The organism is Agathobaculum sp., assembly GCF_022775115.1.
Taxonomy (GTDB): Bacteria; Bacillota; Clostridia; order Oscillospirales; family Butyricicoccaceae; genus Agathobaculum.
The window spans coordinates 1-55,292 of record NZ_JALFLA010000052.1 but is presented as its reverse complement, the minus strand read 5'-3'; the positions used below and the strand labels follow the sequence as shown (position 1 = coordinate 55,292).

The 55,292-nt window shown below is 60.5% G+C and carries 60 protein-coding genes (1 of these 60 running past the window's edge); 42 read left to right on the top strand and 18 right to left on the bottom strand.

Annotated elements, in window-relative coordinates; genetic code table 11:
* On the bottom strand, positions 1-81 hold the beginning of the coding sequence (locus MR935_RS06545) for a response regulator (protein ID WP_290572104.1). Its footprint begins 780 nt before the window's first position; 81 of the gene's 861 nt are visible here — the first part of the coding sequence; it begins with the start codon at positions 79-81; its stop codon lies off the left edge, out of view.
* Positions 62-1,375, bottom strand: a complete 1,314-nt coding sequence (locus MR935_RS06540) for a sensor histidine kinase (RefSeq protein ID WP_290572102.1) — start codon at positions 1,373-1,375, stop codon at positions 62-64. The genes MR935_RS06545 and MR935_RS06540 overlap by 20 nt, the downstream gene beginning before the upstream one ends.
* A gap of 363 nt (positions 1,376-1,738) precedes the next feature.
* Between MR935_RS06540 and MR935_RS06535 the strand changes: the two genes are divergently transcribed.
* The 15 genes from MR935_RS06535 to atpC all read left to right on the top strand — a co-directional run bounded on the left by MR935_RS06535 (position 1,739) and on the right by atpC (position 13,759).
* Positions 1,739-1,927, top strand: coding sequence for a hypothetical protein (locus tag MR935_RS06535; RefSeq protein ID WP_290572100.1), 189 nt, complete (start codon positions 1,739-1,741; stop codon positions 1,925-1,927).
* A gap of 13 nt (positions 1,928-1,940) precedes the next feature.
* A complete protein-coding gene (locus MR935_RS06530; RefSeq protein WP_290572098.1) occupies positions 1,941-2,828 on the top strand; it encodes a DegV family protein in 888 nt (295 codons plus the stop codon).
* Positions 2,829-2,921: 93 nt separating this feature from the next.
* Positions 2,922-4,745 (top strand): polysaccharide deacetylase family protein, encoded by a 1,824-nt coding sequence (locus tag MR935_RS06525; RefSeq protein WP_290572096.1) that lies wholly within the window; start codon positions 2,922-2,924, stop codon positions 4,743-4,745.
* A gap of 118 nt (positions 4,746-4,863) precedes the next feature.
* Positions 4,864-6,012, top strand: a complete 1,149-nt coding sequence (locus MR935_RS06520; RefSeq protein ID WP_290572095.1) for a D-alanyl-D-alanine carboxypeptidase family protein — start codon at positions 4,864-4,866, stop codon at positions 6,010-6,012.
* Positions 6,013-6,096: 84 nt separating this feature from the next.
* Positions 6,097-6,510: a hypothetical protein gene (locus MR935_RS06515; RefSeq protein ID WP_290572093.1), complete on the top strand. Its 414-nt coding sequence runs from the start codon at positions 6,097-6,099 to the stop codon at positions 6,508-6,510.
* A gap of 231 nt (positions 6,511-6,741) precedes the next feature.
* Positions 6,742-6,999 carry an AtpZ/AtpI family protein gene (locus MR935_RS06510; RefSeq protein WP_290572091.1) on the top strand — a complete coding sequence of 86 codons (258 nt, stop codon included), beginning with the start codon at positions 6,742-6,744 and terminating at the stop codon, positions 6,997-6,999.
* The gene (locus tag MR935_RS06505) at positions 6,996-7,379 is read left to right on the top strand and encodes an ATP synthase subunit I (RefSeq protein ID WP_290572089.1); all 384 of its coding nucleotides are present in this window, start codon (positions 6,996-6,998) and stop codon (positions 7,377-7,379) included. Before MR935_RS06510 ends, MR935_RS06505 begins: the two co-directional genes overlap by 4 nt.
* Positions 7,380-7,382: 3 nt before the next feature.
* Positions 7,383-8,117 (top strand): F0F1 ATP synthase subunit A, encoded by a 735-nt coding sequence (locus MR935_RS06500; protein WP_290572088.1) that lies wholly within the window; start codon positions 7,383-7,385, stop codon positions 8,115-8,117.
* 43 nt (positions 8,118-8,160) lie between these two features.
* Positions 8,161-8,430, top strand: coding sequence for an ATP synthase F0 subunit C (gene atpE / locus MR935_RS06495; RefSeq protein WP_031473158.1), 270 nt, complete (start codon positions 8,161-8,163; stop codon positions 8,428-8,430).
* Positions 8,431-8,472: 42 nt separating this feature from the next.
* A complete protein-coding gene (gene atpF, locus MR935_RS06490) occupies positions 8,473-8,970 on the top strand; it encodes a F0F1 ATP synthase subunit B (RefSeq protein WP_290572087.1) in 498 nt (165 codons plus the stop codon).
* A gap of 6 nt (positions 8,971-8,976) precedes the next feature.
* Positions 8,977-9,519 (top strand): ATP synthase F1 subunit delta, encoded by a 543-nt coding sequence (atpH, locus tag MR935_RS06485; RefSeq protein WP_290572086.1) that lies wholly within the window; start codon positions 8,977-8,979, stop codon positions 9,517-9,519.
* Positions 9,520-9,535: 16 nt separating this feature from the next.
* Positions 9,536-11,041, top strand: a complete 1,506-nt coding sequence (gene atpA / locus MR935_RS06480; RefSeq protein ID WP_290572085.1) for a F0F1 ATP synthase subunit alpha — start codon at positions 9,536-9,538, stop codon at positions 11,039-11,041.
* A 20-nt stretch (positions 11,042-11,061) separates the two neighbouring features.
* Complete coding sequence (gene atpG / locus MR935_RS06475; RefSeq protein ID WP_290572084.1) at positions 11,062-11,931, top strand: ATP synthase F1 subunit gamma; 870 nt, start codon at positions 11,062-11,064, stop codon at positions 11,929-11,931.
* A gap of 27 nt (positions 11,932-11,958) precedes the next feature.
* On the top strand, positions 11,959-13,356 hold the full coding sequence (atpD, locus tag MR935_RS06470) for a F0F1 ATP synthase subunit beta (RefSeq protein WP_290572083.1): 1,398 nt from the start codon (positions 11,959-11,961) through the stop codon (positions 13,354-13,356).
* 1 nt (position 13,357) lies between these two features.
* Positions 13,358-13,759 (top strand): ATP synthase F1 subunit epsilon, encoded by a 402-nt coding sequence (atpC, locus tag MR935_RS06465; protein WP_290572082.1) that lies wholly within the window; start codon positions 13,358-13,360, stop codon positions 13,757-13,759.
* 75 nt (positions 13,760-13,834) lie between these two features.
* On the opposite strand, the gene MR935_RS06460 is transcribed toward atpC, so the two are convergent.
* From MR935_RS06460 to MR935_RS06440, 5 genes are all read right to left on the bottom strand, one after another.
* Positions 13,835-15,988, bottom strand: a complete 2,154-nt coding sequence (locus MR935_RS06460) for a Tex family protein (protein WP_290572081.1) — start codon at positions 15,986-15,988, stop codon at positions 13,835-13,837.
* A gap of 73 nt (positions 15,989-16,061) precedes the next feature.
* Positions 16,062-16,391 carry a branched-chain amino acid transporter permease gene (locus MR935_RS06455; RefSeq protein ID WP_290572080.1) on the bottom strand — a complete coding sequence of 110 codons (330 nt, stop codon included), beginning with the start codon at positions 16,389-16,391 and terminating at the stop codon, positions 16,062-16,064.
* Between the two features lies 1 nt (position 16,392).
* A complete protein-coding gene (locus MR935_RS06450) occupies positions 16,393-17,082 on the bottom strand; it encodes an AzlC family ABC transporter permease (RefSeq protein ID WP_290572079.1) in 690 nt (229 codons plus the stop codon).
* A 92-nt stretch (positions 17,083-17,174) separates the two neighbouring features.
* Positions 17,175-17,363, bottom strand: a complete 189-nt coding sequence (gene rpmB, locus MR935_RS06445; RefSeq protein ID WP_290572078.1) for a 50S ribosomal protein L28 — start codon at positions 17,361-17,363, stop codon at positions 17,175-17,177.
* A gap of 136 nt (positions 17,364-17,499) precedes the next feature.
* Positions 17,500-18,216 (bottom strand): NAD-dependent protein deacylase, encoded by a 717-nt coding sequence (locus MR935_RS06440; protein ID WP_290572077.1) that lies wholly within the window; start codon positions 18,214-18,216, stop codon positions 17,500-17,502.
* A 204-nt stretch (positions 18,217-18,420) separates the two neighbouring features.
* Here MR935_RS06440 and MR935_RS06435 point away from each other — a divergent pair, with 204 nt between their 5' ends.
* The 3 genes from MR935_RS06435 (at position 18,421) to MR935_RS06425 (ending at position 21,366) form a co-directional block, all read left to right on the top strand.
* Entirely contained in the window at positions 18,421-20,025 is a 1,605-nt protein-coding gene (locus tag MR935_RS06435; protein WP_290572075.1) for an ABC-F family ATP-binding cassette domain-containing protein, read from the top strand.
* On the top strand, positions 20,022-20,384 hold the full coding sequence (locus MR935_RS06430; RefSeq protein ID WP_290572073.1) for a DUF2752 domain-containing protein: 363 nt from the start codon (positions 20,022-20,024) through the stop codon (positions 20,382-20,384). The genes MR935_RS06435 and MR935_RS06430 overlap by 4 nt, the downstream gene beginning before the upstream one ends.
* Positions 20,385-20,751: 367 nt before the next feature.
* Entirely contained in the window at positions 20,752-21,366 is a 615-nt protein-coding gene (locus MR935_RS06425) for a CpXC domain-containing protein (RefSeq protein ID WP_290572071.1), read from the top strand.
* A gap of 48 nt (positions 21,367-21,414) precedes the next feature.
* Here MR935_RS06425 and MR935_RS06420 read toward each other — a convergent pair whose 3' ends face one another.
* Positions 21,415-22,251, bottom strand: coding sequence for a putative manganese transporter (locus MR935_RS06420; RefSeq protein ID WP_290572069.1), 837 nt, complete (start codon positions 22,249-22,251; stop codon positions 21,415-21,417).
* 130 nt (positions 22,252-22,381) lie between these two features.
* Between MR935_RS06420 and MR935_RS06415 the strand changes: the two genes are divergently transcribed.
* The 3 genes from MR935_RS06415 to MR935_RS06405 all read left to right on the top strand — a co-directional run bounded on the left by MR935_RS06415 (position 22,382) and on the right by MR935_RS06405 (position 25,715).
* Positions 22,382-23,947: a DEAD/DEAH box helicase gene (locus MR935_RS06415; protein ID WP_290572067.1), complete on the top strand. Its 1,566-nt coding sequence runs from the start codon at positions 22,382-22,384 to the stop codon at positions 23,945-23,947.
* Positions 23,948-23,976: 29 nt separating this feature from the next.
* The gene (locus MR935_RS06410) at positions 23,977-25,158 is read left to right on the top strand and encodes a phosphodiester glycosidase family protein (RefSeq protein ID WP_290572065.1); all 1,182 of its coding nucleotides are present in this window, start codon (positions 23,977-23,979) and stop codon (positions 25,156-25,158) included.
* A gap of 197 nt (positions 25,159-25,355) precedes the next feature.
* Positions 25,356-25,715 (top strand): YmaF family protein, encoded by a 360-nt coding sequence (locus MR935_RS06405; protein ID WP_290572063.1) that lies wholly within the window; start codon positions 25,356-25,358, stop codon positions 25,713-25,715.
* Positions 25,716-25,828: 113 nt separating this feature from the next.
* Here the strand turns inward: MR935_RS06405 and MR935_RS06400 are convergent, their stop codons facing one another.
* Both MR935_RS06400 and MR935_RS06395 read right to left on the bottom strand, forming a co-directional pair.
* Positions 25,829-26,416, bottom strand: a complete 588-nt coding sequence (locus MR935_RS06400; protein ID WP_290572061.1) for a dipicolinate synthase subunit B — start codon at positions 26,414-26,416, stop codon at positions 25,829-25,831.
* Positions 26,413-26,961 carry an NAD(P)-dependent oxidoreductase gene (locus MR935_RS06395; protein WP_290572059.1) on the bottom strand — a complete coding sequence of 183 codons (549 nt, stop codon included), beginning with the start codon at positions 26,959-26,961 and terminating at the stop codon, positions 26,413-26,415. The genes MR935_RS06400 and MR935_RS06395 overlap by 4 nt, the downstream gene beginning before the upstream one ends.
* A gap of 109 nt (positions 26,962-27,070) precedes the next feature.
* On the opposite strand from MR935_RS06395, the gene MR935_RS06390 reads away from it, so the two are divergent.
* Together MR935_RS06390 and MR935_RS06385 are read left to right on the top strand one after the other, a co-directional pair.
* Entirely contained in the window at positions 27,071-28,372 is a 1,302-nt protein-coding gene (locus MR935_RS06390) for a recombinase family protein (protein WP_290572057.1), read from the top strand.
* A 75-nt stretch (positions 28,373-28,447) separates the two neighbouring features.
* Positions 28,448-29,263, top strand: coding sequence for a sporulation initiation factor Spo0A C-terminal domain-containing protein (locus tag MR935_RS06385; RefSeq protein ID WP_290572055.1), 816 nt, complete (start codon positions 28,448-28,450; stop codon positions 29,261-29,263).
* Here the strand turns inward: MR935_RS06385 and MR935_RS06380 are convergent.
* The 3 genes from MR935_RS06380 to MR935_RS06370 form a co-directional block, all read right to left on the bottom strand.
* A complete protein-coding gene (locus tag MR935_RS06380; protein ID WP_290572053.1) occupies positions 29,179-29,775 on the bottom strand; it encodes a dipicolinate synthase subunit A N-terminal domain-containing protein in 597 nt (198 codons plus the stop codon). The two genes, MR935_RS06385 and MR935_RS06380, sit on opposite strands and share 85 nt — an antisense overlap.
* Positions 29,776-29,882: 107 nt before the next feature.
* Positions 29,883-30,752, bottom strand: a complete 870-nt coding sequence (locus MR935_RS06375; RefSeq protein WP_290572051.1) for a DegV family protein — start codon at positions 30,750-30,752, stop codon at positions 29,883-29,885.
* Between the two features lie 33 nt (positions 30,753-30,785).
* Positions 30,786-31,985 (bottom strand): M24 family metallopeptidase, encoded by a 1,200-nt coding sequence (locus MR935_RS06370; protein WP_290572049.1) that lies wholly within the window; start codon positions 31,983-31,985, stop codon positions 30,786-30,788.
* 288 nt (positions 31,986-32,273) lie between these two features.
* On the opposite strand from MR935_RS06370, the gene cls reads away from it, so the two are divergent.
* The 3 genes from cls to MR935_RS06355 are packed head-to-tail and all read left to right on the top strand — an operon-like array spanning position 32,274 to position 35,037.
* On the top strand, positions 32,274-33,800 hold the full coding sequence (gene cls / locus MR935_RS06365; protein ID WP_290572047.1) for a cardiolipin synthase: 1,527 nt from the start codon (positions 32,274-32,276) through the stop codon (positions 33,798-33,800).
* Between the two features lie 20 nt (positions 33,801-33,820).
* Positions 33,821-34,582 (top strand): threonine/serine exporter family protein, encoded by a 762-nt coding sequence (locus MR935_RS06360; RefSeq protein WP_290572045.1) that lies wholly within the window; start codon positions 33,821-33,823, stop codon positions 34,580-34,582.
* Positions 34,579-35,037 carry a threonine/serine exporter family protein gene (locus tag MR935_RS06355; protein ID WP_290572043.1) on the top strand — a complete coding sequence of 153 codons (459 nt, stop codon included), beginning with the start codon at positions 34,579-34,581 and terminating at the stop codon, positions 35,035-35,037. The genes MR935_RS06360 and MR935_RS06355 overlap by 4 nt, the downstream gene beginning before the upstream one ends.
* 74 nt (positions 35,038-35,111) lie before the next feature.
* Here MR935_RS06355 and MR935_RS06350 read toward each other — a convergent pair whose 3' ends face one another.
* Positions 35,112-35,441: a permease prefix domain 1-containing protein gene (locus tag MR935_RS06350; RefSeq protein WP_290572042.1), complete on the bottom strand. Its 330-nt coding sequence runs from the start codon at positions 35,439-35,441 to the stop codon at positions 35,112-35,114.
* Complete coding sequence (locus tag MR935_RS06345) at positions 35,428-35,778, bottom strand: PadR family transcriptional regulator (RefSeq protein ID WP_290572040.1); 351 nt, start codon at positions 35,776-35,778, stop codon at positions 35,428-35,430. Before MR935_RS06345 ends, MR935_RS06350 begins: the two co-directional genes overlap by 14 nt.
* Positions 35,779-35,929: 151 nt before the next feature.
* Between MR935_RS06345 and MR935_RS06340 the strand changes: the two genes are divergently transcribed.
* Positions 35,930-36,421: a COG2426 family protein gene (locus MR935_RS06340; protein ID WP_290572038.1), complete on the top strand. Its 492-nt coding sequence runs from the start codon at positions 35,930-35,932 to the stop codon at positions 36,419-36,421.
* Between the two features lie 58 nt (positions 36,422-36,479).
* Here MR935_RS06340 and MR935_RS06335 read toward each other — a convergent pair whose 3' ends face one another.
* Both MR935_RS06335 and MR935_RS06330 read right to left on the bottom strand, forming a co-directional pair.
* Complete coding sequence (locus MR935_RS06335) at positions 36,480-37,667, bottom strand: MFS transporter (RefSeq protein WP_290572036.1); 1,188 nt, start codon at positions 37,665-37,667, stop codon at positions 36,480-36,482.
* 145 nt (positions 37,668-37,812) lie between these two features.
* Positions 37,813-39,255 (bottom strand): nicotinate phosphoribosyltransferase, encoded by a 1,443-nt coding sequence (locus tag MR935_RS06330; protein ID WP_290572034.1) that lies wholly within the window; start codon positions 39,253-39,255, stop codon positions 37,813-37,815.
* A gap of 254 nt (positions 39,256-39,509) precedes the next feature.
* Between MR935_RS06330 and MR935_RS06325 the strand changes: the two genes are divergently transcribed.
* From MR935_RS06325 to MR935_RS06255, 15 genes are all read left to right on the top strand, one after another.
* Positions 39,510-40,763 carry an argininosuccinate synthase gene (locus MR935_RS06325; protein ID WP_290572033.1) on the top strand — a complete coding sequence of 418 codons (1,254 nt, stop codon included), beginning with the start codon at positions 39,510-39,512 and terminating at the stop codon, positions 40,761-40,763.
* Between the two features lie 71 nt (positions 40,764-40,834).
* Positions 40,835-42,229, top strand: a complete 1,395-nt coding sequence (argH, locus tag MR935_RS06320) for an argininosuccinate lyase (protein WP_290572031.1) — start codon at positions 40,835-40,837, stop codon at positions 42,227-42,229.
* Positions 42,219-43,139: an N-acetyl-gamma-glutamyl-phosphate reductase gene (argC, locus tag MR935_RS06315; RefSeq protein WP_290572029.1), complete on the top strand. Its 921-nt coding sequence runs from the start codon at positions 42,219-42,221 to the stop codon at positions 43,137-43,139. Before argH ends, argC begins: the two co-directional genes overlap by 11 nt.
* Before the next feature lie 48 nt (positions 43,140-43,187).
* On the top strand, positions 43,188-44,396 hold the full coding sequence (gene argJ, locus MR935_RS06310; RefSeq protein ID WP_290572027.1) for a bifunctional glutamate N-acetyltransferase/amino-acid acetyltransferase ArgJ: 1,209 nt from the start codon (positions 43,188-43,190) through the stop codon (positions 44,394-44,396).
* A gap of 23 nt (positions 44,397-44,419) precedes the next feature.
* Positions 44,420-45,292: an acetylglutamate kinase gene (gene argB, locus MR935_RS06305; RefSeq protein ID WP_290572026.1), complete on the top strand. Its 873-nt coding sequence runs from the start codon at positions 44,420-44,422 to the stop codon at positions 45,290-45,292.
* Between the two features lie 45 nt (positions 45,293-45,337).
* Positions 45,338-46,519, top strand: a complete 1,182-nt coding sequence (locus tag MR935_RS06300) for an aspartate aminotransferase family protein (RefSeq protein ID WP_290572024.1) — start codon at positions 45,338-45,340, stop codon at positions 46,517-46,519.
* Between the two features lie 97 nt (positions 46,520-46,616).
* Positions 46,617-47,531 carry an ornithine carbamoyltransferase gene (gene argF / locus MR935_RS06295; protein WP_290572023.1) on the top strand — a complete coding sequence of 305 codons (915 nt, stop codon included), beginning with the start codon at positions 46,617-46,619 and terminating at the stop codon, positions 47,529-47,531.
* Positions 47,532-47,680: 149 nt separating this feature from the next.
* On the top strand, positions 47,681-48,451 hold the full coding sequence (locus MR935_RS06290) for a type III pantothenate kinase (protein WP_290572021.1): 771 nt from the start codon (positions 47,681-47,683) through the stop codon (positions 48,449-48,451).
* Between the two features lie 70 nt (positions 48,452-48,521).
* Positions 48,522-49,181: an ECF transporter S component gene (locus tag MR935_RS06285; protein ID WP_290572019.1), complete on the top strand. Its 660-nt coding sequence runs from the start codon at positions 48,522-48,524 to the stop codon at positions 49,179-49,181.
* 66 nt (positions 49,182-49,247) lie between these two features.
* Entirely contained in the window at positions 49,248-50,222 is a 975-nt protein-coding gene (locus tag MR935_RS06280) for a P1 family peptidase (RefSeq protein ID WP_290572018.1), read from the top strand.
* 174 nt (positions 50,223-50,396) lie between these two features.
* A complete protein-coding gene (gene spoIVB / locus MR935_RS06275) occupies positions 50,397-51,353 on the top strand; it encodes a SpoIVB peptidase (RefSeq protein ID WP_290572109.1) in 957 nt (318 codons plus the stop codon).
* Positions 51,354-51,573: 220 nt separating this feature from the next.
* On the top strand, positions 51,574-51,828 hold the full coding sequence (locus MR935_RS06270; protein ID WP_442863021.1) for a DUF1016 N-terminal domain-containing protein: 255 nt from the start codon (positions 51,574-51,576) through the stop codon (positions 51,826-51,828).
* Positions 51,829-52,079: 251 nt separating this feature from the next.
* Entirely contained in the window at positions 52,080-52,691 is a 612-nt protein-coding gene (locus MR935_RS06265) for a hypothetical protein (protein WP_290572016.1), read from the top strand.
* 235 nt (positions 52,692-52,926) lie between these two features.
* A complete protein-coding gene (locus MR935_RS06260) occupies positions 52,927-53,199 on the top strand; it encodes a type II toxin-antitoxin system Phd/YefM family antitoxin (RefSeq protein ID WP_290572015.1) in 273 nt (90 codons plus the stop codon).
* On the top strand, positions 53,186-53,524 hold the full coding sequence (locus tag MR935_RS06255; RefSeq protein ID WP_290572013.1) for a type II toxin-antitoxin system RelE/ParE family toxin: 339 nt from the start codon (positions 53,186-53,188) through the stop codon (positions 53,522-53,524). The genes MR935_RS06260 and MR935_RS06255 overlap by 14 nt, the downstream gene beginning before the upstream one ends.
* Before the next feature lie 439 nt (positions 53,525-53,963).
* On the opposite strand, the gene MR935_RS06250 is transcribed toward MR935_RS06255, so the two are convergent.
* Positions 53,964-55,190, bottom strand: coding sequence for an IS110 family transposase (locus tag MR935_RS06250; protein WP_290572012.1), 1,227 nt, complete (start codon positions 55,188-55,190; stop codon positions 53,964-53,966).
* Positions 55,191-55,292 lie beyond the last annotated feature (102 nt).

Below are 55,292 nucleotides of genomic sequence, written 5' to 3'. Positions count from 1 at the left end.
GTCGCGCGGGAATACGATTTCAAGCTGTCCCGCAAGCTTGTTGAGGGGCAGGCGTTCGTCGTCAACCGCCAAGATGTTCATGCGCGGCCTCCTTTCCGTATCGGCTCAGTGTGATGGTGGCTGTCGTGCCCCGGCCGGGGGTGCTCTCAATGGTCAGCACGCCGTCCGAAATCTGCCGTAGGCGGTCGCGGATGTTGGTAAGCCCGATGTGCGAGCGGCCGTCCGCCGGGCGCTCACGGGGGTCGAAGCCGACGCCGTCGTCCGCCACCGCGATGTGGATGGTGTCGCCCTCGCTCCAAGTGCGCAGAGTGACCGTGCCGGGGCGTCCGGCGGGGCGTATACCGTGCTTGACGGCGTTTTCAACCAGCGGCTGCACGACCAGCGGCGGCAGGAAAAAATCGTCGTCTTGAATATCGTAAACGACGCGCAATTTGTCCTGAAAGCGCAGTATTTCAAGCTTCAAGTAGAGCTGCACATGCTGCAGCTCGTTTGGGAAGTAAATCGGCTCGGCGCTGCTCAGCGAATCCATATTTCTCCGGAGATAAATGGAGAAATCGTCAAGCGCGAGCTGTGCCTGCCGGGGGTTTTCGCTGCAAAGCTGGCTGATGGAGCTGAGTACGTTATGTAGAAAATGGGGCTGTATCTGGCTGAGCATGATGGCGATGCGCCCTTCGGCCAGCTGTACCTCCTTTTCTGCCAGCTGCCGGGTCAGCTCGCCGTGGAACAGCAGAAGCAGCAGGATGAGCGACAGGGTGGTGGCCACATACATGGGGGTGGGGTTCCAATACGGCAGCACGAGCATGGACAGCAGTGGCAGCACACAGAAGGAGAGCAGAGTCAGCATACGCCGTGTCGTAAGTATCCGCCGGTAGCCTACCAGCATCAGCATTTCGAGCAGCAGTGTGCCAAGGTCGACCGTCTCGACAACGCCGTACCACGGGCCGTCCACATACCGTCCGCCGGCATCAAAGGAGAACAGCAGCCCATTGTACAGCGAAAGCACGACGAGCAGGATAAACGCGCCGCATATTGCCGCGATGATATGGACGAAGCGGTAGGAGATGTTAGCCCGTTCCCGGATAAAGCCCACCAAACAGTAGGCAAAAAGCGCGTTGACCGCCGCGCCGCAGCCGAAGGAGAGAAGGGCGCAGAGTTTGAGCAGGGGGATATGCTTGGGTGAGCCGCCGAAAAACCACAGGCCGGCCTCGCCCAGCAGCATGAGGTCGGCACAGACCAGCAGCGCGATGAAGCACTGCATAAAGGGGCGGCTGCGGGTGCGGTCGGTCAGCGCGCCGATCAGCAGAAACAGGGTGACTGCTGCGGACAGCAGCAGCAGGCATACGTTGGGTTCCATCATGTCATTCAGGCCGGGCATTTCTCCATGTCCTCGCTTTCTTTGCGTGGTGTGACATCGGGTAATAGGGCGATGTGATGTATATAGTATAGCACCTACCGCAATAGAATGGTATGGTTTTTCGGCTATGGGTGTGGAATGCCTACGCACAGGGCGGCAAATAGCATAAAACAGATGAGGAATATGACAAAATTGCTGGTTCTTTTTTATGAAAGAAGAGAGTCGACTTTTGCGCACAACCATGATATAATAGCAGTAAAATGGCTATTATATATTCTTCACCAATGCCGTCGCCGATGGCGCGCAGCTTCGGTCGAAAAGCGCGCCGGCCGCCGTGGGAGGGCGGCTGCGAAACGGAAGCAATGCTGCAAAGGAGCTGCTGCGATGACCATTTTGACCTGCGAATGCGGGAATGAGATCTATATCATGGATGAGACTGCGGCGAGTGCGTGGCAATGCGACGCCTGCGGCCAGTGGTATGACTTTTTCGGCGTCAAGGTAGCGCCCCTCGGACAGCGCACACCTGAAGTCTCGCCTCATTTGATTGATTGGAGCGCCGGGGAAGAACTGTGAGATGGGAGAAGCTATGAACCGTCAAAAAATCGCCTTGCTGACCGATTCCTGCGCCGATATACCGCGCGTGTTGCTGCGCAAGTATGATATCCATGTCGTCCCGCTCAAGCTGATCTTTTCCGACGGTGAGTACGCGGACGGGGTCGATATCACACCGGCCGAGGTCTACCGCCGCCTGCCGGACGAGATGCCTAAAACCACGCTGCCGGGCGGTGATGCGGTCGAAGATGCCTTCGCACGGATCAAGCGGGCGGGCTATACCAAGGTGCTGGCGCTTCACCTGTCCGGCGGCCTGAGCGGCACTTATAATATGGTGCGCCTGATCGGCGAGCAGACAGCCGGGCTGGAGGTCGCCGCGTTCGACACGCAGAGCGGCTCGCTCGGCATCGGCCTGACCGTGCTACAGGCCGCGCGCTGGATCGAGGCGGGCTGGAGCTGGAGCGCGCTGCTACGCGCGCTGCCGCCGTTGCTGCGGGATACGCAGGTGTTTTTCTGCGTCGATACGCTGGAATACCTGCAAAAGGGTGGGCGCATCGGCAAGATCACCGCGGTGGCGGGCACGCTGATGCAGATCAAGCCCATCCTCTCCTTTACACCGGATGGGCAATTGGTAAACGCCGCCAAGGTGCGCGGGCGCAAGGCCGCGCTGGCCAAGATGGTCGATATAGCGGCCGCGCGCGTGCCGAGAGGGGCACGGTTCAATCTGGCGCTTGCGCACGGCGATGCGCCTGCCGAGCTGCGCGCGCTGCGTGCGCTTGCGCAGCAAAAGCTGCCCGATTTTGCTTACTGCATGGAGGGCGAGATCGACTGCACACTGGCCGCGTATGTAGGACCGCGGCTGCTCGGTGTGGGTGTGCAGCTGCTCGACCGCGCGCTCGAGGCCGCGGGGCAGACACAGTAAAAGCAAAGCAGACGGCGCGTTTGGGATAGGCGCGGCCGAACCGCAATAAAATGGTGTAGCAGCAAACGTGGGATAGAGGAGGAGCGGACAACCATGACTTATCAACAAACGACCTATCGGCCTAGATACCGCCGCCGTCACCGTCGCCGGCGCAACAGCCATTACGGCGTGCTGGCCGTGCTGATTTTGCTCATCGTGATCGCCGTGCCGGTGACCGTGCGCATCGTGAAGGGCATCTCGGGCGTGATCCTTGGAAGCGACCGCGGCCAGGTCGTCTATCAGATGGAAAACAGCAAAGCATTCGCCAGCAGCGGCGTGGTGGATCTTGGTGGCGCGGCTCCCTTTCGGGATGAGACGGACGTAGCACTTGTGCCGCTGTCGCGGCTGTGCGACCAGTTCGGCATGACGATCGAGTGGGATCAGGTGAGCAGGACGGCCACCGTCAAGTATAAGAAGGACACCGCCCGCGTGCAGGCGGATAGCCAGACCCTACGCTTTAACGACCAGACGCTGACGATGAATGCCAAAGTGCGTGTTGTGAACGGGGAGACCTATGTGCCCGCGCGGGACTTCTGTGAGGCGTTTTCGTGGCAAGTCGATGAGCTGAGCGCCGAGCAGGGCGGCCTGCTGATTATCACCAAGTCCAAAAAAGCGCTGAGCGAAAAGAATCTGCAAGCGGCCGCGTCGGACGCAATCGCCACGCTCGGCCCCTCGCGGCAGCAATTGCTTGACGGCAGCGTGGTGATGCGCGTGCAGTCGGACAAGGTGCTGGCAAACGGCGCCTCTGCGCAGATGAGCGGGGAGGGCAAGCGCACGGGCGAGGCCGTGGTAGAGGTTGATGGTATGCCGTATATCCCGCTGCGCGCGGGTATCACGGCGCTCGGCGGTACAGCCGCGTTTGACGGGCAAAAGGAGTGGAACGTTTCCTATAACGGCGTGGCAGCCACCGTTTCGGCGGATGGCAAGGCCAAGATCGACGGCAAGCGCGTCAAGGGCGATGGGATAGCGGCCTACCAGGATGAGGAGACCGGCGTGTTCCGCGTGTCCGCGCCGCTGTTCGCTGCGCTGATCGGCCGTACCTATACCAAGCTGGACGACGGCAGCGGCATGCTCGCATTCACCAAAATGTCTCTGGATGGATTCGACAGCCAAAAGGCCTACCTCAGCGGCATGCAGGAGCAGCTTACAGCCGCGCTTAGCGGCAATATCCCGGAGGCTGATGCCTATATTGCGCTGACCTTTGACGACGGCCCGACCGGCGCGATGGGGGCGTATGCTAAGGGGCTGACGGCTTCGCTGCTCGACGGGCTGAAGGAGCGCGGCGCGCACGCCACCTTCTTCATGTGCGGCTACCGTATCAAGGATTTTAACAGCCACATGGCGCGCTATCTGGCCGAGGGGCACGAGCTGGGCAACCACACGATGGATCACCCGGCCGTCAAGCTGACCGGACTGGATGCGGACGGCGTTTACGACCAAGTCAGCTCGACGAGCGACCTGATCGCTTCCTTCACCAGCCATAAGCCGACGGTCATGCGCCCGGTGGGCGGCGGCGTCAACGGCACGGTCAAGGAGCAGATGAGGGGGCTGGGTCTGCCGATCGTCAACTGGAGCCTGGATACCGAGGATTGGCGCGTGCGCGACGCGGAAAGTGTCAAGAACGCGATCGTCAGCAAGGTGAAAGACGGCGATATCGTGCTGATGCACGATATCTATCCGACCACTGTGCAGGGTGTGCTGGCCGCGATAGACGAGCTGCAAAGCCGTACGGATAAAACCTATGCCTTTGTCACGGTATCCGAGCTTGCGGCGATCAAGGGGATATCGCTTGAGGCTGGTGTTGTGTATAACGACCTGTCCGACGCGACTGCCCAAAGCATTGCAGACGGCACCTATTCGCCCACGGAGTTCAGCTGACGGCCTATCAAAATCATAGAAAACTGCTCGAAAACAATATTTTCGAGCAGTTTTTCGTATGGTGCGGTATGTTTACGCGTCCTCCTGCATAGGATGGCACAAAAGGAGGACAGACCGGATGAGAAAGATCGTATGTCTTGCGCTTTGTCTTGCGCTGCTGGCGCAGCCGGCGCTGGCGTTGCCCGAGATGGGTACGCTGTACGCCAAATCGGCTGCGCTGTACGCCGCGAACGGACAGGAGCTTTATTCCTATAACGCCGATGAGCCGCTGCAGCCTGCCTCGGTGACCAAAATCATGACCATGCTGCTGACCATGGAGGCGCTCGACCGCGGCGAGGTCTCGCTCGACACGATGATAACGGGCAGCGAGTATGCCTGCTCGATGGGCGGCACGCAGATCTGGCTTGAACCAGGCGAGCAGCTCACGCTCGACGAGATGCTCAAGGCGATCGCGGTCGGCTCGGCAAACGACTGCGCCGTGGCCGTGGCCGAGCATCTGGCCGGCACGGAGGCCGCTTTTGTCGAGCGGATGAACACCCGCGCGGCCGAGCTGGGCTGCACCGGCACGCAGTTCATCAACGCCAACGGGCTGGATGGCATGGGGCAGAAAACCATGACCACGGCGCACGATCTGGCGTTGATCTCGTGCGAGCTGCTGCGCCACCCGAAGATACTCGACTATACGCGCATTTGGATGGACAGCATCCGGGGCGGCAAATTCTCGTTGGCCAACACCAATAAGATGCTAAAAAGCTATCAGGGCTTGACCGGACTGAAAACCGGCTATATCTCTGAGGCGGGCTTTTGCATCTCGGCCACGGCCGAGCGGGACGGACTGAGCCTTGTCGCCATCGTCATGGCCGCACCGACCAAGGAAAACCGCATGGCCGACGCGACCGCGCTGCTCAATTACGGCTTTGCAAACTTTACGGCCTACACGCTGCCGGATGACCTGCTGCCGCCGGTACCGGTCACGCTGGGACGCGCGGCGTTTGTGCAGCCGCAGATGGAGGACAGCGGCTCGCTCATCATCGAAAAGTCCAAGGCCGCCGCATTGGAGCCGCAGATCGACCTGCCGGAGTCGGTCCGCGCGCCCATTGAGCAGGGGCAGCCGCTGGGTGAGCTGACCGTGCTGAGCGACGGACAGGTCGTGCTGCGCGTGCCACTGGTCGCGGCCGAGGCGGTCGAGTGCAAGGGGCTGGGCGAGCTGTTTTCCGGTTTGTGGGGCGCGCTGTTCTGCGGCGCGCAGGAAAACCAGACAAATTGACGGGAAATTGATAAAACATGCTTGTGGTTTTGGGTAAACTATGGTACACTAAAAACAACCTCAAAGGTTGGGAGGAAATAATCAATGGTAAAACTTATCATCGGCGGCACAGGCTCTGGCAAGACCAAGGAATTGATCGACCAGGTCAACACCGCGGTAAAGGAAGAAAAGGGCAGTGTTGTCTGCATCTCGCGCGGCAATAAGCTGACGTTCGACATTTCGCACGACGCACGCCTGATCGACGCGACCGACTATCCGGTCAAGGGCTATGACAGCCTGCTTGGCTTCCTGTGCGGCATCCATGCCGGCAATTATGACATCACCCGCGTATTTATCGACGGCTTGTATAAGATCGCGGACAGCGGCAGAGATGCGGCCAAGGCCGAGGCGTTTCTGACCGCGCTGGACGCTTTTTCCAAGGAGCACAGCGTCAATTTCACCGTCTCGCTCAGCGAGGATATCTCTGCGGTCACCGAGGGTATGAAGCAGTTCTTGTAAAATACATAATGCCGCCTGCAAACAGACGTAATCAGCTATGGATTACGTCTGTTCTTTTACATCGCCGCCCGCGCCGCTTTGGGAAGTAAAAATGATAGACGATTTTGACAAAAAGGGTTTCTTTTTTTCGTTTCATCATGTATAATAGGTAAAGATGCTTAAAATGGGGGAAAGCTTATTTTTTTATCGGAGCTGTGCCTCGGCATCGGAAAAGATTTTGGGGGAATGCAGTTGAAAAAACGCAAAAGCGACTGGTCGGTGCTGCGCTATCTGGTGTACTTCACGCAAGTGGGCTTCACGGTCATCACACCGCCGCTGCTGTGCTGCTTTGGCGCGGTCTGGCTGCGGAGCAGGTTTGGCTGGGGCAACGGCGTTGTGATCGGCGGCATCGTGCTCGGTGTCGCGGTCGCGGCGGTCAGCCTGCGTGATTTTCTGCGCTTGATCGAGCGCAAGGCCAGAGAGTGTGAAAGGGAGGACAAGCTGCCATGACGGGCATGGATATCGTCCGCGAGGAAACAAGGCGCATGCTGCGCGGGATGGCGCCGCTGACGCTGGCTGCCTTTGGCGTTTTCGTGCTGGCCGGCAGCGAGCCGGGCAGGACGGCGCTCAGCCTGCTGCTCGGCGCGTGCTACTCGCTGCTGCTGTTCCGCATGATCGGACGGAGCGCCGCCAAGGCGGTGCTGTTCCCGCCCGAGCAGGGGACGAGGATCGTTCGCCGCGGGTACTTCTTTCGCTATGTGCTGACCGGCGCGGTGGTCGTTCTGGCGATCAAGCTGCCGTTCATCGACCCGTTGGCCGCGGTTTTGCCGCTGTTTTTTCCCAAGATTCTTCTCGTTTGTTCCAGCATATTTTCGAGGAAAGGAGGGTAAAGCATGGGGGGTGTCGAGATCAATGGCCCCAAAATATTATGGCAGATACCGGACAGCATACCGCTGATCGGCGGCCAGCCGATCACGGAGACCATGCGCAACGCATGGATCGTCATGCTGTTCATCCTGTGCCTGTGCATCTTTTTGACGCACCGGATGCAGAAGATCCCGCAGGGGAAGCAGGCGCTCGCGGAAAAGGCCGTGCAGATGGTCGACAATCTGGTCGACAGCGCAATGGGGCCGAACAACCGGGCCTTTTCGCCTTATATCGCAACGCTGTTGTTGTCCTCGTTTTGCGGTTCGCTCGCGTCGCTGTTCTTCATGCGTCCCGTCACGGGCGATCTGAATACGACGCTCGGGTGGGCGCTGATTACCTTTGCGCTGATCACGGTAAACAAGATCAAGTTCAATGGTATCGGCGGCTATCTGAAGGGCTTTTTGCAGCCCGTATTCGTCATGGCGCCGCTCAATGTGCTCAGTGAGGTCGCAACGCCTGTCGCAATGGCGTTTCGTCATTTCGGCAACATCGCGGGCGGTCTGGTCATCACCACACTGCTGATGGCCGCGATGAGCGCACTGAGCCGTCTGGTGCTCGGCTTTTTGCCGGTGCCGCTGCTGCAGATCGGTCTGCCGGGTGTCTTGTCGGTGTACTTTGACTGCTTTACATCAGCGATGCAGGCATTCATCTTCAGTATGCTGACCATGGCCTATGTGGGTGACGCGCGCAGCGCAGGCTGACGTAAAATCAAAATTTGTTTAACAGATTCAGGAGGAAAAAGTTATGGATCCCAAGGCATTTGTTGCAGGTATGTCCGCTCTGGGCGCCGGATTGGCGATGATCGCCGGTATCGGCCCCGGTATCGGCGAAGGCTACACCGCCGGTCAGGCCTGTGCGGCGATCGGCCGCCAGCCCGAGGCGCAGGGTGATATCACCCGTACCATGATCCTCGGTATCGCGATGGCTGAGTCGACCGGTATTTACGCGCTGGTCGTCGCGCTGATCCTGCTGTTTGCCAACCCGTTTGTCGACATGTCCGCGGGCAAGTTCTGATAAGCGGCGTAGAATGCTTCCATTCAGGAAGGAGGTAAACCTGTGGGAAATTTTATGCCGTTTGTAGGCTTCACACCGTGGGAGATCGTCGTTACGATCTGCAATACGCTGATCACATTCTTGATCGTCAAAAAGTTCCTCTTCGGGCCGGTTCGTAAGATGATGGCCGCGCGCGAGGAGGAGGTGCAGACCATGTACACCTCGGCCGAAAAGGCGCAGAGCGAGGCTGAAAAGCTGCGCAGCGACTATACCGAGCGTTTGGCCAAGGCCAAGGAGGAGGCCGCCGAGATCGTCGGCTCGGCCACCCGCCGCGCGACCGTGCGCAGCGAGGAGATCCTCAAGGAGTCCTCACAGCAGGCCGCGGCGATGCTGAAGAAGGCCGAGACAACGATCGAGCAGGAGCGCAAGAAGGCGATGAACGAGCTGAAGGACGAGGTGGCAAACCTGTCGATTATGATTGCCGGCAAGGTCGTCGAGCGCGACGTCAAGCAGCAGGATCACGAGCGCTTCATCCAAGAGTTCATCGACAAGGTGGGGTGAGCGCAAGTGGCTGATATTGTAAGCGAGCGCTACGCGCTTTCCCTGTATGAGATCGCGCAGGACGAGCACAAGGAGAAGGACTATCTCGACGAGCTGACGCAGGTCTGCGCCGTGTTCGCCGGGCAGCCTGATTTTCTCAAGGTGCTGCTCACCCCGTCCATCCCGCTGGAGGATAAGCAGAACGTGCTGCGGCGGGTGTTTGACGGCCGGATCGAGCCGTTCCTGCTCAATTTCCTGATGCTGATCACGGAAAAGGGCCGCGTCGGCCTGATCCGCGATATGCGTCAGGCGTACAAAGAGCATTATTACTTTGAAAATGGCATTGTCGAGGTGCACGCCGTCACGGCCAAGCCGATACGCGCGGCACTGATGAACAAGCTGAAGGACAAAATGAGCGCCGTTACCGGCAAGCAGGTGGTGCTGGAAACGTCGGTGGACGAGAGTCTGCTCGGCGGCATCGTTGTCAAGGTGAACAACGAGCAGTTCGACACCAGCCTGCGCACTCGCCTCAGCGAGATCGCCGCGCGGCTGACCAATACTATCGCGTAAGGAAGTAGGTGACTTTATGGAATTACGCCCCGAAGAAATTAGCAATATCATCAAAGAGCAGATCACGCACTACCAGAGCCGGATCAAGCTGACCGACGTCGGCACGGTCGTCACCGTAGGCGACGGCATCGCGCATATCCATGGTCTGGAAAACTGCATGGCTGGTGAGCTGCTCGAATTTCCGGGCGGCGTATACGGCATGGCGCAGAACCTGGAGGAGGATCTCGTCGGCGCCGTTATTCTGGGTTCGGACCAGAACATCCGTGAAGGCGACACGGTAAAGCGCACCAAGCGCATCGTCGAAGTCCCGGTGGGTGAGGCCATGCTCGGCCGCGTCGTTGACGCGCTCGGCAAGCCGATCGACGGCAAGGGCCCGATTGACACGACTGAAGCCCGCCCGATCGAAAGCCCGGCGCCCGGCATCATCGAGCGCGCGCATGTTAACACCCCGCTGCAGACCGGCATCAAGGCGATCGACTCGATGATCCCGATCGGCCGCGGCCAGCGTGAGCTGATCATCGGCGACCGCCAGACCGGCAAGACCCAGATCGCACTCGACGCAATCATCAACCAGAAGGGTACGGGCGTTATCTGCATCTATGTTGCGATCGGGCAGAAGCGCTCGACCGTTGCGCAGGTGGCCGAGACGTTGGCCGCGGGCGGCGCGCTGGACTATACCTGCATCGTGGCCGCGACCGCGTCCGAGTCCGCGCCGCTGCAGTATATCGCGCCCTATGCCGGCTGCTCGATCGGCGAGTATTTCATGCATCAGGGCAAGGACGTGCTCATCATTTACGATGACCTGTCCAAGCACGCGGTCGCGTACCGCGCCCTTTCGCTGCTGCTGCACCGTCCGCCCGGACGTGAGGCCTATCCCGGCGACGTGTTCTATCTGCATTCCCGTCTGCTTGAGCGCGCGGCTAACCTCGCGGGCGACGGCTCGCTGACCGCGCTGCCGATCATCGAGACGCAGGCGGGCGACGTTTCAGCCTATATCCCGACCAACGTCATCTCGATCACCGACGGACAGATCTTCCTTGAGACCGAGCTGTTCAACTCGGGCATCCGCCCGGCGGTCAACCCGGGCATCTCGGTATCCCGTGTCGGCGGCGACGCGCAGATCAAGGCGATGAAAAAGGTCGCCGGTACGCTCAAGCTGGCGTATTCACAGTACCGCGAGCTGCAGGCCTTCTCGCAGTTCGGCTCGGACCTGGACGCGGACACCAAGAAGCGCCTCGATCAGGGCGCGCGCATCGTCGAGGTGCTCAAGCAGCCGCAGAACAGCCCGGTGCCGGTCGAAAAGCAGGTCATCATCATCTTCGCCGTGGTTTCGGGTCAGCTGCTCGATATCCCGGCCGAGCTGGTAGGCGACTTCGAGAAGGAGCTGTTTGCGTTTATCGACAACAATTACGGCGATATCCCGGAGACCATCCGCGCCACTAAGCAGCTGGACGATGATATCAGGGACAAGCTGAGCCACGCCGTGGAGGAATTCAAAGCAAAGTTCCTTGCCGAGCATTGATGCGAAGGGAGGACTGAGCTATGGCTTCCGGCAACATGAAAGACATCAAGCGCCGCATCAAATCGGTGCAGTCCACCATGCAGATCACCAAGGCGATGGAGCTGGTGGCGTCATCCAAGATGCGGCGCGCCAAGGAGCGTGCGCTGGCCGCGCGGCCTTACTTCAACACGATGTATCAGACGGTCAGACGCCTTTCGGCTGAGACACGGGACGGTGACTCGGTGTTTACCCGCCGCCGCCCGGTCAAGAACAGCCTGTTCATCGTGATCGCGGGCGACCGCGGTCTGGCAGGCGGCTATAATGCCAACCTGTTCAAGCTTGCCGCCGCAGAGATCGGGGACAAGAGCGCCAAGATCGTCACGGTGGGCAAAAAGGCGCAGGAGCATTACGCCAAGCGCGGTTGGCAGGTCGTGAGCGACTATCCCGGCATTGCCGAAACCATGCGCATCAGCGATACGCACACGATCATTGACGAGGTGATCGCGCTTTACCGCGCCGGCGATGTAGACGAGGTATTCCTCTGCTACACCGAGTTTGTCTCCCCGCTGCAGCAGGAGGCCAAGTGCATCCAGCTGCTGCCCGCCAGCTTCGACAAGGAGCCGCAGGCCGAGGGAGCGCAGGGCACAAAGGTGCTGACGGAGTACGATCCATCGCCCGAGGCAGTGTTCGACGCGATCATTCCCGAATATCTGTACGGTGTGCTGTACGGCGCAGTGGTGGAGAGCTATTGCTCCGAGCAGTCCGCGCGCCGCATGGCGATGGAGGCCGCGTCCGACAATGCCGGCGAGATGATCGAAAACCTCAATCTGTCCTACAACCGCGCCCGTCAGGCGGCCATCACGCAGGAGATCACTGAGATCGTTGCAGGCTCCGGCGGGGTCGGCGCATAGGATCATTTGAAATTAGGAGTTTTGCCAATGAGTGAGCAGAATATTGGCACCGTTGTCCAGATCATCGGACCGGTGCTGGATATCAAATTTGCCGCTGACGCACTGCCCAAGCTGCTCAACGCCATCACCATTGCGGTCGAGGGCCGTGTGGTCACGGTCGAGGTTGCGCAGCACATCGGTCAGGATACCGTGCGCTGCATCGCCATGGAATCGACCGACGGTTTGGTGCGCGGCATAAAGGCGGTCGATACAGGCGGCCCGATCACCGTGCCGGTCGGCAGCGACACCCTCGGCCGTATCTTCAACCTGCTCGGTGAGCCGGTGGACAACAAGCCCGCCGTCAAGACTGAGGAGCGCTGGCCGATCCACCGTCCTGCGCCCTCGTATGAGGAGCAGGAGTCGACGACCGAGATCCTCGAGACCGGTATCAAGGTCGTTGACCTGATCGCGCCCTACGCCAAGGGCGGCAAGATCGGTCTGTTCGGCGGCGCGGGTGTCGGCAAGACCGTTATCATCATGGAGCTGATCAACAACATTGCCAAGCAGCACGGCGGTATTTCGGTATTCACCGGCGTGGGCGAGCGCACCCGCGAGGGCAACGACCTGTATAACGAAATGCAGGAGTCGGGCGTTATCAACAAGACCGCGCTGGTTTACGGCCAGATGAACGAGCCGCCCGGAGCCCGTATGCGCGTGGCGCTGTCCGGCCTCACTATGGCCGAGTACTTCCGCGATGTCGAGGGGCAGGACGTGCTGCTGTTTATCGACAATATTTTCCGCTTCACGCAGGCCGGCTCGGAGGTATCCGCGCTTTTGGGCCGTATGCCCTCGGCGGTAGGCTACCAGCCGACGCTGGCGACCGAGATGGGCGCGCTGCAGGAGCGTATCACCTCGACCAAAAAAGGCTCGATCACATCCGTGCAGGCTGTTTACGTGCCTGCGGACGACCTGACCGACCCCGCCCCAGCCACGACCTTCTCCCATCTGGACGCCAAGGTCGTTCTGTCGCGTGATATCGCGTCGATGGGCATTTACCCGGCGGTCGACCCGCTAGATTCGTCCTCGCGTATCCTGACGGCGGACGTCGTCGGCATCGAGCATTACGAGGTCGCGCGCGCCGTGCAGTCCATCCTTCAGCGCTATAAGGAGTTGCAGGATATCATTGCCATTCTGGGCATGGACGAGCTTTCCGACGAGGATAAGCTGACCGTTGCCCGCGCCCGCAAGATTCAGAACTTCCTCTCGCAGCCGTTCTCGGTTGCCGAGCAGTTCACGGGCTTTGAGGGCAAGTATGTGCCCGTGGCGGAGACCATTCGTGGCTTCCGCGAGATTCTGGACGGCAAGCATGACGATCTGCCCGAGTCGGCGTTCCTGTTTGCCGGCTCTATCGACGAAGTCGTGGAGAAGGCGAAGAAGGGGGCATAATATGGCTACCTTCCATTTGAAAGTGCTGACGGCGGAGCGCTGCTTCTACGACGGCGAGGTCGAGCGCATTGTAGTGCGCACGGCGACGGGCGACGTCGGCATCCTGCCGGGGCATGTGCCGTATACCGCGGCGCTGGGCGTTGGCGGCCTGACCGTCATCAAGGACGGCCAGAAGCGCGTGGCGGCGATTGCCGGCGGCTTTGTCGATGTGTCGAAGAAGGAGACGGTCGTGCTCGCCCGCACCTGTGAGTGGGCGGACGAGATCGACGTGGAGCGCGCCAAGGCAGCGGCGGAACGCGCCAGGGCGAACATCCACCATAAGCAGAGCGACCGCGAGCAGGATATCGCACAGGTCAAGCTGAAAAAGGCGATCAACCGCGTGCGCATTGCAGAGTACAAGTGAAACGCAAAAGCCCTCTGTTCTTATGAACAGAGGGCTTTGTTTTGGCCAAAACCGCCGTTTTGCCGCGCTTATATGTCACTTTTGCTGTTTCATGGAAAGCGAGATACGGTGGCTTTTGGTATCAACTGACAGCACGGATACTTCGACGATATCGCCCACAGTAACTACCTCGGACGGATGCCGGATGAAGCGGTCGCAGAGCTGTGAGATGTGCACCAACCCATCCTGATGCACGCCGATATCAACAAACGCGCCGAAGTCGGCCACGTTGCGCACCGTGCCCTTGAGCTTCATGCCGGGTTTTAGGTCGTTTAGGTCAAGCACATCGGAGCGCAGCAGCGGGGGCGGCAGCTCATCGCGCGGGTCGCGGCCGGGCTTTTGCAGCTCGGCGGCGATGTCCAGCAGCGTCGGTACGCCAACACCGCAACGCTGCGCCGCGTTTTCCGCACCAAGCTGCCGAATGCGGGCGGGCAGCTCGTGCAGCTTGCCTGCCGCCGCGTCCGCCGCCGTGTAGCCGCACAGCATCAGCAGCGTTTGGGCGGCGGCGTAGGATTCGGGATGGACGGCGGTGTTGTCCAGCAGGTTTTGGCTGCCGGGCACGCGCAGAAAGCCGGCGCACTGTTCATAGGCCTTGGGGCCAAGCCCCTTAACCTGCAAAAGCTGCTTGCGGTCAGCGAAGCGGCCGTGCTGCTCGCGGTAGGCCGCGATGTTTTTGGAGACGGTGGCCGAAATACCCGCCACACGGCAGAGCAGTGCGGCCGAGGCCGTGTTCAGGTCAACACCGACCGCGCTGACGCAGTCCTCGACCACGCCGTCCAGTGCCTCACCCAGCCGCGCCTGCGGCATATCGTGCTGGTATTGCCCGACGCCGATCGCCTTGGGGTCGATTTTGACCAGCTCGGCAAGTGGGTCCTGTAGCCGCCGCGCAATGGATACCGCCGAGCGCAGGTTTACGTCAAAGTCGGGGAACTCCTCGGCAGCCAGCTTGGAGGCCGAATAGACCGACGCGCCCGCCTCGGACACGACCATGTATTCGATGCCGCCGCCGTATTCGCGGATAAACTCCGCAATGAGCATTTCGCTTTCCTTGCTCGCTGTGCCGTTGCCGATGGCAATGCAGGTGACGCCGTGACTGCGGCAGAGCCGGGTGAGTACACGCTTGGCCTCATCGATCCTGTGGAACGGCTGCGCCGGGTAGATGACAGCGGTTTCGAGCAGCTTGCCCGTGCCGTCCACCACGGCCAGCTTGCAGCCGTTGCGGTAGCCTGGGTCAAAGCCGAGCGTCACGCGGTTTCTGACCGGCGGCTGCAGCAGCAGCGGGCGTAAGTTGAGCGCAAAGGTGCGGATGGCCTGTTCATTGGCCGCGTCGGTCAGCGCGCTACGCAGCTCGCGCGCAAGCGAGGGAAACAGCAGGCGGCTCCAAGAATCTGCGCAGGTCTCGCGCAGCGCGGGGCAAAAGGGGTTTTTGGGGTGCAGCACGGCGCGGTTGAGCATGACGAGTGCCTGCGCGTCGTCGACCGTCAGCGTCACCTTGAGCTTGCCCTCCTTTTCGCCCCGGTTGATGGCAAGGATGCGGTGGCTTTGCAGCTTGCCGATCGGCTCGGAAAAGGCGTGGTACATCCGGTATACGGTGTCGTTTTCGTCCGTGCCGGTGGTTTTGAGCACGCCTGTACGGTGCATCAGTCCACGCAGCTGCGCACGGAGGTTTGCGTCATCAGCAATGTCCTCGGCGATGATGTCAGATGCCCCGGCAAGCGCATCGGCTGCGGTCTCCACGCCGGTTTCCGGGCAGATGAAGGGCGCGGCCAGCTCGTCCATCGTGGGCGAGGGCGTGCGCGCCTCCAGCAGCGCCTGCGCCAGCGGCGCAAGCCCCTTGTCGCGCGCGACCGAGGCGCGGGTGCGCCGCTTGGGGCGGTAGGGACGGTACAGGTCATCGAGCGCGGCCAGCGTCTGCGCCGCATCGAGCGCGGTAGCGAGCGCATCAGTCAGCTTACCCTGCGCCTCGATCGCGGCGCGGATATCGGCGCGCTTCTCATCAAGGCTGCGCAGGTAGGCCAGTCGGTCAGCCAGCGCACGGATGGTCTGGTCGTCCATCGCGCCGTGCTGCTCCTTACGGTAGCGGGCGATGAAGGGCACGGTGTTGCCCTCGTCCAGCAGCTTGACCACGGCGGCGACGCAGCTTTCCTGCTGCCCCAGCTCGCGGGATAAGGTTTGGATGATGGTTTGCATAGCGGTTCTCCTTTTCGTAGCTGCTTCTATTGTACCAAAAAGAAAAGGCACGGTAAACCATGCCTTTGGGAATTCAGGTAAACAGGTTTTGCACCAAAACCATGTATAGCACCGTGCCCGCGCCGATCGACAGCAGGTTGTTGCGCTTCCACAGGTGCAGCAGCGCGGTGACAGCGATGCACAACAGCTCGGGCAGGCCGTGCGAGCCGGTGAGCCACTGCACGTTTTTCAGGCAGTAAACGACCAGCAGCGCGATGACCGCGGGGGGCAGCGCCTCGCCCAGATAGCGGATGAGAGGCGGAATAGGCTTCTTGCCGTTAAACAGCAGAAACGGCGCAAGCCGTGTGGCAAAGGTGCAAACAGCGGCAACGGCGACCATGGCGAGCGCCCTTTGGGTGGTCATTTTATGTGGCCTCCTCTCGATACAGCCTGCCCCGCGCGGCGACCAGCATGACACAGATTGCCAGCATGGCGGGCAGGATGAAGTTGTCGGCCCCGAGCAGCGCGAGTGACACAGCTGCCGCGCCAAGTCCCATCAGCGCGGGGATGTGGCATTTGGATTGCAGCCACTGCTCGACAAAGATGACTGTGAACAGCGCGGTCATCGCAAAGTCGATGCCGGTCGAATCAAACGGCAGCACGCCGCCGATAACACCGCCGGCCACCGAGCCAAGTATCCAATAGCTGTGGTCGAGCACGGCGATCAGAAACCGCATGGCGCTCGGGTCTACGCCTGCTGGTGTTTGGAGCGAGCATAGCAGCGAGTAGGTCTCGTCGGTGAGGGCGAAGATCATGTACCATTTCTTGCCGCCCATTTGGTGGAAGGGTTCCAAAAAGGAAAGCCCATAAAAGATATGGCGGCAGTTGAGCAGGAGTGTCATCACTGCCACGGTCACGAGCGAGGCGCCGCCTGCCAGCAGCGACACCAGCAGATACTGCCCCGAGCCTGCGTAGATGGTCAGGCTGCACAGCAGCGCCCACGGCGGCGCAAAGCCCGCGTCCCGCAGCATGACGCCAAACGCGAAGCCGATGAACAGATAGCCGCACAATACCGGTATGGTTGCGGTGAACGCCGGGCGAAGGGCTTGTTTCATAGCGATATCACCTCTGAAAGCGTGAAATGGGGCAATAGAAAAGCGCCCTGCAAGCAGAGCGCCTTAGCATGCGTTCAACGTATCGCGCAAAATCAAATCGCGCGGGTTACCTTGCCGGAGCGGAGGCACCGAGTACATACGTTGACATGGCGGGGAGTACCATCGACCAGAGCCTTTACACGACGAACATTCGGCTTCCACGTTCTGTTGGAACGACGATGCGAGTGAGAGACCTGAATACCAAAGGTCACGCCCTTGCCGCAAATATCGCACTTTGCCATTTTCCTGCACCTCCTTCTCTGATGCATTGCGTAACGTATATTATAATAGCATACTGCCCGTCCGATTGCAAGCGGTTTTTTACAAAAAGTACAGCCGGAGGCGGCGGGCGGAAAAGTGTGCGCGGGGGAGGGCGCGTTACAGCTGGGAGAATACCTCGCCGATCGCGCCGTGGATGACCAGATCGGCGCGCCGGTCGGCGGGCGTTTCGGTCTTGTTGACCAGCACAAGCCTACGGCCGCGGTAGTAGTCGATCAGCCCGGCGGCGGGATAGACGGCAAGCGAGGTACCGCCGATGATGAGGATATCGGCGGCCGCGATGTAGGAAACGCTTTTGTTGATCGTGCCGCTGTCTAAACTTTCCTCATACAGCACGACATCGGGCTTTATCATGCCGCCGCAGGCGCATTTGGGCACGCCTGTGCCGGCGGCAATATCGCGCACGTCATAGGGCTTGCGGCAGCGCATACAGTGGTTGCGCAGCACTGAGCCGTGCAGCTCGAGCACCTCCCGCGAGCCGGCTTTTTGGTGCAGGCCGTCGATGTTCTGGGTGATGACCGCGCGGCATTTGCCCGCGCGCTCCCATGCGGCGAGCTTTAAGTGCGCGGCATTGGGCTGCGCGTCCAGCGCGAGCATCTTGGCGCGGTAGAAGCGGTAAAACTCCTCCGGCTCGGCCATGAAAAAGCTGTGGCTCAGGATGGTTTCGGGCGGGTATTTGTACTGCTGGTTATACAGGCCGTCCACCGAGCGGAAATCGGGAATGCCCGACTCGGTCGACACGCCCGCACCGCCGAAAAACACGATGTTGTCGCTCCCGTCGATCCATTCCTTCAGCTTTGCGATCTGCGCGTCCATCAAAGCACCTCCTGTTTGGCTGCTGTCAAACCCTGTGCGGCGGGTAAAAGGGGTAGTTTTAATATAAGTATAGCGGCTGCGGCGCGTCAATTCAAGACAAGATATACAAAAATGTCCGCCATGGTGTAAAATAACTGTGAATGCGCGCCCATATGTGGTATAATCCTTACAGATGAAATCAGAAAACGGAGGATAAGACCCCTTATGATCACCATTTCCGAGCTGAGCCTGAATTTCAGCGGCGAGCCGCTGTTTAAGGACGTCAATCTCAAGTTCACCGAGGGCAACTGCTACGGCGTCATCGGCGCCAACGGCGCGGGCAAATCGACCTTTCTGCGCATTCTGTCGGGCGATCTGGATGCATCTACCGGCACGGTGGCCATCAAGCCGAACACCCGGATGAGCGTGCTCAAGCAGGACCATTTCGCTTTTAACGACGAAACCGTGCTGAACACGGTGCTTGGCGGCAATCCGCGCCTGCTTGAGGTGATGCACGAAAAGGACGCGCTTTATGCCAAGGACCCCTTCACCGAGGAGGACGGTAACCGCGCGGCCGAGCTGGAGGCCGAGTTTGCCGAGATGGGCGGCTGGGATGCCGAGACCGAGACGGCGCGGCTGCTGGGCGGCCTTGGGCTGGACGCGGACGCCGTGCTGTATACCGAGATGAAGAATCTGGGCGACGTGGAAAAGGTCAAGGTGCTGCTCGCCCGCGCGCTGTTCGGCAAGCCGGATATTCTGCTGCTTGACGAGCCGACCAACCATCTGGATATACAGGCCGTGCGCTGGCTGGAGGACTTTTTGGCCGATTTTGAGGGCACGGTGCTGGTCGTCTCGCACGACCGCCACTTCCTCAACAATGTGTGCACCCATATCGTTGATATTGATTACGGCAAGATCAAGCTGTATGTCGGCAACTATGAGTTCTGGTATGAATCCTCGCAGCTCATCCAGCGCATGATCAAGGATCAGAACCGGAAAAACGAGGAAAAGATCAAGGAGCTGCAAAACTTCATCCAGCGCTTCGCGGCCAACAAGTCCAAGTCGCGTCAGGCGACCAGCCGCCGCAAGCTGATTGACAAGCTGACTGTCGAGGAGCTGCCTGCATCCAGCCGGCGCTATCCGTGGGTCGCGTTTGATGCCGACCGGGAAGCAGGCAAGGATATCCTTGAGGTGCGCGGCATCTCCAAGACGATCGACGGCGAAAAGGTGCTGGACAATGTCTCCTTCATCGTTCGCCGGGGGGATAAGATCGCCTTCATTTCGGACAATGAGCTGGCCATGACCACGCTGTTCCAGATCCTGATCGGTGAGATAAAGCCCGACGAAGGCTCGTTCAAATGGGGCGTTACCACATCGCAAAGCTATTTTCCCAAGGACAATAATGAGTATTTTGAAGGACACACCGAAAATATGCTCGACTGGATCGCGCCCTATTCGCGCACGGATACGCTGGAAAGCACGCTGCGCGGCTTTCTGGGGCGGATGCTGTTTTCGGGCGATGATGTGTACAAGCCGGTGCGCGTGTTGTCCGGCGGCGAAAAGGTGCGCCTGATGCTGGCGCGCATGATGCTGTTCGGCTCGAACGTGCTGGTCATCGACCAGCCGACCAACCACCTCGATCTGGAGTCTATCACGGCGGTCAACAACGGTGTGCGCGATTTCAAAGGCACGGTACTGTTCGCCTCGCACGACCATGAGTTTGTGCAGACCATCGCCACCCGCATCATCGAGCTGCGCCCGACCGGCACGCTCGACAAGGAGTGCACCTACGACGAGTTCCTCGAGTTCCGCGAGACCTATCAGGGATGATGAAGCGGGGCGTGCGCGGCCTGCTCGTGTGTATCGCGCTGGCCTTGGCAGCATATGCCTCGGCGCGCGGGCTGGGCTGGGGCTGTCCCGTGTGGCGAGTGACCGGCGTGCCGTGCCCCGGCTGCGGCATGAGCCGCGCGACGGCCGCTCTGCTGCGGCTGGACTTTGCAGCGGCGCTTCGCTATCATCCGATGGTGTTCGTGCTGCCGCCGGTGGTGCTGTATGTGCTGTTCGGCAAAAAGCCGCTGCTCGGCACAAAGGCGCGCGAGCGGGCGCTGCTCTGGGGTGTGCTCGCGCTCTGGGCGGGGATATGGATCGTGCGCCTTGCGGTGCGTGATCCGCTGCTTTTTGCGGCGTAAAAGCAAAAGCGCACGGCAGACGCGGTGCGCTTTTGCCGTTTTTTGCGCGGCATATACTTGCTGGCACATAAATAGTATGATATAATAGGCGTGAAACAGCGATTATATCACCAGCAGCATAAAGGATGAACGATTTGGCTTCACACGCGCTTGCCGCTGTGATATAATGAACGCAGCAAGGCTGTTATACAATTGTCGAACATAGTTTTTCGGCAAGAAATGTCCACCAGGAAGCGAGGATGCAGTGCATCCCGCTTTGTTTTACAATGATACCATCAGCGGCGCGCCGGCAGGCGCTTTGGCTGCAAAAAAGCCGGCCGCTGTGGCATAATACAACCAGACGCATGGGAAGGGAGCAAAACGGAGCATGACCGCCACCTGTCCGCACTGTCAGGCCGAGACCGACCATAAGGTGCTCGATCATATCAATATCGACCGAAATCCCGCGCTGCGAAACAGGGTGCGCGATCTTTCCTGCTTTCGCGTCAAGTGCCCCAATTGCGGGGAGACCATGCTGCTGGTGCATCCCTGCCTGTATCACGATATGGACAACCAGTTCATGGTTTGGCTCTGGCCGGAGCAGGAGGCCGCCCCGGCAGCCGCGTTCGAGCCGCTGGCGGGCTACAGGCTGCGCCTTGTACGCGATTTGAACGGCTTTCGGGAAAAAATCGCCGTGCTCGAGGCCGGACTGGACGACCGCGCGGTCGAGCTGATGAAGCTGTTGCTGCTGATGCAGCTTGGCCACGATTTGGATGTGGTCGAGATGCTGTTCCACGAGCTGGACGCGCGCACGGGTGAGCTGCGCTTTGCCGCCGTCCTGTCCGACGGGGCGGAGCAATACGCCGCCATGCCGGGCGAACTGTATCAGCGGCTGCGCGGCGATGTGGAAACCTACCTGTACACGCCGGGCGGCGATTTTCAGTGCATTGACATGGAGTGGGCGCGGCAGACGTTTGAGCTGCTGCGCGAAATGGGCGCGTAGAAGCGAAAAAACGGCCTCCGCTGTGGAGACCGTTTTACGCGACGGCGTTCAGCCGAAGAAAATATGAATGACTGTACCGCCGGCCACCGCGATCACAAAGGTCGCGGCGATGATGGGCAGCGCGCGGTGCCGCCCCTCCTTGTCCTCCAGCAGCACAAGGTAGCCGAAGCCCGCCCCGGTGGACAGACCGGCGATCAGCGCGCCAAAGCTGAGCGTGCCCGCGGCATACAACTCGGAGAGTAGCACGCTCATCGCGCAGCTCGGCACAAGGCCGAGCACGGCGCACAGCAGCGGCTGGAACACGCTGTCCGCCAAAAGGAGTGCGGATACGCGATCCTCGCCCGCCCATTCGATGACAAGGCTGAGCGCGAGCAGCACGGCAAATAGGAAAAAGGCCGTTTTGGCCGTGCGCCATAACACAGATGCAACGGGAGAGCCGCCGCAGCAGCCGCAGTCGTTCACCGTCGGCTTGGACGGCGCTTTGTCCGCAGGCCGGTGTGCCCGAAAGACGGTCAGCCGGAGCAGATAGCCGCCTGCAACGGCGAGTGCGAACTTAACGGCCAGCAGCGGCGCGACCGCCGCGCCCGCGCCACCGGCCAGCAGCACAGGTACGGCCTCGTCCGACGTGGCGAGAAAGACCGATACCAGCGTTGCCGGGGCAAGGCAGCCATGCGAAAAGAGCGCGGCGGCCGCCGCCGAAAAGCCGCACTGCGGGATGGTGCCCGCCGCCGCGCCCGCAATTGGGCCAAACCGCGCCGCGCGCGTAAGCAGCGCGGGTGTGCTGGTCAGGCGGTTCTCGATATAATAGAGAAGCGCGTAGACCAGCAGCAGCAGCGGAACTGTTTTGGCAACATCCACAAACGATTCAGACAGGATATCAAACAAGCCTTTCACCTCATACTACCACAGGGATGCAAGCAATAACTATTTATCCAGTATAACACAACCCGGTGCGGTCGGGCAAGCGGGATTTGCCGCGCCGCGTCTATTTTGGAGAAGGAAACGAAAGAACTATATGAAATTCAACGAACTGAACATTGATAAAAAAATACTGCGCGCATTGCGGGAGGCCGGCTATGAACAGCCGACCCCCATCCAGCAGCAGGCCATCCCGCCGCTGTTAGAGGGGCGGGACGTGCTCGGCTGCGCGCAGACCGGCACGGGCAAGACCTGCGCATTCTCCGTGCCGATCATCCAGCGCTTGTGCGCGGAGGGACGCGCGGGCGAGGCTGTGCGCGCGCTGATCCTGACGCCGACGCGCGAGTTGGCACTTCAGATTTATGAGAACGTATGCCAATATGCGCGCTACACCGGTTGCACGAGCGCAGTCATCTTCGGCGGCGTGTCGCAGGTGCCGCAGGTGGAGGCCATCCGCCGCGGCGCGGAGATCCTGATCGCCACGCCCGGGCGGCTGTGGGATTTGATGGGGCAGGGCATCGTCAAGCTGGGTCGGGTCGAGTGCTTTGTGCTCGACGAGGCCGACCGGATGCTGGACATGGGCTTTTTCCCCGATGTCAAGCGCATCATCAAGTACTTGCCGCACGCGCGGCAGACCCTGCTGTTTTCCGCCACCATCCCGGACGAGATCGCAGAGCTGGCCGACAGCCTGCTCAAAAAGCCGGTTCGTATTTCGATCACACCCTCGGCCAAGCCGGCGGATAAAATAGAGCAAAAAGTGTTTTTTGTTGAAAAGGCTGCGAAGCGGGAACTGCTGGCCGATGTCATCCGTCAAAGCAATGTGCATCAGACGCTGGTGTTCACCCGCACCAAGCACGGCGCAGACCGCGTCGCGCGCGACCTAAACCGCGCGGGGCTCAAGGCCAAGGCCATCCACGGCGATAAATCGCAGAACCAGCGCCAAAGCGCGCTGGCCGACTTTAAGGCGTGCAGGATCGCCGTGCTCGTGGCGACCGATATTGCCGCGCGCGGCATCGACATCAGCGAGCTGCCGCTGGTCATCAACTTTGACCTACCCAATATCCCCGAGACCTATGTTCACCGCATCGGCCGCACCGGCCGCGCGGGGCAGCAGGGTGTTGCCGTTTCGTTTTGCGACAGGAGCGAGCGGCCGTATCTGGCCGATATCGAAAAGCTGATCGGCAAGCGTATCCCGGTCGCGGGCGAGATCGGGCAGGACGAAAGCGCGGCTGAGCCTGTCCGCGAAAGCGGCCAGCGCAAGACAAGCAATACACGCACCCGCCGTAAGCAGGCGTCGCCGTATTCGGAAAAGGCCACGGCTGAGCAGGTCGCGGCCGATGCCGCGCGGGAAAAGACAGCGGCGCAGAAAAAACGTAAGGCAGCCGCACAAAAGCCGCAGGCCGCACCGCAGGGACGCAAGGCCGCTCCTGCCCCGCGCATGGGACGGCGCGGCAGCGCGGATAAGCACGAGCCGCGTGTGGACGCACACACCCCCTCGCGGGCGTATGCGCTCAGCGCGGAGGCCGCCGCACGTATCCGGCAGAAAATAGAGACCGCACTGGCCGCGCGCAGCGCGGGCGCAGCGACGCCGACAGATAGACAGAAGGATAAGCAGAGCGCACCTGCGCGCCGGGGGGCCGGCCGTCGGCGCGGACGCAGATAAACAACCGCTGAAACAGGAGGGGCTGGACGATGAACGGCGCAAGACACCGCGTAGCTTTGGGGATGACCTGTTTTTTTCTGCTTTGCCTGACCGTGGTCTACCCCTTTCTGCTGTATACGCCCAATGCCTTTGTCACCCGCTGGCGGGAGTGGTATATCGAAACCGCGATGGGCACCATGACCCACCAGTGGCTGGCGACATGGTTCATTCCGGAGGAGATCATCAACAACGTGATGCTCAAGCGCTATCTAATGAACCAGAAGCAGCAGGATGCGGTCAGCGTGTGGGAGGATACCCGGCAGGACGAGGCTGAGGTATCCACCCCGCGGGAGGAATTTTATCGCACCTTTTCCGAGTTGGACCGGGACTCCTTCGAGCAGTTTTTGAAGGAGAACCCGGAATACATAAAAAACGGCTACGACGCGATCGACATTGATCTGATCGGCGCGGCGGACAAGCGGGATTATACCACGGGCATCAAGACCACGCAGGGCGACACGGTGCTGGCCGTCAACGCGGAATACGGCATCCTGATCGCCGAGCTGCGCGGCGAGGATTCGCTTGGCATGGAGTACGCCGGCAAGCTTGCGCTGTGCAAAAAGCCGGAGCGCGTCATCGTCGGCACCTGCGCGGGACTGTTCAGCTATGGCTCATATGTTTCCGATATGGTGCGCAGGTATGACGCGATACTGGGCATCAACGCCTCAGGCTTTGCCGATTATAATGGAAACGGCACGGGCGGCCTGCCGTACGGCTTTGTTAAAAGCCAGGGCGAGCGCTTGCAGGGTGCGGTCGGCAACGGCTGGAAGATCATCGGCTTTGATGAGAATGATCATTTGCAGGTCGGCTCGTTCAGCGACACCTCGCACATCCGCGACGGTGTGGAGTTCCATCCCGCGCTCATCATCAACGGAGAAAACATGGTGGCCGGCTCGGGGCTGAGCGATCAGCAGCCGCGCACCGCAATCGGCCAAGCCAAGGACAAAACGGTCATCATGCTGGTCGTTGACGGGCGGCAGTTCCACTCGTTCGGTATTTCGATCGAGCGCTGCGGCGAGATCATGGAGCGCTACGGCGCGTATCAGGCCTCGATGCTCGACGGCGGCTCGTCCTCGGTCATGGTCTACAATGGCCGGGAGATCACCAAGCCGACCACACTGTCCAAAAACCCGGAGGGGCGTACGCTGCCGGATGCCTTTCTGGTCAAGTAAAAACCGAATTTGCCCGTCTGGCCGCACATTTGTGCCGCTGGGTGGGCATTTCTTCTGCCGTGCCTATTGTGTGGTAGGGTAACTGTTTGTTTATCGGCAGGAAAGGCCATAGCACGGTTGCGCCTGCGCCCGCCCGCGCATAGTATGGCATGGGGGCAGCGTCCCCCGCAATACAACACATAATGGGGGAGCGAGCTATGGGATTTCCTGAGATGAACTGCTGCCCGCCGTGTGGGTGCGACCATCCGCAGCGGCATGTGCATGAGTTGATTGGCAGCGTGCGGATCGCCGAGGAGGAGTGCGATCCGCACAATCACCGTTTTGCCACTGTCAGCGGCGAAGCGATACCGTGCGGCTGCGACCATGTACACGAAGTGTGCTTCCACACGGATTTTTACGAGGATCACTACCACGAGTTCAAGGGCCGCACCGGCGGCGCGATCGACGTGGGCTGCGGCAAGCACGTCCACTTTGTCGAGGCTATGACCGAGTGCGAGGACGGCCATCGTCATCGCTTCAAGGTCGCTTCGCTGATTGAAGATCCGATCGGCGAGTAAACGCCGTAACACAAGACCGCCTGCGCAAAGCGCGGGCGGTCTTTGCCTGTTTGGGACAGAGCGCGCGCGAAAACCCCGGCCACTGGCCGGGGTTTGGCAAGGGCGGCACGGTCTCAGCCATCGCCCGGCGCGAGCAGCAGCGGCTGAAGCTGACGGCCGGCCAGTGCAGCCTCGATGGCATCCGGCAGCAGCTCCATCTCGGCCACGAGCGAGCGGGGCTTGGCGCGTGGCGCGTCCTGCCGCAGCGGCACGAAGTAGCAATGCTTTCTGACCAGCAGCGTGCCTAGATTGGCCGCGCTGCCCGACAGGCCATCGTTGGTGGAAACGGCAAGCACGACCGGCCGCTCGCCGCGCAGGTGGCTCTTGACCGCCATGGTCACCGGCGTGTCCGTTATGCCGTGGGCGAGCTTGGCAAGCGTGTTGCCCGTGCAGGGCGCGACCGCCAGCACGTCAAACAGTGCCTTGGGACCGATCGGCTCGGCAGCCACGATGCTGTCGATAGGGGGGCGGCCGGTCAGGCGGTGGAGCTTGTCGCGCCACTCCTGCGCGGCGCCGAAACGGGTGTCGAGCGCGCCCGCGTGGAAGGACAGGATGGGTGTCACGCTGTGCCCCTGCTGCACAAGCGTGTCGATCACGCGCAGCACGCGCGCAAACGTGCAGAACGAGCCGGTGAGCGCAAAGCCGATGCGGAGCGAAGTCATAGCACACCCTCCTCGTGCAGAATGTTGCACACGGTTTCGTACACGGCCTGCGCGGCCGAGCGCGGCGCGACTCGCCCGGGCAGCGAAAGTGCGTGCAGCAGCTTGCAGCCGGTGGGCAGCGGCGTGTCCGGTGCGATGCCGCCGGGCAGCGACGCCAGATCAATGATGAGACAGGACGGCCCCAGCGCGGCCAGCTCGGCCGCGCCAAGCACGGGCGCGGGTACGGTGTTGAAGATCAGCTCAAAGCCGGATAGCTTGCCCGCCAGTCGGCGGGTGTCGAGCGCGGTCATACCGGCAGCCTCGATGCGGGCGAAATCGCACGCTGCACGCGCGGAAACCTGCACCTCGGCGTCGAGCGCGCGCAGCTTGTGCGCCAGCAGCGCGCCGATGCGGCCGTAGCCGATCACCAGACAGCGCGCGCCTTGCAGCGTGCGGTCGGTCTGCTCCATGGCAAGCTGGATGGCACCCTCACAGGTAGGTAGCTCGTTGGCGTTCTGTCCCGCGCAGCCGCCGCATAGGATGCTTTGGGAGGTGAGCGGATGCAAAATCAACGGCTTGAAACGTGTGTGCGGCGTGGTCTGCTGCGCGCGCTGTATGCCGGTGGCAGGATAAGCGAGGCGGTGTACCGCGCGCTGTGCGAGGAGGGGCGCTGAGGTGGCGCGGCTGCGTGTGGCGGCATACTGCCGCGTGTCGACCGATCAGGACGACCAGTTGCACTCGCTGGCGGCGCAAAAGCAGTTCTTTCAGGCGTATATCGACGCGCATCCCACGTGGACGCTGGCCGGTATCTGGGCGGACGAGGGCGTGAGCGGCACCTCGACCAGAAAGCGGGTGCAGTTCCGCGCGCTGCTCGCGGCGGCCGAGCGGGGCGAGCTTGACCTTGTCCTGACCAAAGAGGTCTCGCGCTTTGCGCGCAACACGATGGATGCGTTGGGCTATACGCGGCAGCTGGCCGCGTGGGGCGTGGGCGTACTCTTTCTGAACGACAACATTGATACCCGTGCGGGCGAGGGGGAGTTCCGTCTGACCATCATGGCGAGCGTGGCGCAGGAGGAGAGCCGTAAGACCTCGGAGCGTGTCAAATGGGGGCAGCGGCGCTCGATGGAGCGCGGTGTGGTGTTCGGCGCGGATACGTTGTTCGGCTACCGCCTGCGGGGAGGGGTGCTGACTGTGCGCCCCGCGCAGGCTGCGGTCGTGCAGCGGGTATACCGGTTGTTTCTCGATGAGGGCAAAGGCACGCACGTCATCGCGCGCGAGCTGACCGAAAGCGGTGTGCCCACGCCGCGCGCGAAAAGTGGGATATGGTCGTCGACCATGGTGCTGCGTATGCTGCGCAATGAAAAATACTGCGGCGACCTGCTGCAAAAAAAGACCTGCACACCTGATTTTCTGACTCACCGCAGCGTACCCAACCGGGGGCAGGAGCCGGCCATCTATCTGCGCGGCCACCACGAGGCAATCGTCAGTCGTGCGCGGTTTGAGCAGGCACAGCGCGAGCTGGCGCGGCGTGGTGCGGGCAAAACGCGGCACTCCGCGCGCTACTGGTGCTCTGGGCGGATACGCTGCGGCGTGTGCGGGCGTGCGCTGCTGCCGCGGCGCGCGGTGCGCAAGGACGGCAGCACACGGCTGCGCTGGTCATGCCGCAATTGCGGGGGCGCGGCGGCGCAGGATGCATGGCTGCGTGCGTGCGTGCGGCGGACATTGGACGCGGCGCTGCCCGACCGGGGGCGTTTTGTCCGGGGGCTGTGCGCGGATTGGCGCGCAGCCGAGCGGCTGTGCGGTCAACCGCCCGCGGCGCGGGCGGATTGGATCGCGCGGCAGGACTGGCTGCTCGCGCAGCTGCTCGAAGCGGAGCAGGTGTACGCCGAAGCTGTCTCCGGGATCACGGTTACGGGGGCGTGTGTCGAGGTCGCATTGCGCGGCGGGGCGCGGATGACATTTTCGCCGCCTGAGTGAAATGTGGGTTTTTGTCGGTAAATGTCGATATTTCATCAAAAAAATCGAATGCTGTCACTTGCGCGGCCGGACAATATGTGTGAAAATAATACAAGGAAAGTACAATATGCCGAGCGAAAGCAAGGGGAGGGACGGGCAATCATAGAGCAGGAGCGTAAATTCCGCGTATTTATGGCTGTGGCGGATGCAAACACGCTGCGGCAGGTGTGCGAGCTGGCGGTGGCGGATGAGGAGCTTGCGTTGGTCGGCACGACGACTGACGGAGACCATGTGGCCGAGTGGGTGCGGGAATGCCGGCCGGCACTGATCGTGCTGGACACCGAGCTGCCGCATGTGGACGGCCTGACAGCCGCCGCGCGGGTGCGCGCCTTTGACCGGCGGGTGGGCATTTTGCTGCTCAGTGCGTTCATGGGTTCGCAGATCTGCGAGGAGTGCGAGCTGCTCGAGGTCGGGCATGTGATGCGCAAGCCGGTGCGCCCGCAGGCGCTGTATGAGCAGCTGCGGCTGTGGATGCAGACCAGCCGGGTGAGACAGGAGGAGGCCGCGCGCCTTGCGGCCAGACGGCGCGCCTCGGCGATCGTACAGGAGTTTGGCGTAAAGCTTGGCAAAAAGGGGCGGCTGTACATAATCGACGCCATCCTGCTCAGCAGCCAGATGCACAGCGGTGTGACCAAGGATATCTATCCGGCAATCGCCAAGACCTACCATACAACGCAGAAAAACGTCGAGCGGGTGGTGCGCTACGCGGTCAACACGATCTGGACGCGCAGCGACCCGGCCATTCTGGCCAAGTACTTCGGCCAGAATTACGCAAATGAGCACAGCAGCATCGGCAGCAGCACGTTTTGCAGTATTCTGTCCGAATTTGTGCACACCGGGCACGCGGAGTGACCGCCGCCTGCCGACCGCGCCGCGAGCAGCAAACAGAAAGCACGCCCCCGGACGACAGCGCCGGGGGCGTTTTGCTGCGCGCGGGCCTGTCCGGCGGGGCGTTTCGCCAACAAAGCAGGTACCGCGTTGCGTATCGCAAGCTCGTCGCGGGATAAGTAGTCGATCAGGTGCAGCTCGTTCTGCACGGCGCGCGCGTGCAGCCAGAACGGTACCGCGCCGGCCAGCGTCAGCGTGCCGGCCGGGATGGCGTCCAGCACATCGGAAAGCGGATGCGGCGCGTTGGACAGCGGCGCGTTGAGCTGGCCGTCGCCGTGCTGCACGGGCAGGGGCAGTATGACGGCCTGCACGCCTGCGAAGCCGCTGCGCGCGTCGCCAATCGGGTCGCAGCCCGCGACCGGGTGGCGCTCGAGTGCAAAGGTGCGCACCTCGTGTCCCCCGGCGTGCAGCAGCGCGGCCAGATGCGCCTGCCGCACATCGCCGCCGACGACCGCGAGAGTCGCCGATTTGTTCATAACAAAACCTCCTTTGCGCCAGTCTATGCGCCGCCGCGCGCCGCGGTGAAAGACCGCGCGGCAGGAAAAAGCCTCCCGCCGAAAAGCGGGAGGCCAAAAGCTTGGGCTTATTCGGGCTTGCGCGCGCCGCCAAAGAAGGACACGATCAGCACGCCCGGCCCGGTATGCGAGCCGATGACCGTGCCGACATAGCGGATATCCGACTTGACGCCATTGCGCAGGAGCAGGTCGGAGAGTGCCTGTGCATCCTCGGGGCAGTCGCCGTGGCCGATGCGGACGACCTGATTTTTATCGGTCATCTCGCGCAGGGTGCGCTCGGCCAGATAGCTGATCGCCTTTTGCCGCCCGCGCACCTTGCCGCCCACGCCGAGCTTGCCCTCGTTATCGACCCAGATGATAGGCTTGATACCGAGCAGGCTGCCTACCACCGCCGAGGTCTTGCTCAGGCGGCCGCCGCGGTGCAGATGGTTCAGATCGTCCACCGTGACCAGATGGATGACGTGCAGGCGCATCTGCTCGATGGCGGCGGCGGTCACCTCGATGGTGCAGCCGTTGTCGCGCATCTGGCGCGCTTTGTCCAGCAGCAGGTATTCACCGCCGGTGGCCGAGAGCGAGTCGACACAGACGATCTTGCGGTCGGGGAACTGGGGCGCAAGCTCATCGCGCGCCATGCAGCCCGCGTCAAACGTGCCGGACAGGCCGGAGGAAAAACCGACGTACAGCACGTCCTTGCCCTCCTCCAGTGCTTGGCGGAACAGGCGCAGAAAGGTCTCGAGCTTGGCCTGCGAGGTGGTGGATGTTTTGCCCTGCCGCAGCAGGTCGTAGAACTGGTGGAAAGACACGGTCTGCCCGCAGTCCTCCTCAATGGTGCGCTCGTCAATGGTGAAGGCCAGCGGCGCGCAGCCGATGTCGTGCTGCTTGAAGTAGGCGGCGGTCTCGTCGATGGTGGAGTCGGTCACAAGGGCAAAATGATGCATGGTTTTTCTCTCCTTACTTTTTTACGGCGTTCTTCAGCCGCAAATTTCAAACGCGGTGCTGCACGCGCCGCTCAGCGAGCGCGCCGGGCCATCCGCGACGATCTCATAGGTGTTTTCGCTGCCGATCAGGCCGATGCCCGCAAACGCGATCTTGGGCTCTACCGCAAGGGTCATGCCGGCCTGCAGCGGCGCGTCAAAGCCCTTAGCGAGCACAGGCGTCTCGTCCATCGTCAGACCGATCGAGTGGCCGAGGAACTTGCAGGCGTTCATAAAGCCTGCACGGAAGGCGGGGTCGACAAGCGCGCATATTTTCTCATACACCTCAGACGGAACGGCGCCGGGCACCAGCAGCGCGGCGGCCTGCTGCTCGAGAAAAACGCACTGCTCATGCGCGGCACGCAGGCGCGCGCTGTCTGCGGCGGCGGATAACGGGTCAAAATAGAAGCAGATGCTCTTGTCCGTGTGGTAGCCTCGAAAGCCGCTGGGGATATCGAGCAGCACAATATCGCCGCGCCGCAGCAGGCGCTGGGACGAGCCGACCGACTTCATGGCCACACAGGTGCCGACCGTGCCCGAGGGGCTGTCGAGCGCGGCGGCGCGCAGGCTGTTCTCACCAAAGCTGGCCAAGCCGAGCACATCTTCGGCCGCGGGCTGGTTATAGCGCGAAATGCCCATCGCGCCGTTTGTGAGCAGCCATGTGCAGACTGAGGCGCACAGCCATGCCTCGCTGATACCGGGGCGCAGCAGCGAGGGCGCGATCTCCTCCAGCGCGGTGCGGTGCAGGCGGCCGGCGTGGCGCATACAATCCAGCTCATAGGTGCTCTTGACCGCGCGCAGGCCGGCGAGCACATCGTCCACCGGCTGCATCCGGGTAAAGGGCAGGTACTTTTGCAGCAGCGCCTGCTTTTGCAGCGTCATGGTCTTGGCCGCGGTGTGGACGGTATCCGGCACGTTTGGGAAGGCCTCCGCGATCGCGCGGAAGCTGCTCATCGGGCGGATATCGGCAAACTGTGACTCCTGTTCGGCGCAGGCAAGCGAACGGCGCACGAACAGCACGGCTTGGTCGGGCGTGAGGATGAGCGCGCCCTGCTGCATCGTGCCGGTGAAGTAATAGAGGTCGATCTTGTTGTCAAGGATGAGCATGGACCAGTCCGGGTGGCGCTGCGCCATCGCGCAGCGAAGGCGGGTCAGGCGTTCGGCAAGCTCGGACGCCGGAACAGGGGTGTGCGGCATAAATGTTCACTCTCCGGTTCTTTCATTAAGATGTGATGGTGATATAGTTGTGAAACAATTGGTATAATAGCTGCTTTGCAGCTATTATACCACAGCGGCGAGCAGTTTGGTCAGCCAAAGCATCTGCCTATGCGCCGCTGATGGTATAATTGTAAAATAATTGGTATAATAGCTGCTTTGCAGCTATTATACCACAGATCACGCGGCGCGGCAATGCGTGCGTTGACTTTTGGCGAACGGTGCGATATGATGTTAAAAAAGAAACAATGTGGAAAATGGAGGCGTGGTATGCGCAGAACATGGGGACGTATCATCAGTGACCGGCGGGTGGTCGGCGGCTTTCTGCTGATTTTGCAGCTGGTGATCGTGATGTATGGTGTGGGTTGGATGAGCGGACGCTGGTATTGGGGACCGCGTCTGCTCACTGTGCTGAGCTTGGTCATCGTGATCTGGCTGGTGCGCAAATATGATAATCCAACGTATAAGATCACATGGATCATCATCATACTGCTGCTGCCGCTGTTCGGCGGTCTGTTCTACCTGTTTTGGGGCAATACACCGTTCAATCGCGCCCGCACCCGGCATAAATATGAGCCGGGCGCGCCGGATTTCACCATCTACCGGCGCACACCCGCCACCGAGCGGCTCGCCCGCGCGTATCCGCGCCACGCGCCACGCGCACACTACATCGAAGCGCTGGTCGGTATGCCCGCGTGGGACAACACCGAGGCGCGCTACTTCCGCGTCGGTGAGGAGATGTTTGCCTCGATGTGCGAGGAGCTGTGGCTGGCCAAGCGCTTTATTTTCCTCGAATATTTCATCATCGAGGAGGGCGTGATGTGGGATACGATTTTGGATATCCTGCAAGTCAAGGTGCGCGAGGGGGTCGACGTGCGCGTGATCTATGACGACGTCGGCTCGATCGCCACGCTGCCCAAGCACTATGACCGGTATCTGGCCACACTCGGCATTCGCGCGGTGCGCTTTAACCGCTTTGTGCCGACGCTCAACACCTATCTCAACTACCGCAACCACCGCAAGATGATGATTATTGATGGCAACGTCAGCTATATGGGCGGCATCAATCTGGCCGATGAGTATATTAACCAGAAGGTGCGCTTTGGACACTGGAAGGACACGGGCATCATGCTGCGCGGCGAGGGCACGGCCAATATGACCGCACTGTTCCTGCAAATGTGGCAATATGTGACGGGCGAGCCGGTGCCGCCGCTCAATGCCTATCTGCCGTCGGTCAAGCTGCCGGCGGAGGGCTATGTGCAGCCCTTTGCCGATTCGCCGCTCGACGATTTGAACGTTGGCGAGTCAAGCTATTTGCAGATCATCAGCACCGCGCGGGAGTATGTGTATATCACCACGCCCTACCTTGTGCTGGACAATGAGATGATCACTGCGCTGACCATCGCGGCGCAGTCGGGCATCGACGTGCGCATTCTGACGCCCGGTATCCCGGATAAAAAGCTGGTGTACCTGATCACCCGCTCATACTACCAGCAGTTGCACCGCGCGGGCGTGAAGATCTACGAATACCGCCCAGGCTTTCTGCACGCCAAGAGCATCGTCTCGGATGACGACGCGGCGATTGTCGGCACGATCAATATGGATTTCCGCTCGTTTTTCCTGCATTTTGAGTGCGCGACCTGCTTTTACAACAGCCCGGTCGTCGGCGCGGTCAAGAAGGATATTCTGGATATGATAAGTGTCAGCCGCCAGATCGATGATGCATGGCTGCATAAGGTACCGTGGCTGCGGTCGATCGCGGCCAGCGTGCTGCGGCTGTTTGCGCCGCTGCTGTAAGCGCGGCAATGGAGGTGCGGATGGAACAAGAGGAACAGATATTGTGCGCGATTCTGGACGCGGGTGAAACACTGCTCGTTTCGGGCGCGGAGGTGGCGCGGGTGGAGGACACCATTCGCCGCATGGCGCTGGCCTACGGCTTTGTGCGCACTGACGTGCTGAGCATTACGGCAAGCATGATCGTGACCGCGTGGACCGCGCGCGGCGCAACGCTGACGCAGACGCGCCGCATCGTCGCGCGAAGCACCGACCTGCGCCGGATCGAGGCGGTAAACGCGCTCTCTCGCGCGGTGTGCGCCGCGCCGCCGCCGCTTGCCGTGCTGCGGGAGCGGATCGACAGCATCCGCCATATGCCGGAGGAGGGGCGCTGGCAGCTACCGCTGGCCTATCTGCTGGTGTCCGGCTCGTTTGCGGTGTTCTTCGGCGGCACGGCGCGGGACGGCTTGGCCGCCATGCTGTGCAGTATGCTGCTGTACGCGATCGGCCGCGCCGGTGCGCGCATCCGCCTGCAGCCGCTCGTGCTGACCGTGGTGGGCGCAGCGGCGATGTGCTTTGCTGCGGTCATTACGGTTTGGCTCGGCATCGGGCAAGCGCTTGATAAAATTGTGATCGGCAACATCATGCTGCTCATCCCGGGTATCGCGCTGCTCACCTCGCTGCGGGATATGATCGTGGGCGATACGATCAGCGGCCTGTTGGGCGCGTTTGAGGCGCTGCTGCGCGCACTGGCCATCGCGGCGGGCTGCGCGCTGGTGCTGCTGCAGATGGGAGGCGCGGCATGACCGAACAGATGCTGGTGCAGATCGCTATGGCGGCGGTCGGTTCGCTGGGGTTTGGCCTGCTGTTTCATGTGAGCGGCAGGCGGCTGGTCACGCTGGCGTTTGGGGGCGCGGCGAGCTGGGGGGTTTACCTGCTGGCGCTGCAAGGCTACGGCGCGCGTGTGCCGGCCTGCTTTGCGGCCTCGCTGGCTACTGCTGCGCTGGCCGAGGTGCTGGCACGGCTGCTCAAAACACCCGTGTTGACGCTGCTCGTGCCTATGCTGGTGCCGCTCGCGCCGGGGGGCGATCTGTATTATACGACGCTGGCGCTGGTGCGGGGCGATATGCCGGACTTTGCCCGCTATGGCGAGCTGGTGCTCAAGGAGGCAGGTGCGATCTCGTTCGGCGTGATCGTGGTAGCCTGCGTAATGCAGACGGCGAACAAGGTCTGGGCGCTTGCGCGTGAGCGAAAAGAATAAGGCAGCACCGCAATCATGTAGTGCTGCCATAAAAAGCGTCCCGCACCGGACTTCTTCGGCGGCGGGACGCTTTCTCAGAACGCGGATAAAAAATACAGCAGCAGATACAGCGCGCACCACGCGATACTCGTCCACAGCAGGCAGGTGGCCAGCACACAGCCCAGCCGCCGGAGCGGATGCTGCGCCCGGCGCAGGTCGTGGCCGATTTCGTCTGCATCGCCCAGCTGCAAAATGGCCTGCGCGACCGCCTCCTCGGCGGAAAAGCCGCGCTCGCGCTGTAGGTAGGCTGCGCGGGTCAGGATGTGGTCGGTCAGCTCGCGCCGCACGCGCGCGCGGTACGGCGGCCAGACAAGGTGTACGCACACGCGGTCAAGAAACCGGGCGATGCGTTCATCCGAGCACACATGCTTCACCTCCGACCACATTGCCGAAGTGCTTGCAGAATTTCGCCCACTCCTGCCGGCAGCGGGCGAGCGTTTTGACGCCCTGACGGGTCAGCTTGTAGTACCGCCGCCGCCGTCCGGCTTCGGAGGCGCGCTCGTAGGAGCGCACCTCGCCGCGCTCCTCCAGACCGTGCAGGATGGGATAGAGCGTGCCTTCCTTCATGGAGAAGGTCTTGTCCGAGCGGCACTCCAGCTCGCGGATGATCTGGTAGCCGTATTTGTCCTCATCCTCCAGCAGCGCCAGCACGAGCAGGGTGTTGCTGGCGGGGAAGATGGCGTCGTCCTTTTTACGCGGCATGAAAACCCCTCCCTATACCTCGTTTATCTAAGTATATATGATAATACCTCGAAGTATAAGGTATGTCAACCATAAAATTTGCCGCAGGCCTTGCGTTTTGTTAAAAATTAGGGTATCATAAACAATAGCTTGCAGGCGTGGGAGGAAAATGATGTTTGCCGGTTTGTTTGATTGGCTGCTCGGCGCGGGGCGCGAGATAGCGGTCGTAATAATTTCCATGGTGCCGCTGGTCGAGCTGCGCGGCGCGGTGCCGCTGGGGGTGGCCGCGGGGATGCCGGTGTCATCGCTGATCCCGCTGGCGATACTGGGCAATATGCTGCCCATCCCATTCCTGCTCGTATTCGGGGAAAAGCTGCTGGATTGGCTGTGTACGCTGCGGCCGCTGACCAAATTGGCCACGGCGTATAAAAACAAGCTGCTTGCCAAGCGGGACAAGGTGACCCGCTACGCGCGCATCGGCCTGTTTCTGTTTGTGGCGATCCCGCTGCCGGGCACGGGCGCGTGGTCAGGCGCAATGATCGCAACGCTGCTGAAGATGCCCAAGGTCAAGGCGCTGCTGTCCATCCTGTGCGGCGTGATAACGGCGGGCATCATCATGCTGATCGCCTCGCACAGCGTGCTTGGCGTGGCTAAGCTGTTCTAAAAAACGGTATAAAAACGGCGCTCCCTTATCCGGTTGACGGAGGGGAGCGCTTTTTTGTTCAATCCCGGCGCGCACGGAAATACCGCGCGTTGAGCACGGCGGCAGCCAGTAGCGGCACAGCCGCCGCCAGCAGTACTGACATGCCAAGGCGCATATCGTCTGCTGCCCCGGCGAGCGCGCCGACCGCGGTCGGCGCAAAGGTCGCGCCGAGGGCGATCAGGGTGACGAACAGCCCCATGCAGACCGGATAGCGGGAAAAGGTGTCGCCCGCGTTGGCCACTGAGGTGCCGTACATGCCGGACATGCAAAGCCCAAGGCCGATGGTCGAAAGCAGCAGCGTGGGCAGCGTGTGGCTGCGCAGCAGCGCGCAAAGGCACACCAGTATGCCCACGCACATCGCAAGGATCATCTGAAACGGCGGAAACCGCCGTGCGGCCAGCGCGCAGGCGAAGCGCCCGCACAGCAGCGAGACCCAGAGCACCGCGGTGACCAGCTGCGCCGCGCCTTCGCTCATCACGCCGAGCGAAAGGAAATAGCTGGTCAGCCAGCCGACGAACGAGGCCTCGATCGCCTGATAAAAGAAGCCGATCGCGGTCGTCTGCCAGAACAGCCGCTCGCGCAGAAAGCCGAAGGACGAGCGAGCGGCATCCGCGCTGCGGGGCTGCACAGGGTCAAGGCGCATAAAGGCGCCGAGTGCAAGCACGGACAGATGCAGCGCAATGGAAAGAAGCAGCGCCAGCCGCCAGCCGTCCGCGCCGGCGGCCTGCTTGCAGGCCAGCACTACGATGGGCGCAAGACACGCGCCGACCGCAAAGCAGGCGTGCAGCAGATTGAGCGGCTGCGCGCTGCCGTGCGCATAGTCGCTGATGATGCGGTTGTGGTAGTCGGTCACCGCGCCCTTGGTCAGGCCAATGAAGAACATGGCGGCCAGCAGCCAGCGCGGCGCGCCGCTGGTCAGCAGCATACACAGGCCGATCGTGCCAAACGAAAACAGCAGCAGATACGCCCGCTTCAGTCCGAGCTTGACCGCGAGCACACCGGTCAGCAGGCCGATGAGCAGAAACCCAACCGACTGCACAGAAAGCAGCAGGCCGCTGCGCTGATAATCCAGCCGGTATGCCGCGCGCAGGTCGGGCAGGAGTGCGCCGAGCATGATGAGCGCCAGCCCGTTGACAAAATAGGCCCAGAACAGCACGCCAGCCGCGTAGGCACGGCGGCTGCCGAGCGATGTGAAAAACGCTTTCATGGTTCAAGCCTCCCCTTTATTCGCTCTCTATCATACGGAGCAAGAGGGGCAGTGTCAATCTGATTTTTTTGCGGCTATACGCCCAAAACGCACAAAAGCACGGCAAGCCCTGCGGCCTGTCGTGCTTGTCTGTTCAAAACGCGGGCTATATGCGGCAGGCCGCCAGCAGGTCATGCTTGCAGTCCCACAGCTTTTTGGACAGGTCGACAAAATATGTCTGCGGATTTTCAAACCGTTTGACCTGCTCCCACAGCGTGTCCATCTCGGCGGCGCAATAGCTGCGGATTTGGTCGATAGCCGGGCTTTGGTAAACGCACCGGCCGTTCTTGAAAAGCGGCACGCGCAGCGGACGCACGGTGTAGTCGGTCACGACGCGCTGCTTCCATGTGTGGATGGGGTCGAACAGCGTGTAGGGCTGGGCGGGGTCGATCGTCTCGTCGTGCACGGTGATGACATCGCCCAGCGCTTTGCCGGTGCGGTTGTCAAACAGGCGGTAGACCTGCTTGAAGTGTGGGGTGGTGATCTTCTCCACGTTCTCGGACACCTTGATTTTGGGGATGATGCGGCCCGTGCTGTCCTCCACCGCGGCCAGCTTGTATACGCCGCCAAAGACCGGCTCGGATTTGGAGGTGATCATGCGCTCGCCGATGCCGAAGGAATCGACCTTTGCGCCCTGCATCAGCAGATCACGTACGATATATTCATCCAGCGAGTTGGAGGCCATGATAGTCATATCCGAGAAACCGGCTTGGTCGAGCATTTTGCGCGCCTCGATCGACAGGTAGGCGATATCGCCCGAATCGAGCCGGATACCGCGTGGGCGGATGCCCTTTTCGGCCGCCATCTCCTTGGCGACGCGGATGGCGTTGGGCACGCCGGACTTGAGTACGTTGAAGGTATCGACCAGAAAGACGCAGTTATCCGGATAAATATCGGCGTAGGCCTTGAAGGCCTCGTATTCGCTGTCAAACATCTGCACCCAGCTGTGTGCCATCGTGCCGCCGGCGGGCACGCCGTAGTCCCGGTCGGCCAGTACGCAGGCCGTGCCATGGCAGCCGCCGATATACGAGGCGCGCGCGCCGTATACCGCGCCGTCATAGCCCTGCGCGCGGCGCGAGCCGAACTCAAGCACGGTGCGCCCCTGTGCGGCGCGGGTGATGCGGTTGGCCTTGGTGGCGATCAGCGTCTGGTGGTTGATAGTCAGCAGCACCATCGTCTCGACAAATTGCGCCTGTATCATCGGCCCTGCCACGGTCAGCAGCGGCTCGCCCGGAAAAACGGGCGTGCCCTCGGGCACAGCCCAAACATCGCACGCGAAGGTAAACTCCCGCAGGTATTGCAGAAAGTCCTCGGAAAAGCAGCCGCACCGCCGCAGATAGGCGATATCCTCGTCGGTAAAATGCAGGTTACGCAAATAGTCGATCAGCTGCTCGACCCCGGCCATGATGGCGTAGCCGCCGCCATCCGGCACGCGGCGGAAGAACATATCGAAATACGCGCGGCGCTGGCTAAGGTTTTTTTCAAAGTAGCCGTGCGCCATGGTAAATTCGTAAAAATCGGTCAGCATGGTCAGATTTCGTTTTATCATTGCGGTAAACGCCCCTTTGCGCACAGATGGTCATGCGCCTTTATTCGCCCGGTGCAGCTGCTTCGACACAGTGCGCGGACACAGCTATCATAGTCTTTTTTTTGCAAAAGCGCAAGCCCTTATTCATGGATACTGATGCACCGTATGCATAATTATGCAATATAGAAAATAATTATAAATTATCCTTGCCAAATAAGCGCAGCAGTAGTATAATAAAACAGTCAAAAAAACGGTTATCACGGAGGAATCAGCGGATGGAAAAGAAGTATAACAAGGTCGTGCTGGCCTACTCGGGTGGTTTGGATACCTCGGTGCTCATCCCGTGGCTCAAGGAGCACTACGGCTGCGAGGTCATCGCGGTGTCGGGCAATGTCGGTCAGGGCGCGGAGCTGGACGGACTGGAGGAAAAGGCGCTCAAGACCGGCGCGTCCAAGCTGCACATAGAGGATCTGACACGGGAGTTTGTCGACGACTATATCATTCCGACCATGAAGGCGGGCGCGACCTACGAGCAGTACCTGCTCGGCACCTCGTTTGCGCGGCCGATCATCGCCAAGCGCATCGTGGAGATCGCGCTTAAAGAGGGCGCGGACGCGATCTGCCACGGCTGCACCGGCAAGGGCAACGATCAGGTGCGGTTTGAGCTGGCCATCAAGGCTTTTGCACCGCAGATGGACATCATCGCGCCGTGGCGCTTCTGGGAGCTGAACAGCCGCGAAAAGGAGATCGCTTACGCCGAGGCGCATAATATCCCGCTCAAGATCAGCAAGGAGACCAACTACTCCAAGGATAAGAACCTGTGGCACCTGAGCCACGAGGGGCTTGATTTGGAATTGCCCTCCAACGAAGCGCCGCTCAACAAGCCGGGCTTTCTTGAGATGGGCGTCTCGCCCGAGCAGGCGCCCGACGAGCCGACCTATGTCACCATCCGCTTTGAAAAGGGCCTGCCGACTGCGGTCGACGGCGTCGAACTGGACTCGGTCGCGCTGATCGAAAAGCTCAACGAGCTGGGCGGCAAAAATGGCTGCGGCATTCTGGATATCGTCGAAAACCGTCTGGTCGGCATGAAGAGCCGCGGCGTATATGAGACGCCGGGCGGCGCGGTGCTGTACGCGGCGCACCAGAAGCTCGAGGAGATCACGCTGGACAAGGAGACCGCGCACTACAAGGCGCAGGTCGCCATGAAGTTCGGCGAGCTGGTGTACAACGGCCAGTGGTACACGCCGCTGCGCAAGGCGCTGTCCGCCTTTGTCGATTCGACGCAGGAGACCGTCACGGGTGAGGTAAAGCTCAAGCTGTACAAGGGCAATATCATGCCCGCGTCTGTCACCTCGCCGTTCAGCCTGTATTCTGAGGATATGGCCACCTTCAACGAGGACGACTGCTACGATCAGGCCGACTCCGCCGGCTTTATCAACCTGTTCGGTCTGCCGCTCAAGGTGCGCGCGCTGAACGATCAGCTCTTGGCCGCCAAGACCGGCGAGCATTTCCCGTCTGTAGAAAAGTAAAGCACCCTGTCGTGGGGCGCGGTGTGCCGAGGCCGCCGCGCCCTACGGGTGATTTTGAGAGGTAATGAATTATGGCTAAATTATGGGCAGGCCGTTTCCAGAAGGAGACCGATCTGGCGGTAAACGATTTCAATTCGTCGATTCTGTTTGACTGCCGTCTGTATAAGGAAGATATCACCGGCTCGATCGCGCACGCGACCATGCTGGGCAAGCAGGGCATCATTGAAGCGCAGGAGGCCGAAAAGATCGTCCAAGGTCTCCGGCAGATCCTTGCGGATATCGAGGAGGGAAAGGTGGAGTTCTCGCTTGACTATGAGGACATCCACATGAACATCGAGCAGCTGCTGACCGAGCGTATCGGCGACACGGGCAAGCGCCTGCACACCGGCCGCAGCCGCAACGATCAGGTCGCGCTGGATATGCGCCTGTATGTTCGCAGCGAGATACGCGAGATCATCGCGCTCATCCTCGGGTTTATGAAGGCGCTGTGCGATAAGTCCAAGGAAAATCTGGACGCTGTGATGCCGGGCTACACCCACCTGCAGCGCGCGCAGCCGACCACCTTCGCGCATTACATGATGGCCTACGCCAATATGCTGCGGCGCGACGTGCTGCGCCTGACCGACTGCCTTGAGCGGATGGACGAGATGCCGCTCGGCTCGGGCGCGCTCGCCTCGACGACCTATCCGATCGACCGCGATTTTGTGCGCGAGCAGCTCGGCTTTGCCCGGCTGACCGACAATTCGCTCGACGGCGTTTCCGACCGCGACTACTGCGCCGAGCTGCTCAGCGACCTGTCCATTCTGATGATGCACCTGTCGCGGCTGAGCGAGGAGATCATCTCGTGGTGCTCGTGGGAGTTTAAGTTCGTCGAGCTGGACGATGCCTACTCGACCGGCTCGTCCATCATGCCACAGAAGAAAAACCCCGATGTATGCGAGCTGATCCGCGGCAAGACCGGGCGCGTGTACGGCGCGCTGACTACCATGCTGACCATGCTCAAGGGTCTGCCGCTGGCGTATAACAAGGATATGCAGGAGGATAAGGAGGCCGTGTTCGGCGCGATCGACACGGTCAAGCAATGCCTTGAGGTGTTCACCCCGATGTTCTCCACCATGAGCCTGCGGCGGGACAATATGCGCAAGGCGGCCTCACGTGGCTTTATCAACGCGACCGACTGCGCCGACTACCTGACCAAGAAGGGTATGCCCTTCCGTGATGCGTACAAAACAGTCGGGCGGCTGGTCAACCAGTGCATCAAGGCTGACGAGACGCTCGAGACCATGACCATGCGCGACTTTGCCGCGATTTCGGACAAATTCGGGGACGATGTGTACGAGGCGCTTGACCTGCGCACCTGCGTGGGCGAGCGCAAGGTCATCGGCGGCCCCGCGCCGCAGGAGGTATCCCGCCAGATCGCCAAGATCGAAAGCTTCATCGCGGAGGTGGAGAGCGGTGAAGCCTAAGGTATTTATCGACGGCAAGGAGGGCACGACCGGCCTGCGTATCTACGAGCGCCTTGGCGCGCGGGACGATATCGAGCTGCTGCTGATCGACGAGGACAAACGCAAGGACACGGCGGAACGCAGCAAGCTGCTGAACGCGGCCGATATCGTCTTTCTCTGCCTGCCGGATGCGGCGGCAAAGGAGGCCGTTTCGCTGATCGAAAACGATACGACCCGCGTCATCGACGCCTCGACCGCCCACCGCACGGCCGAGGGCTGGGACTACGGCTTTGCCGAGCTGTCGCCTGCGCACCGCGCGGCCATCGCGGCGTCGCGGCGGGTGGCCAATCCGGGCTGCCACGCGAGCGGGTTTATCGCTGCGGTCTATCCATTGATCGCGCACGATGTTGTACCGGCGGACGGCGCGCTGACCTGCACCTCGCTCACCGGCTATTCGGGCGGCGGCAAAAAGCTGATTGCTGAATACGAGGACGAAAACCGCGACCCGCGCCACAAAAGCCACCGCATCTACGGCCTTGACCTGCACCACAAGCACCTGCCGGAGATGGAATATGTCTGCGGCCTGCTGGAAACGCCCGTCTTCGTGCCCATTTTGGGGGATTTTTATCAGGGCATGGCGACTACCGTCATGCTGCCCGGGGTGGACGCGCAGGTGGTGCACGATTGTCTTGCCGCGCACTACGCGGGGCAAGCGCTGGTGACGGTCGCGCCGCTCGGCGGGGATGAGCCGGTCATCTACGCCGACACCCTCGCCGGACGGGACAGCCTGCGGCTGCTTGTCTGCGGCCACGAAGGGCAGACCATTGTCACCGCGCTGTTTGACAATCTCGGTAAGGGCGCGTCGGGCGCGGCGGTGCAGAATATGAACATCATGCTCGGGCTGGACGAGACAGCCGGCCTGACCATCTGACGGCGGCGCAGCCCGCCATCACACGCTTCCACAGGGGAGGAGAACGATATGAAAATCATCAACGGCGGCGTGTGTGCCGCCAAGGGCTTTCGCGCAGGCAGCATCCGCTGCGGCATCAGGGAAAGCCGGAGCGGTGACGACACCGCCGTTATTTGCAGCGAGTGCGAATGCACCGCGGCGGCGGTTTACACGATGAACCGCGTCAAGGCCGCGCCGCTGTATGTGACGATGGAGCACCTTGAGGACGGCGTGGCGCGCGCGATCATCGCAAACGCGGGCAACGCCAACGCCTGCGCGCCCGACGGCATGGAGAACGCACGCCGCATGGCAAGGGCGGCGGCGGCGCTGCTCGGCGTGGAGGAGACTGACGTGGTTGTCGCGTCCACAGGCGTGATCGGCCAGCGGCTGGATATCGCGTGCATCGAGCAGAACCTGCCCGGGCTGGTGCTCGAGGACGATGGCTCGGAAAAGGCCAATTACGCCATCATGACGACCGACACCAAGCCGAAAACGGCCGCGGTCGAGTTTAGCGTCGGCGGCAAGACCTGCCGCATCGGCGGCATCTGCAAGGGCAGCGGCATGATCCACCCGAACATGGGCACCATGCTGGCCTTTCTGACAACTGACTGCGCTATCACGCATGAGATGCTGGCCGATGCGCTGCAGGAGAGCGTCAAAAAGACCTATAACCGCGTCACGGTCGACGGCGATACTTCGACCAACGACATGTGCATCATCCTTGCCAACGGCAGGGCGGAAAATGAGCTGATCGAGTGGCAGGACGAGGCCTATCAGGCATTCGTCAAGGCGCTGGGCGAGGTCAATACCCGTTTGGCGCGCCAGATCGCGGCCGACGGAGAGGGCGCAACCAAGCTGGTCACCTGCACGGTCGAGCACTCCCGCGCTGAGGAGGCGGCCGAGCGGCTGGCTAAGGCAGTCGTCGGCTCCAGCTTGGTCAAGGCGGCCATGTTCGGCGCGGATGCCAACTGGGGGCGTGTGCTGTGCGCGATGGGCTATTCCAAGGCGCCCTTCCGCCCGGAATATGTTTCGGTGGCCTTTTTGTCGGCGGCGGGCAGCGTCAAGGTGTGTGAAAAGGGCGAGGGGCTTGCCTTTGACGAGGCGCTCGCCAAACAGGTGCTTTCCGAGAGCGAGGTCACCATTTTGGTGGACGTAGGCGAGGGTGCGCACAGCGCCACTGCATGGGGCTGCGACCTGAGCTATGATTATGTCAAGATCAACGGCGATTACCGCACCTGAGCCGGGGAAGAAGGAAAAAGACGATGGATATACAGCATGACGCGGAGCTGAAGGCCAGAATACTGGTCGAGGCGCTGCCTTTCATCCAAAAATATTACGGCCAGACTGTTGTCGTCAAATACGGCGGCAATGCGATGATAAACGAGGAGCTGAAAGATGCGGTCATTCACGATCTGGTGCTGCTCAATCTGGTCGGCATCAAGGTGGTCGTGGTGCACGGCGGCGGGCCGGAGATCAATGAGATGCTTGCCAAGGTCGGCAAGGAGGCGCGCTTTGTCAACGGCCTGCGCTATACCGACCGCGAGACCATGGACATCGTGCAGATGGTGCTGTGCGGCAAGGTCAACAAGGATTTGGTGACGCTTTTGCAAAAGGCGGGTGGGCGCGGCATCGGTCTGGGTGGCATGGACGGCGGACTGTTTCAGGCCAGGCGGATGACCGACCGCGCGGGCACGGATTACGGCTATGTGGGCGACATTGTGGACGTTGACCCCGCGCCCGTGATCGACATGCTGGCGCAGGGCTACATTCCGGTCGTGTCGACCGTGGCGCGAGGCATCGACGACGAGACCAACTACAATATTAACGCGGACACGGCGGCAAGCAAGCTGGCTGTCGCGCTGGGCGCGAAAAAGCTCATCCTGCTGACCGATGTGCGTGGTCTGATGCTCGACCCGAAGGACGACTCTACCCTGCTGACCAACCTGAAGGTGTCCGAGGTGCCCAAGCTGATGCGCGACGGCGTGATCAAGGGCGGCATGATCCCCAAGGTGGACTGCTGCGTTGAAGCGGTGCGCAAGGGTGTCGATCAGGCCAACATTCAGGACGGCCGCGTCAAGCACTCCATCCTGATCGAGCTGCTCAGCCGGGCGGGCGTGGGCACGATGTTCCAGTAACGCGCGCGGCAACGATGATGTGATACAGTAAAGTGAAGTGACGATATGACCTACGAACAACTGAAAAACGAAGAAAGTAAGTATGTGATGAACACCTACGGCCGCTTTCCGATCGCGCTCGACCACGGCGAGGGCGCGGTGCTGTGGGATGTGGAGGGTAAGCGCTATATCGACCTGACATCGGGCATTGGCGTCAACTGCCTTGGATACAAGCACGATAAGCTCATCGCCGCCATCACCGAGCAGGCCGGCAGGCTGATGCACGTTTCCAACCTGTTCACGACCGAGCCGATGATCCGGGTGGCGCAAAAGCTGGTGGAAAAGAGCCACCTTGGCGGCAAGGTGTTCTTCGCCAACTCGGGCGCGGAGGCCAACGAGGGCGCGATCAAGCTGGCGCGTAAATATTCCTTTGATAAATACGGCGAGGGGCGCTGCAAGATCGTCACGCTGCGCAACTCCTTCCACGGGCGCACCGTGACCACGCTCAAGGCGACCGGGCAGGATCGGTTCCACAACTATTTCTTCCCGTTTACCGAGGGCTTTGATTACGCCGAAGCAAACGATATCCGCAGCATGCGCACCAAGGCGGATGACATGACCTGCGCGGTGATGATGGAGCTGGTGCAGGGCGAGGGCGGCGTGCTGCCGCTGGATAAGGAGTTTGTCAAGGCGGTCGAAGCGCTCTGCCGGGAAAAGGATATGCTGCTCCTCATCGACGAGGTACAGACCGGCATCGGCCGCACGGGCAGCCTGTTCTGCTTCCAGCAGTATGGCATCACGCCCGATGTTGTGACGATGGCCAAGGGGCTGGGTGGCGGTATGCCGGTCGGCGCGGTGATGGCAGCGGCAAGCTGCGCGAATGTACTCACGCCGGGCACACACGCGACCACCTTTGGCGGCACGCCGATCGTCTGCGCGGCGGCAAATACTGTGCTTGACATCGTGGGCGACGGGCAGTTTCTGGCGCAGGTGCGCGAAAAGGGCGAATACCTCAAAAACGGCATCCTTGCGCTCGGCTCGCCCGCCATCCATGACGTGCGCGGCATGGGGCTGATGCTCGGCATCGTTGTGGACGAGGGCAAGCACACGGCGTTTGCAAACCGGCTGATCGAAAAGGGCGTGCTCGTGCTGACGGCGGGCAGCAGCATCGTTCGCCTGCTGCCGCCGCTGACGATCACCCGGGAGGAGCTGGACGAGGCGCTCGCGGTCATGCGGGAAGTGTTCTGAACGGCCTTGGCGCGCAACACCATCTTTTTATGATATCATACGGGCAGGGGCAGCGGCCGCGCGTCCCATCCACGCCCATCGGAAAGGGGTATTACTAATGAAGCATTTGCTCAAGCTGCTCGACTGCTCGACCGAGGAAATCATCGGTCTGCTCGATTTGGCCGACCAGCTCAAATACGAAAAAAAGCATAACATCTCCCACCGCCATCTGGAGGGGAAAAGCCTTGGCATGATTTTTCAGAAATCCTCCACCCGCACCCGTGTTTCGTTTGAGACCGGCATGTACCAGCTCGGCGGGCAGGCGCTGTTTCTGTCCAACCGCGATTTGCAGATCGGCCGCGGCGAGCCGGTGCAGGATACCGCGCGCGTGCTCTCCCGCTATCTGGACGGCATCATGATCCGCACCTACGCGCAAAAGGAGGTCGAAGACTTGGCGGGCTACGGCACGATCCCGGTCATCAACGGCCTGACCGACTTCTGTCACCCTTGTCAAGTACTGGCTGACCTGATGACCATCCGCGAGAAGTTCGCCGTGCTCGAGAGCCTCAAGCTGTGCTACATCGGTGACGGCAACAATATGGCAAACTCGCTGATCGTCGGCGGCTTGAAAACCGGCATGAAGGTGTCGGTCGCCACCCCGGCGGGCTACCGTCCGCATGAGGACGTTCTGGCCTTTGCCGCGTCCAGTCCGGACTTCTTGCTGACCGACGACCCGCTGAAGGCGGCCGAGAACGCCGACGTCGTCATCACCGATACTTGGGCGTCGATGGGACAGGAGGAGGAAAAAGCGGTGCGCCTGAAGGCATTCGAGGGCTATCAGGTCAACGACGCGCTGCTGGCCGCCGCCAAGCCCGGCTGCATGGTGCAGCATTGCCTGCCTGCCTACCGCGAGCAGGAGATCACCACCAAGGTGTTCGAAGCGCACGCGGAGGAGATATTCGAGGAGGCCGAAAACCGTCTGCACGCGCAAAAGGCCGTCATGGTAACGCTGATGGGCAAGCGCGAAGCGTAAAACCGCATAGGGCAAACCGCCGCGACGCAAAGGGCTGCGCCGCGGCGTTTTTTGTGATTGGGCGCGCGGTGTGGCAAGAAGGGACTTGTAATTATCTGGCTGATACCGTATAATGACAGTGGCAATATGCCGAAAGTGAGGTTTCAACTATGCTGATTGCAGTGAATGCCGGCAACAGCCACGTTTTATTGGGCGGCTACGAGGGGGACGAGCAGATTTTCAGCGCTTCCATCGCGGCAGAGCCTAAGCAGACGGGGGAGTTTTACGCCTATTCGCTGCGGCAGCTGTTCGGGCTGTACGGTGTGGAGGCAAGGCGCATCCGCGGCGCGGTGCTCAGCTCGGTCGTGCCGGCGATGACGCCGGTGCTCGAAAAGGCGCTGCGCCTGCTGGGTGTGCAGGATGTGATCGAGGTGTCCAGCGGCGTCAAAACCGGACTGAACATCCGCTCGGAGCAGCCGCGTCAGGTCGGCTCGGACCGCGTTGCGGCGGCGGTGGCCGCCCGCGCCAAGGGTGAGCTGCCCTGCGTGGTGGTCAGCCTTGGCACGGCGACCACTTTCACCGTGCTGGACGAGGCGGGCGCGCTGGTCGGCTCGGCGATCACGGCGGGGGTGCATCTGTCGCTTGACGCGCTGCGCGCGCAGGCGGCGCAGCTGCCCGCCGTGGCGATCGAGGGTGCGTGCGGCGGCATTCTTGCCCGCAACACCGAGGACGCGATGCGCGCCGGCGCGGTATACGGCGCGGCCGCGATGGTCGACGGTATGATCGAGCGCTTTGCGCAGGCGCTGGGCAAGCAGCCCTGCGTGGTCGTGACCGGCGGCACCGCACCGCTCATTATGCCGCACTTGCGCACTGCGCATGTGTACGACGAAAGCCTGCTGCTCGACGGGCTGCGCATGATCTGGAAACGAAACCGAAACTGAGGGCGGTATTGCAAAAAAACAGCCCTGTACCTTCGCAATATTAGGAGGACGGGAGCAGGAGGAAAAACATATGAAACAGAGCAAAATGGATGTCAAGCTGTTGGCGCAAATGGCGCTGCTGACCGCGCTGATGCTGGTCATGTCGTTCACACCGCTGGGCTATATCCCGCTGCCCTTTATGAATGCGACGACCATGCACATTCCGGTCATCCTCGGCGCGTGCCTGCTCGGCCCGAAGATGGGCGGGGTGCTGGGTCTGGTGTTCGGCGTGACCAGCGTGGTCAAGGCGACGCTGACGCCCAAGATCACCTCGTTCGTGTTCACCCCGTTTTACAGCTTCAGCCCGGAGTTTCACGGCAGCTGGATGAGCCTGATCGTGGCCATCGTGCCGCGCATGCTGATCGGCGTGGTCGCGGGGCTGGTGTTTGAGGCGCTGATGCGGGCGACCCGGGGGCGGCAAGCCATTGCGCTGCCGGTTGCGGGCTTTATCGGCTCGATGGTCAACACGGTGGGCGTGATGGGATTGATTTACCTGCTGTTCGGTGAGCAGTACGCGCTTGCGGGCGGCACCGATCCCAAGCTGCTGCTCGGCGTGATTATGGGCGTGGTCGGCATGAACGGCGTGCCGGAGGCGATCATCGCCGCCGTGCTCACGCTGGCCGTCGGCAAGGTGCTGCTGGCCGCATTTGGCCGCAGAACGTCGGCCTCGCAGCAGCAAAGCGCTACTTAACGCATGATATAAACCGAAAAAGGCCGCGCTCACGCGGCCTTTTTTCGCATAGAAGGAGGATGTACGATGGAGGAGATTGGCATTTTGGAGGTCGGCGGCTTTGCAGCCGGGCAGGCGCAGGACGAGACGGCAGGCACCGGCCTTACCGTCTTCCTGTTTGACGAATGTGCCGCGGCGGGCGTGGATATCCGGGGCGGTGGCCCCGCCAGCCGCGAAACGCCGCTGCTGTCGCCCGTAGCTGACGCCGCGGGCATCCATGCACTCGTGCTGTCGGGCGGTTCGGCTTTTGGGCTGGACGCGGCGGGCGGCGTGATGCGGTTTTTAGAGGAGCGAGGCATCGGCTTTGACGTGGGCGTGACCCGTGTGCCGCTGGTGTGCCAGTCTTGCCTATTCGATCTGGCGGTCGGGGACAAGGCCGTGCGGCCGGACGCGACCATGGCCTACCGTGCATGCGGGCAGGCGTCGCGTGAGCGGTTTGATGAGGGCTGCGTGGGCGCGGGCGCGGGCGCGACGGTCGGCAAGCTGATGGGGCGGGACTGTGCGATGAAAAGCGGCATCGGCGCATATGCGGTGCAGGCCGGCGGGGTCAAGGTGGGCGCGGTCGTCGCGGTCAACGCGCTGGGCGATATTTACGATATTGACACGGGCGCGCAGATTGCCGGACTGCGCACCGAGGATGGGCGCGGCCTGCGCTCGTCCGAGCAGCTGCTCTGCGCGCAGGCCGGACAGGCGCGCAACCCCTTTACCGACCACACCAATACGACCATTGGCGCGGTGTTCACCAACGCCGCGTTTGACAAGGCACAGCTGACCAAAATTGCTTCGATGGCGCAAAACGGCCTGGCACGCGCCATCCGCCCAGTGCATACGACGGCGGACGGCGATACGGTTTACGCGGTTTCGACCGGCGCGGTGGCGGGCGACCTGAACGCGGTCGGCACGCTAGCGGCGTATGTGATGGCCAAGGCGATTGCGCGCGCGGCGTACACGGCTGAACCGATGTTCGGCCTGCCATCTGCCCGTTCGCTGGCGGCGATTTGAAAAATTCTGCCAAAAACGACGGCGTTCTCCATCCTGCGGGACAGAGAGCGCCGCTTTTTTGCAAGGGGGAGAACTTGCCAAGCACAAGGACTTATAATCCCGCCAAAAATCGTCAAAGCTGCGCAAAGGTTGACAGGCTGTTTTGCCGCCGCGCGTGACATAGTAAATGCGGAGGTGAAAAAAGTGCAGCGAAACAACATGAAAAAAATCGCAATATCCCTGATGCTGTCCCTGTGTATGCTGGCGGCCGCCGGCGCGGCGGAGATCACATCGCTTATCCCAATCGGCCATACCGTAGGCATTAAGATGAACGCCGAAGGCGTGCTCGTCGTGCGCTTGACCGAGGTGCAGACAGGCAGCGGCGCGGTTTGTCCGGCGCGCAGCGCGGGTCTGAACGAGGGCGATATGATTGTGCGCGTGGGCGGCACGGCCATCGACTCAAACGACAGCCTGCAAAAGCAGATCGCGCTTTCTGCCGGGCATCCGGTCGAGATGGAGATCGTGCGCAGCGGCGCAAGCCAAACGCTGACTGTCACACCGTGCGCCGATAAAAAAGGTGTTTACCGCATCGGCGTGCTCGCGCGGGACAGCATGGCGGGCATTGGTACGCTGACCTATGTCGACCCTGAGACGGGCGCGTACGGCTCGCTCGGGCACGGCATTTGTGACAGCGAGACCGGTGTGCTGCTACCGCTGCGGGATGGCAGCCTGCTGCATTCGACGGTAGGCTCGGTGCAGCGCGGTAAGGCGGGCGAGCCCGGCGCATTGCAGGGCGAGTTTGCGGCCGATACCGAAGTCGGTACCGTGCGGGAGAACACCGAAAGCGGTATTTTCGGCATTCTGACTGACAAAACGCTGTATGACAGGCTAGAGTCGGTGCCGGTCGCCGCAGCGGGCGAGGTGCAGCTGGGCGAGGCGGAAATCTGGTCAAATGTCGAAGGCGACACGGTACAGCGTTATTCTGTGCAGGTCATTAAGCTTTATCCGGCGGACGATGAGTACGGGCGCGGCATGATGCTGCGCGTGACCGACCGCGCGCTGCTGGACAAGACCGGCGGCATCGTACAGGGCATGAGCGGCAGCCCTGTGCTGCAAAACGGCAAGATCATCGGTGCGGTGACCCACGTGTAAGTAAGTATTATGATACCGATAAAGCTACTTATCAAAATTATATAAAAGTGTTTCCTCAAATTTGTATACTTTCGATTAAAAAGACTAGATTCAGGCAAAAGGAAACAAGAAGGCATTTGGACATTGCTCCAAATGCCTTTTTGCTAATATAAATTTATTTGACTGTTCAGATAAGGAATCAAAAGGCTGAGTATAAATATAGTAACAGTGAACTTAGTCTTTGAATTGGTTGCTTTTTGGTGAACTTCTGACGGCCTACTGGAACGTCGGTCGGATCATCTGCGAGTACGAGCAGTTTGAACCGGATCGGGCAGACTATGGCAAGCAGACAATAAAGGAGCTATCCCGCACATTAACACGGGAATTCGGCAAAGGCTTTTCAAGATTGAACCTGTGGAATATGCGCCAGTTCTATCTGGCCTATCCAAAATGCCAGACACTGTCAGGCAAATTAAGTTGGTCCCACTATAGTTAATATCCCGAAACCTGTAAGGGTGCGGTAATCCTACATGAAACCACTTTTACCTGCATCATTTTCACATACGATGCTGCCGGCAATGTGATTCTGCTGGAAGTGTTCATCAAAAATCACAAACGAAAGACAGAGGCAGCGCTTGAAGCTGCACGCACAAAAATGCGCCGAATTGAACTTGATCCGCCGCCTTACACCTATCACATCATATCTCCAGCTCTACGCATTTTTCACAAATTTTCGTGTTGTACCTAGTGCTCCTTGACCAAAGCTACAACGGTGAGCTGCTGCTCGATGTGCAGAGCATCAAGGTAGAGGCAACCGGGTACAACACGGTCACGGACAGCCATCCGCATACAGTCACCAGACCCCACGAACTGGCCTATAACGACCGAAGCCTTGTGTCGGAGACCGTGCAGGCAGATGGGATGTCGCTGGCGCTGACAAACCTGAGCTGGTCTGAAGCTGCCAATGTGGAGGATTCCGACATGCCCGCCGCATGGACGGCAACGGCCACCTATAGCAAAACGACCTATACGACCTGCGAGGTGGCGGACGGATACCGCGCCACAGCGATTTACAAGGGCGAAGTGGGAAAAAGCAGCGCCGGCAACGTGGTCTACACCGTAACCTATAACAGCAGCAAGATCCCGGTCCTGACAGGGCTCGACCCGGATATCACAGTATCGCAGCTTGCTCTTGCGGCAGGGCTGGCGATCCTGCTCCTGCTTGCGCTGGTCTTTCGATATGTCCACTGGCATATCGCCCGTGTTTACGTCTATAACGAAGAACGCCGCATCCACGACGTCGTGAGCCGCCAGTATGTGCGGGTGCGGATGCCGAAGATACAGCTTTCTGCTTTATAGGGTCATGAGGGGACCGGGTACACGGTCATTTTGCGCCGGTGCCTTGCCAAACGGCTGGTAGGCCGGGACATCGCCATCGAGACGGCGTTGAAGGCCAACATCATGTGGTGGAGTCGTTTGTAGGGAGTAATGATGCGTTTCAGATGAGGATATGAATCAGAATACACGGCATATACTATTGACGGCATATCGAAGTTTTGATATTATTTTGATATAAGAAAGTGAGGTGCGTAGTATGCCTACCATACGTCCCAGCTCTGATCTGCGCAATGGTTATAATGAAATTTCTGAATTCTGCCATAAACACCGCGAACCGGTATATCTCACCAAAAACGGCGTTGGTGATCTGGCGGTGATGAGCATTGAAACCTATGAAATGCTGGTCGGCAAGTTTGAGTTGTATCACATGCTGGAAAAAAGCCTGCGGGAAATCGAACAGGGTGACGGCATATCGCTGGATGAAGCTTTTGATAAGATAGAAAGCAGGCTGGCAGATGATGCAGTATAAAATTAACCTGAGCCGTTCTGCACAAGCGGATATCAACGCGATTGCAGACTATATTGCGGATAATTTGCAGGAGCGGCAAACCGCGCTGCAGTTGATACGCGGGATCAGGACAGCGATCGCATCGCTTCAGACAATGCCGGAGCGGTATCCTGTGGTGCGGGATGCTTTCCTTGCATCTATGGGCATTCGGATGTTTCCCGTGAACCGGTACCTTGTGTTTTATACGGTGGATCATGCCAACACTACGGTGAATGTCCTCAATGTCAAATATGGGCGGCGCGAATGGATTGGCCTACTGTCGAATGAATGGAACGAAAACAAATAAAATATGTCCCTGCCTTTTTTCAAGGCAGCCGTTTCCGCATCGAATCTAAAAGGCAGAAAAGCAAACCGAATCACAAATTGACGAAAAAACCTAACACATCCCCCGTCTTTGTTAAGAGAGCCGCTTTCAGCGGCATATCCCTCAAAGACGGGGATTTTTTGTACAGAGGAGCTGAATTTTATGAAAACAACAATCAAAAGGGCGCGGGGCATGTGGACGGGACAAGCGTCTGGGATGGAAATATCACCTTGTGCGGACACAACCGCGGCTCGTGGCCGTATTAAGTCTAATGGTGTGATGTCAATAGAGAGATAGCGAAAAAATGATTTAATTTTTCATCTAAACCGGCCATAAGTGGCAAAAAAGCGTACACCAACTAAAGCCCTGCCTGTGAAAATTTTTCGACAGGGCCTGCTTCAACCGGGAGGAGTTGCTGCAATCAGCTCTCCGGCACGATATACAGGCGGTTGTCCTTCAGCAGTCGAAAGACAACACGAACCAGTTTTCTGGCAGTCAAAGCGAGTGCGCGTTTGTGCTGGAACTTATTGACCTCATGGAACTTTAGGTCATAGTAGCGCCGGAACTCGGAGTCGCATCTTCTCACTGAGTTGGCGGCTTCCAGCAGGTAGTAACGGAGGTAACGATTACCGGACTTTATCATTCTGGTATTCTGCGCTTCAAAGTCACCGGACTGGTGCTGTGTCCAGACAAGACCGGCGTATTTGGCAACAGAAGCCTGAGATTCAAAGCGGCGGATGTCGCCGATCTCGGCGATGATACCGGCAGAGTAGACCTTCCCGATGCCAGGGATAGAGGTCAGGGTGTTGGGGATGATTTCAAACTGTTGCTCAATGGCTTTCTCCAGCACCTTGATCTGGCTCTCCAGTGCCCGCATGGAAGCAATGGAGACAGACATGGCCTGATTGATGGAGTCATTGACAGTCTTGGGCAGTCGGTAGGAACCTCTGGCAGCAGATTGTACCGCCTTTGCCGTAGCTTCCGGATCAGCGAACCGGCCACGCCCCGCCGCAGAAACAAAAGCAGTCAGGGTCTCAAGATCGCAGTTCGCCAGCTCGTCCACCGTTTCAAAGTGTTCCATGAGGGCTAGAGTAGTGGCGCTGGTGTTGGGTATGTCCTTGTTCTGCGCAATACCGGAGCATTTGAGAAACAGGTAGTTAGCAAAGCGCTGTTTCTCTCTAGTCAGGTTCTGAACGGCGTCAAATCTGGCTCTGGTCAGTGTTTGCAGGGAACGGTAACGGTAGTCATCCATGTAGACCTCCGAAGCAATTCTGCCGAATCTGAGATGGTCGGCGATGACGAAGGCATCCACATAGTCATTCTTGGGCAGATCCGGATAAGCATCCTTGAATTTGCGAACCTGCTTCGGATTGAGGACATGGATATGACGCTGGTAGCGACCCAAAGAGCCATCCTCCCGGAGGGCGTAAACCAGGCTGTCACCGTAGATGGAGGTTGCCTCCATGCCGATGGTCACTTCGCTGAGCTGGAGTTTGTCCAGCGCCGACACAATTCTCTCTGAGAGCATTTTAGCACCGCCCAGGTTGTTTTGTACAGAGAATGTACTGAATTTGGTTCCGTCCGGTTTCATGAGGCAGACAACATTGTTCTTGCTGCTCACATCAATGCCAACAAAAAGTGGATTCATTGATTTCACCTCCCTGTGTAGTGATTTTCAGGTCAGCAGGCTTTGAGATACCCATGATAACCGGAGCATCCGCTACCTCGCGTATCAGAATCATTCCGGGGC

What these genes read in the sequence shown, in the direction of transcription:
- MR935_RS06540 (WP_290572102.1), bottom strand. Translation starts at nt 1,375, where the DNA reads ATGCCCGGCCTGAATGACATGATGGAACCCAACGTATGCCTGCTGCTG.
- MR935_RS06535 (WP_290572100.1), top strand. Translation starts at nt 1,739, where the DNA reads ATGACCATTTTGACCTGCGAATGCGGGAATGAGATCTATATCATGGAT.
- MR935_RS06530 (WP_290572098.1), top strand. Translation starts at nt 1,941, where the DNA reads ATGAACCGTCAAAAAATCGCCTTGCTGACCGATTCCTGCGCCGATATA.
- MR935_RS06525 (WP_290572096.1), top strand. Translation starts at nt 2,922, where the DNA reads ATGACTTATCAACAAACGACCTATCGGCCTAGATACCGCCGCCGTCAC.
- MR935_RS06520 (WP_290572095.1), top strand. Translation starts at nt 4,864, where the DNA reads ATGAGAAAGATCGTATGTCTTGCGCTTTGTCTTGCGCTGCTGGCGCAG.
- MR935_RS06515 (WP_290572093.1), top strand. Translation starts at nt 6,097, where the DNA reads ATGGTAAAACTTATCATCGGCGGCACAGGCTCTGGCAAGACCAAGGAA.
- MR935_RS06505 (WP_290572089.1), top strand. Translation starts at nt 6,996, where the DNA reads ATGACGGGCATGGATATCGTCCGCGAGGAAACAAGGCGCATGCTGCGC.
- MR935_RS06500 (WP_290572088.1), top strand. Translation starts at nt 7,383, where the DNA reads ATGGGGGGTGTCGAGATCAATGGCCCCAAAATATTATGGCAGATACCG.
- atpE (WP_031473158.1), top strand. Translation starts at nt 8,161, where the DNA reads ATGGATCCCAAGGCATTTGTTGCAGGTATGTCCGCTCTGGGCGCCGGA.
- atpA (WP_290572085.1), top strand. Translation starts at nt 9,536, where the DNA reads ATGGAATTACGCCCCGAAGAAATTAGCAATATCATCAAAGAGCAGATC.
- atpG (WP_290572084.1), top strand. Translation starts at nt 11,062, where the DNA reads ATGGCTTCCGGCAACATGAAAGACATCAAGCGCCGCATCAAATCGGTG.
- atpD (WP_290572083.1), top strand. Translation starts at nt 11,959, where the DNA reads ATGAGTGAGCAGAATATTGGCACCGTTGTCCAGATCATCGGACCGGTG.
- atpC (WP_290572082.1), top strand. Translation starts at nt 13,358, where the DNA reads ATGGCTACCTTCCATTTGAAAGTGCTGACGGCGGAGCGCTGCTTCTAC.
- MR935_RS06460 (WP_290572081.1), bottom strand. Translation starts at nt 15,988, where the DNA reads ATGCAAACCATCATCCAAACCTTATCCCGCGAGCTGGGGCAGCAGGAA.
- MR935_RS06455 (WP_290572080.1), bottom strand. Translation starts at nt 16,391, where the DNA reads ATGACCACCCAAAGGGCGCTCGCCATGGTCGCCGTTGCCGCTGTTTGC.
- MR935_RS06450 (WP_290572079.1), bottom strand. Translation starts at nt 17,082, where the DNA reads ATGAAACAAGCCCTTCGCCCGGCGTTCACCGCAACCATACCGGTATTG.
- rpmB (WP_290572078.1), bottom strand. Translation starts at nt 17,363, where the DNA reads ATGGCAAAGTGCGATATTTGCGGCAAGGGCGTGACCTTTGGTATTCAG.
- MR935_RS06440 (WP_290572077.1), bottom strand. Translation starts at nt 18,216, where the DNA reads ATGGACGCGCAGATCGCAAAGCTGAAGGAATGGATCGACGGGAGCGAC.
- MR935_RS06435 (WP_290572075.1), top strand. Translation starts at nt 18,421, where the DNA reads ATGATCACCATTTCCGAGCTGAGCCTGAATTTCAGCGGCGAGCCGCTG.
- MR935_RS06430 (WP_290572073.1), top strand. Translation starts at nt 20,022, where the DNA reads ATGATGAAGCGGGGCGTGCGCGGCCTGCTCGTGTGTATCGCGCTGGCC.
- MR935_RS06425 (WP_290572071.1), top strand. Translation starts at nt 20,752, where the DNA reads ATGACCGCCACCTGTCCGCACTGTCAGGCCGAGACCGACCATAAGGTG.
- MR935_RS06415 (WP_290572067.1), top strand. Translation starts at nt 22,382, where the DNA reads ATGAAATTCAACGAACTGAACATTGATAAAAAAATACTGCGCGCATTG.
- MR935_RS06410 (WP_290572065.1), top strand. Translation starts at nt 23,977, where the DNA reads ATGAACGGCGCAAGACACCGCGTAGCTTTGGGGATGACCTGTTTTTTT.
- MR935_RS06405 (WP_290572063.1), top strand. Translation starts at nt 25,356, where the DNA reads ATGGGATTTCCTGAGATGAACTGCTGCCCGCCGTGTGGGTGCGACCAT.
- MR935_RS06400 (WP_290572061.1), bottom strand. Translation starts at nt 26,416, where the DNA reads ATGACTTCGCTCCGCATCGGCTTTGCGCTCACCGGCTCGTTCTGCACG.
- MR935_RS06385 (WP_290572055.1), top strand. Translation starts at nt 28,448, where the DNA reads ATGTGTGAAAATAATACAAGGAAAGTACAATATGCCGAGCGAAAGCAA.
- MR935_RS06380 (WP_290572053.1), bottom strand. Translation starts at nt 29,775, where the DNA reads ATGAACAAATCGGCGACTCTCGCGGTCGTCGGCGGCGATGTGCGGCAG.
- MR935_RS06375 (WP_290572051.1), bottom strand. Translation starts at nt 30,752, where the DNA reads ATGCATCATTTTGCCCTTGTGACCGACTCCACCATCGACGAGACCGCC.
- MR935_RS06370 (WP_290572049.1), bottom strand. Translation starts at nt 31,985, where the DNA reads ATGCCGCACACCCCTGTTCCGGCGTCCGAGCTTGCCGAACGCCTGACC.
- cls (WP_290572047.1), top strand. Translation starts at nt 32,274, where the DNA reads ATGCGCAGAACATGGGGACGTATCATCAGTGACCGGCGGGTGGTCGGC.
- MR935_RS06360 (WP_290572045.1), top strand. Translation starts at nt 33,821, where the DNA reads ATGGAACAAGAGGAACAGATATTGTGCGCGATTCTGGACGCGGGTGAA.
- MR935_RS06355 (WP_290572043.1), top strand. Translation starts at nt 34,579, where the DNA reads ATGACCGAACAGATGCTGGTGCAGATCGCTATGGCGGCGGTCGGTTCG.
- MR935_RS06345 (WP_290572040.1), bottom strand. Translation starts at nt 35,778, where the DNA reads ATGCCGCGTAAAAAGGACGACGCCATCTTCCCCGCCAGCAACACCCTG.
- MR935_RS06340 (WP_290572038.1), top strand. Translation starts at nt 35,930, where the DNA reads ATGTTTGCCGGTTTGTTTGATTGGCTGCTCGGCGCGGGGCGCGAGATA.
- MR935_RS06335 (WP_290572036.1), bottom strand. Translation starts at nt 37,667, where the DNA reads ATGAAAGCGTTTTTCACATCGCTCGGCAGCCGCCGTGCCTACGCGGCT.
- MR935_RS06330 (WP_290572034.1), bottom strand. Translation starts at nt 39,255, where the DNA reads ATGATAAAACGAAATCTGACCATGCTGACCGATTTTTACGAATTTACC.
- MR935_RS06325 (WP_290572033.1), top strand. Translation starts at nt 39,510, where the DNA reads ATGGAAAAGAAGTATAACAAGGTCGTGCTGGCCTACTCGGGTGGTTTG.
- argH (WP_290572031.1), top strand. Translation starts at nt 40,835, where the DNA reads ATGGCTAAATTATGGGCAGGCCGTTTCCAGAAGGAGACCGATCTGGCG.
- argJ (WP_290572027.1), top strand. Translation starts at nt 43,188, where the DNA reads ATGAAAATCATCAACGGCGGCGTGTGTGCCGCCAAGGGCTTTCGCGCA.
- argB (WP_290572026.1), top strand. Translation starts at nt 44,420, where the DNA reads ATGGATATACAGCATGACGCGGAGCTGAAGGCCAGAATACTGGTCGAG.
- MR935_RS06300 (WP_290572024.1), top strand. Translation starts at nt 45,338, where the DNA reads ATGACCTACGAACAACTGAAAAACGAAGAAAGTAAGTATGTGATGAAC.
- argF (WP_290572023.1), top strand. Translation starts at nt 46,617, where the DNA reads ATGAAGCATTTGCTCAAGCTGCTCGACTGCTCGACCGAGGAAATCATC.
- MR935_RS06290 (WP_290572021.1), top strand. Translation starts at nt 47,681, where the DNA reads ATGCTGATTGCAGTGAATGCCGGCAACAGCCACGTTTTATTGGGCGGC.
- MR935_RS06285 (WP_290572019.1), top strand. Translation starts at nt 48,522, where the DNA reads ATGAAACAGAGCAAAATGGATGTCAAGCTGTTGGCGCAAATGGCGCTG.
- MR935_RS06280 (WP_290572018.1), top strand. Translation starts at nt 49,248, where the DNA reads ATGGAGGAGATTGGCATTTTGGAGGTCGGCGGCTTTGCAGCCGGGCAG.
- MR935_RS06260 (WP_290572015.1), top strand. Translation starts at nt 52,927, where the DNA reads ATGCCTACCATACGTCCCAGCTCTGATCTGCGCAATGGTTATAATGAA.
- MR935_RS06255 (WP_290572013.1), top strand. Translation starts at nt 53,186, where the DNA reads ATGATGCAGTATAAAATTAACCTGAGCCGTTCTGCACAAGCGGATATC.
- MR935_RS06250 (WP_290572012.1), bottom strand. Translation starts at nt 55,190, where the DNA reads ATGAATCCACTTTTTGTTGGCATTGATGTGAGCAGCAAGAACAATGTT.